55 protein-coding genes, 4 tRNA genes, 1 other RNA gene and 2 pseudogenes are annotated in these 56321 nt (G+C 60.3%); 21 read left to right on the top strand and 41 right to left on the bottom strand.

Annotated features, from left to right (window positions below):
* Positions 1-355 precede the first annotated feature (355 nt).
* The 4 genes from DRB19_RS06020 to DRB19_RS06005 all read left to right on the top strand — a co-directional run bounded on the left by DRB19_RS06020 (position 356) and on the right by DRB19_RS06005 (position 6179).
* Positions 356-2224 (top strand): P-loop domain-containing protein, encoded by a 1869-nt coding sequence (locus DRB19_RS06020; RefSeq protein WP_147021674.1) that lies wholly within the window; start codon positions 356-358, stop codon positions 2222-2224.
* A 149-nt stretch (positions 2225-2373) separates the two neighbouring features.
* Positions 2374-3420, top strand: a complete 1047-nt coding sequence (locus tag DRB19_RS06015; RefSeq protein WP_147021675.1) for a hypothetical protein — start codon at positions 2374-2376, stop codon at positions 3418-3420.
* Positions 3421-3528: 108 nt separating this feature from the next.
* Entirely contained in the window at positions 3529-4725 is a 1197-nt protein-coding gene (locus DRB19_RS06010) for a hypothetical protein (RefSeq protein ID WP_147021676.1), read from the top strand.
* Positions 4713-6179: a hypothetical protein gene (locus DRB19_RS06005; RefSeq protein ID WP_147021677.1), complete on the top strand. Its 1467-nt coding sequence runs from the start codon at positions 4713-4715 to the stop codon at positions 6177-6179. The genes DRB19_RS06010 and DRB19_RS06005 overlap by 13 nt, the downstream gene beginning before the upstream one ends.
* 167 nt (positions 6180-6346) lie before the next feature.
* Here DRB19_RS06005 and DRB19_RS06000 read toward each other — a convergent pair whose 3' ends face one another.
* From DRB19_RS06000 to DRB19_RS29775, 5 genes and pseudogenes are all read right to left on the bottom strand, one after another.
* Positions 6347-6838 (bottom strand): DUF3775 domain-containing protein, encoded by a 492-nt coding sequence (locus DRB19_RS06000; protein WP_147021678.1) that lies wholly within the window; start codon positions 6836-6838, stop codon positions 6347-6349.
* Positions 6839-6886: 48 nt separating this feature from the next.
* Complete coding sequence (locus tag DRB19_RS05995) at positions 6887-7609, bottom strand: hypothetical protein (RefSeq protein ID WP_114185125.1); 723 nt, start codon at positions 7607-7609, stop codon at positions 6887-6889.
* A gap of 1190 nt (positions 7610-8799) precedes the next feature.
* Positions 8800-8934: a hypothetical protein gene (locus tag DRB19_RS31465; RefSeq protein ID WP_276330601.1), complete on the bottom strand. Its 135-nt coding sequence runs from the start codon at positions 8932-8934 to the stop codon at positions 8800-8802.
* A gap of 321 nt (positions 8935-9255) precedes the next feature.
* Positions 9256-10638: pseudogene (locus DRB19_RS05985) on the bottom strand (cytochrome P450).
* 417 nt (positions 10639-11055) lie between these two features.
* Positions 11056-11147: transfer RNA gene (locus DRB19_RS29775), tRNA-Met, on the bottom strand.
* A gap of 559 nt (positions 11148-11706) precedes the next feature.
* Here DRB19_RS29775 and DRB19_RS05980 point away from each other — a divergent pair.
* The gene (locus DRB19_RS05980; RefSeq protein WP_114185123.1) at positions 11707-12036 is read left to right on the top strand and encodes a hypothetical protein; all 330 of its coding nucleotides are present in this window, start codon (positions 11707-11709) and stop codon (positions 12034-12036) included.
* Positions 12029-13387, top strand: coding sequence for a site-specific integrase (locus DRB19_RS05975; RefSeq protein ID WP_174799917.1), 1359 nt, complete (start codon positions 12029-12031; stop codon positions 13385-13387). The genes DRB19_RS05980 and DRB19_RS05975 overlap by 8 nt, the downstream gene beginning before the upstream one ends.
* 16 nt (positions 13388-13403) lie before the next feature.
* Here the strand turns inward: DRB19_RS05975 and DRB19_RS05970 are convergent.
* From DRB19_RS05970 to DRB19_RS05945, 6 genes are all read right to left on the bottom strand, one after another.
* Positions 13404-13480: transfer RNA gene (locus DRB19_RS05970), tRNA-Arg, on the bottom strand.
* Between the two features lie 498 nt (positions 13481-13978).
* Positions 13979-14284, bottom strand: a complete 306-nt coding sequence (locus DRB19_RS05965; protein ID WP_114185122.1) for an ETC complex I subunit — start codon at positions 14282-14284, stop codon at positions 13979-13981.
* A gap of 39 nt (positions 14285-14323) precedes the next feature.
* Positions 14324-14400, bottom strand: a tRNA-Pro gene (locus tag DRB19_RS05960).
* Positions 14401-14460: 60 nt separating this feature from the next.
* Positions 14461-14925: a DUF192 domain-containing protein gene (locus tag DRB19_RS05955; RefSeq protein WP_114185121.1), complete on the bottom strand. Its 465-nt coding sequence runs from the start codon at positions 14923-14925 to the stop codon at positions 14461-14463.
* The gene (locus DRB19_RS05950) at positions 14925-15545 is read right to left on the bottom strand and encodes a cold-shock protein (RefSeq protein ID WP_114185120.1); all 621 of its coding nucleotides are present in this window, start codon (positions 15543-15545) and stop codon (positions 14925-14927) included. The genes DRB19_RS05955 and DRB19_RS05950 overlap by 1 nt, the downstream gene beginning before the upstream one ends.
* A 121-nt stretch (positions 15546-15666) precedes the next feature.
* On the bottom strand, positions 15667-16428 hold the full coding sequence (locus tag DRB19_RS05945) for an SIR2 family NAD-dependent protein deacylase (protein WP_245439296.1): 762 nt from the start codon (positions 16426-16428) through the stop codon (positions 15667-15669).
* A gap of 68 nt (positions 16429-16496) precedes the next feature.
* Between DRB19_RS05945 and DRB19_RS05940 the strand changes: the two genes are divergently transcribed.
* Positions 16497-17471, top strand: coding sequence for an acetyltransferase domain-containing protein (locus DRB19_RS05940; RefSeq protein WP_114185119.1), 975 nt, complete (start codon positions 16497-16499; stop codon positions 17469-17471).
* Here DRB19_RS05940 and speB read toward each other — a convergent pair.
* The 3 genes from speB to DRB19_RS05925 all read right to left on the bottom strand — a co-directional run bounded on the left by speB (position 17468) and on the right by DRB19_RS05925 (position 20334).
* Complete coding sequence (gene speB, locus DRB19_RS05935; protein WP_114185118.1) at positions 17468-18505, bottom strand: agmatinase; 1038 nt, start codon at positions 18503-18505, stop codon at positions 17468-17470. The two genes, DRB19_RS05940 and speB, sit on opposite strands and share 4 nt — an antisense overlap.
* Before the next feature lie 15 nt (positions 18506-18520).
* Entirely contained in the window at positions 18521-19720 is a 1200-nt protein-coding gene (rocD, locus tag DRB19_RS05930) for an ornithine--oxo-acid transaminase (protein WP_114185117.1), read from the bottom strand.
* A gap of 98 nt (positions 19721-19818) precedes the next feature.
* The gene (locus DRB19_RS05925) at positions 19819-20334 is read right to left on the bottom strand and encodes an Lrp/AsnC family transcriptional regulator (protein ID WP_114185116.1); all 516 of its coding nucleotides are present in this window, start codon (positions 20332-20334) and stop codon (positions 19819-19821) included.
* 276 nt (positions 20335-20610) lie between these two features.
* On the opposite strand from DRB19_RS05925, the gene DRB19_RS05920 reads away from it, so the two are divergent.
* The 4 genes from DRB19_RS05920 to DRB19_RS05905 all read left to right on the top strand — a co-directional run bounded on the left by DRB19_RS05920 (position 20611) and on the right by DRB19_RS05905 (position 24479).
* Positions 20611-21222, top strand: coding sequence for a 2-dehydro-3-deoxy-6-phosphogalactonate aldolase (locus DRB19_RS05920; RefSeq protein ID WP_114185115.1), 612 nt, complete (start codon positions 20611-20613; stop codon positions 21220-21222).
* Positions 21219-22214, top strand: a complete 996-nt coding sequence (locus DRB19_RS05915; RefSeq protein ID WP_114185114.1) for a ribonuclease Z — start codon at positions 21219-21221, stop codon at positions 22212-22214. The genes DRB19_RS05920 and DRB19_RS05915 overlap by 4 nt, the downstream gene beginning before the upstream one ends.
* A gap of 152 nt (positions 22215-22366) precedes the next feature.
* Positions 22367-23683, top strand: a complete 1317-nt coding sequence (locus tag DRB19_RS05910; protein ID WP_114185113.1) for a family 1 glycosylhydrolase — start codon at positions 22367-22369, stop codon at positions 23681-23683.
* Positions 23673-24479: an MIP/aquaporin family protein gene (locus DRB19_RS05905; RefSeq protein WP_114185112.1), complete on the top strand. Its 807-nt coding sequence runs from the start codon at positions 23673-23675 to the stop codon at positions 24477-24479. Before DRB19_RS05910 ends, DRB19_RS05905 begins: the two co-directional genes overlap by 11 nt.
* A 14-nt stretch (positions 24480-24493) precedes the next feature.
* Here DRB19_RS05905 and DRB19_RS05900 read toward each other — a convergent pair whose 3' ends face one another.
* The 8 genes from DRB19_RS05900 to DRB19_RS05865 form a co-directional block, all read right to left on the bottom strand.
* Positions 24494-24775: a DUF6894 family protein gene (locus DRB19_RS05900; RefSeq protein WP_245439294.1), complete on the bottom strand. Its 282-nt coding sequence runs from the start codon at positions 24773-24775 to the stop codon at positions 24494-24496.
* A gap of 60 nt (positions 24776-24835) precedes the next feature.
* Positions 24836-24910, bottom strand: a tRNA-Glu gene (locus tag DRB19_RS05895).
* Positions 24911-24984: 74 nt separating this feature from the next.
* Positions 24985-26796, bottom strand: coding sequence for a single-stranded-DNA-specific exonuclease RecJ (gene recJ, locus DRB19_RS05890; protein WP_114185111.1), 1812 nt, complete (start codon positions 26794-26796; stop codon positions 24985-24987).
* Positions 26797-26821: 25 nt separating this feature from the next.
* Complete coding sequence (locus tag DRB19_RS05885; protein ID WP_114185110.1) at positions 26822-27283, bottom strand: GNAT family N-acetyltransferase; 462 nt, start codon at positions 27281-27283, stop codon at positions 26822-26824.
* 84 nt (positions 27284-27367) lie between these two features.
* Complete coding sequence (glpX, locus tag DRB19_RS05880) at positions 27368-28366, bottom strand: class II fructose-bisphosphatase (RefSeq protein WP_114185109.1); 999 nt, start codon at positions 28364-28366, stop codon at positions 27368-27370.
* A gap of 58 nt (positions 28367-28424) precedes the next feature.
* Positions 28425-29747, bottom strand: a complete 1323-nt coding sequence (locus DRB19_RS05875; RefSeq protein WP_114185210.1) for a homoserine dehydrogenase — start codon at positions 29745-29747, stop codon at positions 28425-28427.
* A gap of 82 nt (positions 29748-29829) precedes the next feature.
* A complete protein-coding gene (locus tag DRB19_RS05870) occupies positions 29830-31056 on the bottom strand; it encodes an LL-diaminopimelate aminotransferase (RefSeq protein ID WP_114185108.1) in 1227 nt (408 codons plus the stop codon).
* 38 nt (positions 31057-31094) lie between these two features.
* Positions 31095-31454 carry a hypothetical protein gene (locus tag DRB19_RS05865; RefSeq protein ID WP_114185107.1) on the bottom strand — a complete coding sequence of 120 codons (360 nt, stop codon included), beginning with the start codon at positions 31452-31454 and terminating at the stop codon, positions 31095-31097.
* Between the two features lie 138 nt (positions 31455-31592).
* Between DRB19_RS05865 and DRB19_RS05860 the strand changes: the two genes are divergently transcribed.
* Complete coding sequence (locus DRB19_RS05860) at positions 31593-33398, top strand: PHA/PHB synthase family protein (RefSeq protein WP_114185106.1); 1806 nt, start codon at positions 31593-31595, stop codon at positions 33396-33398.
* A 67-nt stretch (positions 33399-33465) separates the two neighbouring features.
* Here the strand turns inward: DRB19_RS05860 and DRB19_RS05855 are convergent, their stop codons facing one another.
* Positions 33466-34773 (bottom strand): OmpP1/FadL family transporter, encoded by a 1308-nt coding sequence (locus DRB19_RS05855; RefSeq protein ID WP_114185105.1) that lies wholly within the window; start codon positions 34771-34773, stop codon positions 33466-33468.
* Between the two features lie 382 nt (positions 34774-35155).
* On the opposite strand from DRB19_RS05855, the gene DRB19_RS05850 reads away from it, so the two are divergent.
* The gene (locus tag DRB19_RS05850) at positions 35156-36052 is read left to right on the top strand and encodes a fumarylacetoacetate hydrolase family protein (RefSeq protein WP_114185104.1); all 897 of its coding nucleotides are present in this window, start codon (positions 35156-35158) and stop codon (positions 36050-36052) included.
* Between the two features lie 61 nt (positions 36053-36113).
* Here the strand turns inward: DRB19_RS05850 and argC are convergent, their stop codons facing one another.
* The 7 genes from argC to DRB19_RS05815 form a co-directional block, all read right to left on the bottom strand.
* Positions 36114-37088, bottom strand: a complete 975-nt coding sequence (argC, locus tag DRB19_RS05845) for an N-acetyl-gamma-glutamyl-phosphate reductase (RefSeq protein WP_114185103.1) — start codon at positions 37086-37088, stop codon at positions 36114-36116.
* A gap of 264 nt (positions 37089-37352) precedes the next feature.
* Positions 37353-37751, bottom strand: a complete 399-nt coding sequence (locus DRB19_RS05840) for a hypothetical protein (RefSeq protein WP_147021680.1) — start codon at positions 37749-37751, stop codon at positions 37353-37355.
* Positions 37752-37861: 110 nt separating this feature from the next.
* Positions 37862-38680, bottom strand: a complete 819-nt coding sequence (locus DRB19_RS05835) for a c-type heme family protein (RefSeq protein ID WP_114185101.1) — start codon at positions 38678-38680, stop codon at positions 37862-37864.
* On the bottom strand, positions 38677-39147 hold the full coding sequence (locus DRB19_RS05830; protein WP_338067353.1) for a hypothetical protein: 471 nt from the start codon (positions 39145-39147) through the stop codon (positions 38677-38679). Before DRB19_RS05830 ends, DRB19_RS05835 begins: the two co-directional genes overlap by 4 nt.
* A gap of 457 nt (positions 39148-39604) precedes the next feature.
* Complete coding sequence (gene rpsI, locus DRB19_RS05825; protein ID WP_114185099.1) at positions 39605-40081, bottom strand: 30S ribosomal protein S9; 477 nt, start codon at positions 40079-40081, stop codon at positions 39605-39607.
* Positions 40082-40083: 2 nt separating this feature from the next.
* A complete protein-coding gene (gene rplM, locus DRB19_RS05820; RefSeq protein WP_114185209.1) occupies positions 40084-40548 on the bottom strand; it encodes a 50S ribosomal protein L13 in 465 nt (154 codons plus the stop codon).
* A 190-nt stretch (positions 40549-40738) separates the two neighbouring features.
* Positions 40739-41173, bottom strand: coding sequence for a PaaI family thioesterase (locus DRB19_RS05815; RefSeq protein WP_114185098.1), 435 nt, complete (start codon positions 41171-41173; stop codon positions 40739-40741).
* A gap of 51 nt (positions 41174-41224) precedes the next feature.
* Here DRB19_RS05815 and DRB19_RS05810 point away from each other — a divergent pair, with 51 nt between their 5' ends.
* Both DRB19_RS05810 and DRB19_RS05805 read left to right on the top strand, forming a co-directional pair.
* Entirely contained in the window at positions 41225-41752 is a 528-nt protein-coding gene (locus tag DRB19_RS05810; protein ID WP_114185097.1) for a CoA-binding protein, read from the top strand.
* Between the two features lie 67 nt (positions 41753-41819).
* Positions 41820-43103, top strand: a complete 1284-nt coding sequence (locus tag DRB19_RS05805) for an O-acetylhomoserine aminocarboxypropyltransferase (RefSeq protein ID WP_114185096.1) — start codon at positions 41820-41822, stop codon at positions 43101-43103.
* Between the two features lie 52 nt (positions 43104-43155).
* Here the strand turns inward: DRB19_RS05805 and DRB19_RS05800 are convergent, their stop codons facing one another.
* The gene (locus DRB19_RS05800) at positions 43156-43830 is read right to left on the bottom strand and encodes a ParA family protein (RefSeq protein ID WP_114185095.1); all 675 of its coding nucleotides are present in this window, start codon (positions 43828-43830) and stop codon (positions 43156-43158) included.
* Between the two features lie 527 nt (positions 43831-44357).
* Between DRB19_RS05800 and DRB19_RS05795 the strand changes: the two genes are divergently transcribed.
* Positions 44358-44771 carry a DUF1236 domain-containing protein gene (locus DRB19_RS05795; protein WP_114185094.1) on the top strand — a complete coding sequence of 138 codons (414 nt, stop codon included), beginning with the start codon at positions 44358-44360 and terminating at the stop codon, positions 44769-44771.
* Positions 44772-44822: 51 nt separating this feature from the next.
* On the opposite strand, the gene DRB19_RS05790 is transcribed toward DRB19_RS05795, so the two are convergent.
* On the bottom strand, positions 44823-45890 hold the full coding sequence (locus tag DRB19_RS05790) for a COX15/CtaA family protein (RefSeq protein WP_170148908.1): 1068 nt from the start codon (positions 45888-45890) through the stop codon (positions 44823-44825).
* Positions 45891-46025: 135 nt separating this feature from the next.
* Between DRB19_RS05790 and DRB19_RS05785 the strand changes: the two genes are divergently transcribed.
* Entirely contained in the window at positions 46026-46229 is a 204-nt protein-coding gene (locus tag DRB19_RS05785) for a DUF2842 domain-containing protein (protein ID WP_308494263.1), read from the top strand.
* Here DRB19_RS05785 and DRB19_RS05780 read toward each other — a convergent pair.
* From DRB19_RS05780 to DRB19_RS05755, 6 genes are all read right to left on the bottom strand, one after another.
* Positions 46226-46414 (bottom strand): hypothetical protein, encoded by a 189-nt coding sequence (locus DRB19_RS05780; protein ID WP_114185091.1) that lies wholly within the window; start codon positions 46412-46414, stop codon positions 46226-46228. The genes DRB19_RS05785 and DRB19_RS05780 overlap by 4 nt on opposite strands.
* Positions 46415-46545: 131 nt before the next feature.
* On the bottom strand, positions 46546-46905 hold the full coding sequence (locus tag DRB19_RS05775) for a hypothetical protein (protein WP_210207442.1): 360 nt from the start codon (positions 46903-46905) through the stop codon (positions 46546-46548).
* Positions 46906-47072: 167 nt separating this feature from the next.
* Positions 47073-48116 (bottom strand): helix-turn-helix transcriptional regulator, encoded by a 1044-nt coding sequence (locus DRB19_RS05770; protein WP_162815601.1) that lies wholly within the window; start codon positions 48114-48116, stop codon positions 47073-47075.
* 13 nt (positions 48117-48129) lie between these two features.
* Complete coding sequence (locus DRB19_RS05765; RefSeq protein ID WP_162815600.1) at positions 48130-48648, bottom strand: sensor histidine kinase; 519 nt, start codon at positions 48646-48648, stop codon at positions 48130-48132.
* A 17-nt stretch (positions 48649-48665) separates the two neighbouring features.
* A complete protein-coding gene (locus tag DRB19_RS05760; protein ID WP_114185088.1) occupies positions 48666-50270 on the bottom strand; it encodes a PAS domain-containing protein in 1605 nt (534 codons plus the stop codon).
* Between the two features lies 1 nt (position 50271).
* Positions 50272-50781, bottom strand: coding sequence for a putative pterin-binding protein (locus DRB19_RS05755; protein WP_210207441.1), 510 nt, complete (start codon positions 50779-50781; stop codon positions 50272-50274).
* A 443-nt stretch (positions 50782-51224) separates the two neighbouring features.
* Between DRB19_RS05755 and DRB19_RS05750 the strand changes: the two genes are divergently transcribed.
* On the top strand, positions 51225-51647 hold the full coding sequence (locus tag DRB19_RS05750; RefSeq protein ID WP_114185087.1) for a BA14K family protein: 423 nt from the start codon (positions 51225-51227) through the stop codon (positions 51645-51647).
* A gap of 101 nt (positions 51648-51748) precedes the next feature.
* Here DRB19_RS05750 and ssrA read toward each other — a convergent pair.
* Positions 51749-52082, bottom strand: a transfer-messenger RNA (tmRNA) gene (gene ssrA, locus DRB19_RS05745).
* A gap of 208 nt (positions 52083-52290) precedes the next feature.
* Between ssrA and DRB19_RS30575 the strand changes: the two genes are divergently transcribed.
* A complete protein-coding gene (locus DRB19_RS30575; RefSeq protein ID WP_170148907.1) occupies positions 52291-52458 on the top strand; it encodes a hypothetical protein in 168 nt (55 codons plus the stop codon).
* 46 nt (positions 52459-52504) lie between these two features.
* Here the strand turns inward: DRB19_RS30575 and DRB19_RS05740 are convergent, their stop codons facing one another.
* Positions 52505-52828: a hypothetical protein gene (locus DRB19_RS05740; protein ID WP_176602646.1), complete on the bottom strand. Its 324-nt coding sequence runs from the start codon at positions 52826-52828 to the stop codon at positions 52505-52507.
* A 407-nt stretch (positions 52829-53235) separates the two neighbouring features.
* On the opposite strand from DRB19_RS05740, the pseudogene DRB19_RS31830 reads away from it, so the two are divergent.
* Both DRB19_RS31830 and DRB19_RS31825 read left to right on the top strand, forming a co-directional pair.
* A pseudogene (locus tag DRB19_RS31830) lies at positions 53236-53574 on the top strand (Arm DNA-binding domain-containing protein); the annotation flags it as partial.
* A gap of 312 nt (positions 53575-53886) precedes the next feature.
* Complete coding sequence (locus DRB19_RS31825; protein ID WP_420870159.1) at positions 53887-54564, top strand: site-specific integrase; 678 nt, start codon at positions 53887-53889, stop codon at positions 54562-54564.
* 360 nt (positions 54565-54924) lie between these two features.
* On the opposite strand, the gene fahA is transcribed toward DRB19_RS31825, so the two are convergent.
* Complete coding sequence (fahA, locus tag DRB19_RS05730) at positions 54925-56232, bottom strand: fumarylacetoacetase (protein ID WP_114185085.1); 1308 nt, start codon at positions 56230-56232, stop codon at positions 54925-54927.
* Between the last annotated feature and the right edge of the window lie 89 nt (positions 56233-56321).

Raw genomic sequence — 56321 nt, 5'->3', positions numbered from 1 at the left:
CGATCTTTCCAAGGAACGGCATTGCCTTCATTGCGAGACCGTTTCGAGCGGAGCGCAGATGGCAGCGCCTATGTGGCATTGCCCCAAATGTAACGCCACGCCTCTCGATATCTTCGCTACGCCATTCTGGCGCGGCGCCGTTTGATCCTGAAACGCGGGGCGAGCTTTCGGGCCCCCCGGTTGTTTGGATCGGGCGTCGCGCTTCTGTCGTCACCCCATAACAATCCTTTGCAAACTGCGACCATCCAGTTAGGACTTCAATATTGATATGCAAATGGACTGGCCTTGGGCTCGGAACCTAGGTTATCGACAGGGGATAGTTATTTGCAATCTGTAATATGGGCCGGGGTGAGATTTGGCCGGAAACAAAACGATAAAATTCACCGCTATTACGCGCGCTGGATATGAGTACCAAGACCTGGTCGGCATCGAAATGCTCATTCGGCATCATCGCGACCCGGCGTTGTTCGAATGGGTGCAACTCGAATCCGACGATCCAAGCGTCAAATCGCTCGACGACGTTGTTGCCAAGCGTATGAACGGGTCGGTCGAATACTTTCAGGTCAAGTTTACTGTTGACCCTGCAGAACATGCGCTCGACTGGGACTACCTCCTTTCGAAAAAAGAGAAAGGCACGAGCATGTTGGCCAAGTGGGCGAAATCTTTCGCTCGCGCCAAGGCAAACGGGCCCATTCACAGCGCACAGCTAAAGACCAATCGCATTCCGTCCTCCGATTTTGCAGCCTGCATGAACGGTCAGTTAATCGATCTATCGAAAGTGCCTGCAACCACACGTGCTTCGATCGAAGTCGAATGCGGCGGCGCCTCTTCGGCGGCCGACTTCTTCAATGTGTTCGCCTTCGATACGGGCCTTCCCGACCTGGATCGCTACGAAGCTCAACTGCGCGATCGCCTTGTTCCGACCGACACGGATTCTGCCGGTTGGCTACTGCTTCGAAACGAGGTCACGCGCTGGGCCATTTTGCAGCGCGAACCTCCACCGGACGGCAAGATCTTAAGAGACCATGTCGTCAGGCTAATTTCGAAGAAGCGGCCTCGCCCGCTTCGGCAAGACTTCTTCGTGCCCGAAGGGTATGAGCCGCCAAGTCCGACGTTCGACAACGATCTACGAAACCGCGTTGCAGATTCTGCCACTCCATTAACAGTTTTGTGGGGAACCCCGGGCCGCGGCAAAAGCACATACCTGAGCTATCTCTCGCAGGAATTGCAGACTGCGGGCGACGCAGTCATTCGGCACCATTACTTCCTATCGGCAGAGGACTCGGGTACAAACCGCACCTCGTACACCGACATCGCGATGTCGCTCTACGAGCAGCTTTTCAGCCGGTATCCGGAGTTCACAGCCGGCGTAACGGAGGATCCGGACAACCTAAGGCGAGGCCTTGCAACCGCTGCCGACAATCTGGCCCACGACGGTAAGCGTCTTTATCTTATCGTCGACGGCCTCGATCACGTTTATCGCGACACGCATCGCACGGATCAACTCAATCATCTTTTCAACGCTCTATTTCCGCTGCCTGACAATCTCGCGTTGATCGTCGGAACGCAGCGCGTTGCAGACGACCAACTTCCATCGAAGCTGTTGCTCAACGCCACGCCCGCGGACTGGATCGAGATCCCCAGGATGGATGAGGTCGCCGTCCGGCATTGGCTCGAGACCCAAGATCGATCCCGGCCGGTCGCCGTTCGTTGGAGCGGCCGCCGTGCGGAAGAGATCGACAAGATCGTTGCGGCACTTTTCAAAATCAGTCAGGGCCACCCTCTTCATCTAATATATGCTTTCGAAGGGCTCGTTCGATCCGGAGAACCGTTGGACGGAGACGTCGTCTTAGCGCTTCCGCCTTGTCCGGACGGAGATATCCGCACCTATTACAAGAGCTTGTGGATCCGGATCGCCGAACCCTCGCGTGCCGTCTTACATGCGCTCGCAGGATCCGACTTTTTTTGGCCGAGCGCGGGCATCCGCCAGTGCATAGGCGAATTCGGCGAGATCGCTTTTCTACTCGAGCCGCATAACTCGGGAATGGTGCCCTTTCATGGGAGTATCTTTGCGTGGGTTCGGGAGCGCGACGATCACAAAGAAAGCTACGAAGTCCTTTTGCCGGATATCGTCGCGAGGCTGAAAAAGACGCGCCCGAGTACTGGAGATGGGGATGGCTCTGGCTCACCCAGGCTCGTGCCGGAAACACCACCCCTCTTTTGACCAACACGACTAGAGCTTGGGCCGTAAACTCGCTAGCTTATGGCTGGCCTGAGACGCAAATTCAAAACATCTTAGCCGCAGCGGAGACTCTGACGTTTGCATCCTCCGATTTTGCGACAACCCTTCGCCTGCGTGCGATAAAAACGCGCGTGAGCAACGTCCGTGAATACCAAGCTTGGGATTTCGGAGCCTTCAGAGGGGCAGCCTTGTCGATTGCGGACAATCGGCAACAAGCGCTCAATCTATTGGATAACCTGGAGGAACTAACCAACGACGAATTGGCAGCGCTCGCCCGCCACGGCCCCGAAGCTCTGCGGAATGAGCTGGTCGAAGGCTGTTTTACGGAGTTTATCCGGCGGATAAACACGTGGATCGTGCTTCGTCATCGTCCTTTCGACGATTTCGAAAAGCTCACAAGGGCATTTCTCGAGGTCGCTGCGCTCGCCGGTGCAGAACGCGTGCCACGGGTGATGAATTTCCTTAGCGGCTATAAAAAGCCCGAACCTTATGTCGCTCGGTACATAGAGCTTCTGGCTCGAATGCATAGCCTGGACGCGCTGAGCGCTATCGGGGACTCCTTAGCGGGCGCAAAGTGGGCAGCGCTCAGAAGAAAAATCCAAGAGCACATTGTGCGGGCCGCATTGTTTGTCGGTGCCGATCCCCTTCAACGGGTTAAGAAGGGCCGCTTTAAGCATTCGCCCTTCGTAGCGGGAGTGCTTTTCTACAAGGCTCCGACACATAAGTGCGAGGTCGAGATCTCGCCCGCTCCCGCAGACCTGCTTCGCGAGCGTTCTGCACCGACAGATAATGATGAGCTACAAAGGCTCTATATCGACTTTTTCTGGACCGCGCTTCGAAGCCGGATCGCCTCGCCTGGAGGACCGTTCGCTTACCCTGGGCTCACACGCGGAGGCTTAGGGTTCATAGACACGGCGCTGGACTGCCTCGAGGATTGCGCCAAGAGTCTCGTCTCCGGCGCAATGCCATGGACCTTTTCGACACCGTTCTTAATGGCAGCGGGCGTTCCGAAGATACCGTTCGCGGGTCGGACCGAGTCGGTCCAAGCTCACTATCTAGGGTTTCGTAATGCCCTCACTACGATCGCCTTGGATGTGCATCTCGTGGGCCTACCCGATAAGAACACACCCGGCGTACCTCCGGACGAGCTCGCGGCCGCGCGCGGATCGGCGCACTAGATCGACGAGGTCTGGATCGATACGAACGCAGAAAATCGCATCCGCTATCTCAGCGCAGAAGCGGCTAGCGACATACTACAAGAGTTGACGCAGAAGCTCTCGAGAACGTTGTCAGAGTTCAACGAGAGAGCGGATCAGTGGACCAAGTACGCCTCGCTATCCCATCTCTACGGGGTGGGCGATCCGGGATCGCTCGTGCAACAAGCGTCGTCGTGCTTGCTTGGGTATGGGTACCGCAAGGATATTTTTGCCTTCGAAGTGCTGCATAGCGTTCGAGATGTGCACGCATACGATCCGAGCGAAACTGGACGCTGGATTGGAACGATCGCCGCGATTGTCGATGCCATAGTCGACTTCACAGACTGCGACGAAACCAGGCATGCGCGCACCGAGATTATCGACGTAGTCGCGAGAACGCAGCCGCATTTGCTGCCGAAATTCTATGTCCATCACCTCGATGCCGACGAATGGTATCTAGCCGACAAAAGCCTCAAGAGCTTCATTGGGATCGCCGACCTGGAAGATCCGGAGGCGGCTGCGTTGGCAGGAACGCTGCTCGACCATGGATCGCTGCACGAACTTCGCAAGCGCGCACAAACGTCTTCTACGGCGCAGGCACTGCTTGAGCGGCAAACGGCGTTTCTGGGCGGCTTACCTTCTCCCGTCGAGCGGAGCTATTCGACACCGGACAGAGAGCTGACACTTGAGGAGAAGAGGGCGACGGAGCAAGATCCGACCGCATTCGCTTCGAACGATTTCACAGGAATAGCCAAGGCCGTCGGCGATCCGCATTTCCATTATTCGAAGAAGAAGGACTTTCTTTCCCGCTGGCTTCGCCACTGGCATGCCAAGCGTAAATCTCGAGACGCCGTTGCGTCGATTAAGGCATATTTCGAGGCTGGAAAAAGAACGTACGACATCGAAGAATTGCTCGACGTTGCCTTCGAGGTGAGCTTAGAAGCCGAAGGTAGAAACGCCGCCTACCCCTGGCTGGTCCAGGCTCAAATACGCCGCAGGGGGTGGTCGAGTCATTACACTTCCGATGAGGAGGTCGAGGCCCGTCTCAAGGCAGCCGCGCGCGTTTATCAGGACCGCTGGAAAGACTTCATTCGTGATACATCGGTGCCGGAGGAGTACTTCGCCAGGCGCGGTGCCAGTTTCTCGATAGGGTTTCACCATCTTGTCCGCTTTCTGCTTGTCGCCGGGCAAATTGCTGAGGCCATGAAAGTTACGGCCGCGTTCGTTTCGATTTTCGAAGAAGAGACTGAAGACCAGCCTATCTCGGAGGCAACATGGCTTCGGTAACGGCACGCCATACAATGGCTATGCTCGTGCAGCGGCTAAAATGGCCGGTGCCGATGGTGCGCTGGCGAGCGGCCCGCGAGATTCGAGGATTGCTTCAGTCGGACGGTACGCGCACCGACATGACGGCGGAGCTCTTAAACTTCTTGGATCTTTGCAAAACAGAATCGGAAGTGTGCTCCGTATTGTGCTTACTTTTCCTAACTGAGAGCAAATCCCGTCCGAGCCGAGACGAAGTCGTCGAAAGGATAAGATGCCCTTCGATCCTCGCCGACAAACTCTTAGAGAAAGCGTTCGGACCCGGCGCCGCGCTCGGTGGCTGGGAGAACGCGCATTCAGGCGAAGCGCCCATTTTGTTTCGGCCGGACAAATATTTTCTCGATCACAAAGGGGCGCACATCCCGCCCACATTTTACAATGAGCTGGGGAAGATTGGGCGCTCGACCGGCCTGCCTCTCATATACCAGTGGGCGTGGGAATGGCACAATCTACGCGAACGACTAGGAACCCGTCTTACCTCGTATGCGCATTATTTCGACGAATACAGCGATACCCGGTCAGGCGTGATGGGACAGTATCTGCAACGGCAAACGGAAGTCTTTCGCTCCGCACATATTCGCACCTTCGCCTTCGCAGTTTCCAAATGGGGCATGCCGCTAAAGCTGGCAGGCGATTATCTGCTCGAGCATATTCCAGCGATCGGCGGGATTTTCGATCTCGATCCGACCCCGAAGCCCGAAGCTCTACGCGACCTACCTGAAAAGGCTTTTGCAGACGGACGCGGTTTGGAGGGCGTGCTGGCCGAGTGGGTCGAGGCTAACCGAAACGTCGAGATGCCTGCCGTGTCTTTCGACAGTCCGTTCCCTTTGGATCTGGCTAGGTACGGCGATGTGAGCGTGGGCGCTTACTTCGTTTCGCCCGGGTTCGAGATGCGGGATGACCACGGACCGTTCGAACCGATGGATTTCACGCTCGTTGCGAAGTCGCTTTCGATCGAAGGTGCTGTGCGAGACGTCGCCATCGATCACATGAAGCGCAGGGGAAAAGCCGGATGGTGCGCTCCGGTATGCTCCTCGTTTTTTCCGATTCCGTATGGGTATTGGAGTTCGGACTGCTTTGCGGTTGGCCTACCTTTCCTGGCGCCGTATTGCCTTTCGGATGATGCCGTCAGCCAAGTAAGGGCTGGAGTTTTGGAGTTAGTCTCAGGGGGAGCGGTTGTCTCGAGGACGCGCATCTGGAACGATGTCTGGACTCCTGCCTATATCGGCGAAGGGCATACGCGTTGCGGAGCGATTGCGGAGGTCGACAAGGCCGTGTTCGAGTCCCTTCCCGACCGTGCGCCTCCGGGGTGGAGGCTCGCCTGGTACATCAGGACACGGATCTGGAAACGTGCAACCGACTATGGGGAGTACGCCGTGAAAGAGCGACATGCGTTGATTTTGGATGAAGCCGTGTAGCTGCTGATGCCGAAGGAGCGCCACAGGCCGGGAGGGATACAACGGAAGGCGCGTAACGGGCCTCCCTTGCCAAGATTGCGGTACTACACCGCAATCTTGCACAGAAGCTATTGTCTCACTGGCATAGCACGACGGGGCTCACCTCGGTGCTTTGTCCCACAACATTCCTACGCGGGCTGTGTTGTCTCCGGAGGTTCCGAATCATTTTGCGCAGTATCTTCGGGTAGAACAGGGGCATCTGCATTATCAGGCAATGGCCGGATCTCACGGAGCCTAGTTGCTAAGGTAGGCCTCCCGACGAGACTCGCTCCGATTATAATATTCTCAAGCAAGCTTGTTTTGGACAAGATTGAATCAATTTCATCAATCGAAAGAGGCTCCGACTGCAATGTTTTCATATGTTCCAAAACTTGAGCATAGTGCTCACCCTGCTCCGACCCACGTCCAATGTAGAATAGTGCTTTTAAATCAGCTAGCTCTTCGGCAGTAAGCATGTCACGCACCTGCTCGTTGAGCTCATGCTTAACCTTCAAGTATTCTCGTACCTTTTCGAAATCCCGGTTCCAGTAGTACATTCCTAAGTCGTCGGATTCCATCGGTTCGACCGGTTTTGCTTTTTCCCATAAGCAAATTACGGCGACCGCCTTTTCATCCGTCAAATAGCGTAGCGGCTGTTCCAGCCCGACAATTGCTCCAAGTTCACGCGACTATCTTATTTTATCGACAGCCTTGGAAAATTTCTTACTACTTAATCCGAACTGTGCACATACAGCCTCTTTCTTCTGAGTAAAACTCTCTTCCCTCCAGGTTGCATGATCGCCCAGCATTTCGGCGATCACTCGGAGGTCACGTCTAGAGCATTCACCGGTGTAAGTGCCTGTCCTGCATTCATCGAGAAAATCCTCAACGCGATACTTCAAGCGGGTTAGAAGTTCCCCCATCGCTTTGAGGCTTGATCGGATGTGCGGCAGGTTTACGACGGCAATCCTTTCAAGACTTTTTTTACCCTCCTGCGTCTTTGCATAGCGTAGCTCCTGTCCGTCATCGTCGATGCTAGCCAAGCTCTGCACAAAGGGTTCGAGATCGGCAACCAACTGACGGATAGTCGCGTCGCCTACATTTCCATCGCGCAAGTGTTTCCAATGCGAGAGGATATCGTGGTCGAGTTTGTGCAAGGCTCCGAGCAAGCCAATTGAGTGCAACCGATTGATCGCAAACTTTAGTGAGAGCTCCAGAGCATGTCGGCCATTGTAAAGGATCGGCATCGCCAGCGTATCTCGGCTTGCATACAGCCTTTTGTCGATTACGGCTGAAGCGAGCTCAAATGCCGCTTCGATGTAGCCGTCAATGTAATTTTCCTCTGCGCCTTGCGACCCGACACAAGCGTTCCATTCACCATCAAAAATAACTTCAAAGAATGGATCCTTCATTTGCGCCTCAGTCGTGGAATTTAATAATATTGTTGCGGTTGGCAATACCGCAAATATACTAAGGCAAGCAACAAAAAACTCCGCACTAACCGAGCCCTGCATGGCAATCTGGCGGCGAACCTTAAATTACTTAGCATTTCGATTGCCTAATTTATTGATGACGGCCCAGACTTTGGCTGCAAGATGATGGACTGCAGTCGCAAAGCGCGCCCCATAGCAGCAATATATTGAAGTCAATGGCGTTGATGATCGTCGATCGAGTTGCACAAACCGGACGTCCTCATACTCAGTTATAGTTCGAACCCCCTCTCAAGTTTCTGCGAATACCACGTGGTAACAGCCGGATATGGCTCGACGGTTCTCATGATCTTGGGCCATGACAGTTCGGTCCTGCGCTAAAACACGATTTGCTGCGCGAGATTTGCCAGTGCGACGCTCTGGACACCAAGCCTACTAAGAACACGATACGCCAGCGGATCCTCCGATCGCGTAAGTATCGGCCTCACAAGTAAATAGTGAGCGCATCCTCCAGCTGTTCAATGGACCAGCTCTCAGCAACTTCAATCTCCAATCGGGTGCTGAGCAATGATGACCTTTGACTGAAGACGATTATCAGGCTCGTTCTGCTCGGCAACGGGTGGTCCGCTGGCCGGATATCAATACATTCGTCGAGGGCATTTCTCCCTCTCCACAAACCCCTCTCTCTATTGCGGCTGCTATGTCGGTCTAGTCCGATTCCAGCGCGATCGGGCTGAACAATCTCGTATAGTCGCCTGCCATCCCGCCGTGCACGGGTCTCAACGGCACAGTAGGGACAAGGGAGCACCGTTATGGGTGCTATGGCATGGGGACAGGATGGGCGCCGTCCCTCTCAAAAACTGGTTTCACGCTGCGAGTGGCAGGACCATCAGGGTCTACCTGCCCGTGCGCGGGCTCAGATCTTTCATCTAGTTTCATGGTGTTGCGCATAGGGACCTCCTATGCGCAACACCATGAAACTAGCCCAACATCCCGACTCCCGTGCAGTCGAGGGCCACGGGGTCTCGCTGAATACCTCTGGCCCCGCCAAGGCGGGGCCTCCTTGCAACCAGGCGCAGGAGGATTCTGCTGACGCAAGAAAGCTATCGCGAGCGAATCCGGACTATGGGCATGCTCCTTCTCATATGAAGGCGGACCATCTCGGCTTTAGCTTACTGGTCGCCCTCTTCACTGCTCTCGAGAGGCTCGCTCGTTTCCATGATGAAGTTGTAGTTGGCTGCAGAGACGTAGAGCACATCGGTGCCGAACAGGGAAAACGTCACCGTTCCGCTGCTGTCGATGCTCACGGAGTCCGCCTCGAGCTGGAGAGACTCCCCGGAGACAAAGTTGACCGTCCAGCCTTTGACCATAAGGGCGGCGCGAGATCCTCGCCGCTTAGTCGCGCCTTTCTTGGCGGCTCCCCGTTTCACAGTACCTCTTTCCGCGCTCCTTCCCCGAGTGGCTGCTTGCTTGCCGGTGCCCTTTTTGGAAGCCCCCCGATCCGTTGTGCGTGCTCGACTGACCGACTTGGTAGTTCGTGCCATGATTTGCTCCTCTCGGCTTGTACCTACCCTTTGACGTAGAGAGCTCTCCAGTGCTGGAAAGCCAGTCTTTCCGACAGCAGAGACTTATCGGCGATGGAGCTGGAATAGCGGCGCGTGGTCCGGCTGGGTGGTCGCCACGGCAACGGGCAAGACCGGTTGATCTGTGACCAACTCGATCCGGAACGAGCGCATGAGTTCGGCCAGCACCAGGGTGGCCTCCGTGAGCGCGAAGTGAGCGCCAATGCACACGCGAGGTCCGACACAAAAGGGCATGTAGGCAAACCGATCGATCGCGGAGGCGCCCGGTAAACAACGTTCTGGGACGAACGCGTCCGGCTGGTGCCACCGCCTCCGGTGTCGATGCAGCACCCAAGGTGAGATGATTGCAAGATCGCCTGGTTTCATCTCAACACCCGCGACTTCATCCGGCTGGCGGGCTGCCCGGACGATCACATAGGCTGGTGGGTAGAGACGCATTACTTCGTCCAACACTGCCCGTGTGTAGGTCAGTTTGCTGAGCGGAGGCTCTGCCCCGCTGCCCGACACGGTTGTGGCGGCTTCGTGGGCAATCTGCTCCTGCACCTCCGGCAGGTGGGCCAGCAGATACACCGACCAGCACAACGCCACCGCCGTGGTCTCGTGCCCAGCCAGGATCATGGTGGCAATCTGATCCCGCAGTTGCTTGGGCGAGAACCCCTCCCCGCTCTCCGGGTCGCGGGCCGCCATGAGCAGGTCGAGCAGATCGCGCGGACCACTGGCTTGGGTCTTAGCCTTGAGCCGCTCAGCCATGATCTGGTCGATCAGCCGGATCCAGCTCCGCCGGAACCAGGCCCGCGCCCAGTCATGGGGTGTCGGAATGCCGATGGGCACAACAAAATCGAGCAGGTGCGGTCGGCCGAGCCTTTGGCCATAGCGCATAATCTGCTCCCGGAGTTCGGGTCCGTGCTACCCTATCTCGAGAGAGAACATGGTGCGCCCAGCGATCTCCAGCGCCAGCCGTTGGATCATGGGGAAGAGATCCACCCGCTCCTTCCCAGTGGCAGCGAGACTGCCGATCATCTCAGTCGTGGCTGAACGGATATGCGGAACGAGAAGCTCCACAGACCGTGGCGTGAAGGCTGGTGCCAAGGTTCGCCGCTGATGCCGCCAGGCAGCTCCCTCGCTGGTGAACAACCCCTCCCCGAGCAGCGGCTTGAGGATCCGGAGGGTGGCGCGGGTTCGGCCATAGGCCTCCGGGTGATCGACCAGCACATGGCGGATTGCTTCGGGAGCATTGAACAGGACCGAGGAGCGGCCGAAGAACCGGCGGACGACCACCTCCTCCTCATAGGCCCGCTGCGACCAAACCTGAATGTTGTTGGTGCGCATCAGCGAGGCGAGTTGGCGCGGCGAGAGGTTCTCCGAAGCAGGATCCGGATGAGGCGGGATGAAGGTCCGAATGTCCTCAGGCGCGACGTAGGTCTGCATCGCCTATGTTTAGCACGTTCAGCCCCCGAGGCAGAGATGCCGAACCCCAAGGACCGAGGGCACAATCCACCCGATGGGGCGGACTTGAACCTTCGCCTCGCAAGATCGGGAGGCGCCGAGGGTCGTCGCATCATCATTCGGAAGGATTGAGTGCCGAGATCCGACGTCAGAAGCAGGAAACCGGTGCAGCAACCTGGATGCGAAGGCTGACCGTGGACTTCGGAACTGATCCTTTGCGAACCAGCCAAGCTCGTCGAGAGAATTGGGAATCACCCGAACACGAATTGAGTGCTCAATCCTAGGGGGCGGTGTTCAGACAGCGGAAGTTTCGGCCGTTCGGCGCGAGCTGGTTGGTACCAGCTTGGTACCGAGTCTGATCGAAAACTCGGGAAAATGCCAGAAAAGGCCTTGGGCCTATGGTAGCGGAGGAGGGATTTGAACCCCCGACACAAGGATTATGATTCCTCCGCTCTATGCTTTCTTCAGGAGCGCAGGTCGGCCCTTCCTCTGTATGATGTAGCTGATCTTTAGCCATCGTCAGCCGTACCCGAAAGGTCAAGCACATGCCCTCAACCGTTCAAGATCGGCCTTCCGAAAAATCGGCCTAGGGTTTCCCGACCAGCATACTTCGTACCAAAGCAATCTCCAGCTTGAGGCTTAGAACAGGGCGGTCCCGCGTGGGGCGCTGCGGCGCGTCGTGCCGACAAGTGTGCACTCTGAGACCTGTGACAAAAAGACCGGTCATGCACACTTACGAAGCTGCTCGAGGCTCGGCGTGCTGGCCTTTGCGGACTGAAGAATTTCGTGCCTTCTCCTTACAATCCAACCGTATCCTACAAATAGATCTCATGTTAATCCAGCAATATGGCTCTTATATCCCATGATACGGGCGAATGGATTATGATAGAATTCCATAGATCAATGCCATTAAGTCACAGTTTCGATTAACTCCGTTGATCATATCTCCAGATACAACGTGGCCGTTCTCTGGCAGATCACCGCTATCACCCTAACCTGCTTGTGATATACTACACAAAGCGGGAATGGTCTTCTTTGGGAGGCTAAGCGATGAGACCACACAGGCGTCCGCCCAAGGCTCTGGGGATCCGATTTCCGGTGAAGCCGCGCGACATCCCCGTCGAGAAGGCAGCCCGACGGCTGCACCTCACCTGCCATCAGTTCGAGCAGCTCAAGGGCGGCCTTTATGCCCGGGGGTTCCCTCAACCTGACCCAGATACCGGAATGTACGACCTCAAAGCCATCAACCGGTGGTGCGGGCGTCGGCATCCGGAGTTGTTCCCGGAATTGACGCTGCCCCAGCCCCCAGATCAGAATAAGCCGATCTCAAACATGGGGGAGCGGTTCCGTGCGGCCCAGGAGCGGAAGCGGCATGGTTAAGCTGCCGCAGTACGTGAAGCTGCAGGCGAAGCCAAGTGGCTCGGTGTTTGCCTACTATGAGAAGTTCAGAGGCACGCCGAACGCTTGGCCTCGCCTGCCGCTCGGGGCGTCTCCACCAAGCACCCTCTTTTGGTCTCGCTGTGAGCAGTGCAAAAAGCTTGAAGCAGAACCTTCCGGGGATAGCTGGCGCTGGCGCTGGCACGCTTCATCCGGCAGATTCTACGACCTTCCAGATCCAAAGGCTGGCCCCGACATCGAGAAGTTCTGGAGGGCTATCGACAACGCTGCCCAAGCGGACGCCAAGCGGTCCGCGGTAGACAAGATGACCTTCAGAGCCTTGTTGGCGGATTACCAGAGCCATCCGGATTGGACGGATCAAATTGCTCCAAGCACTCAAGCCCTCTATCGCCGGTACATCGACATGATCCTGGAGGCTTGGGCCGATTGCCCGGTTCGCGATCTAACGACGAAACACGCGCAAATCGCCATTGACGCCTATGCGCGAACTCCGCGGGTTGCCGCTCAATTCCGATCCTTCCTTCGCAGCCTCGTAGAGTTCGGAATTCCGCTCGAATATTCCGAGCACAATGTCGTCTCGTCTACGAGACTACCCAAGTACAAATCGGAATCGTATTCACCCTGGCCGGACTGGGCGTTCGAGTTGTTTTTCGAGTACGCGCGAACCGGGCTTCATCTGCCAGTGTACTCGGCGGTCTACACCGGCCAGCGCTCCGTCGACATAATTCCGATGCGTCGACCCGATTCGGCAGCAACCAGGATCGACTTTATAACGCGCAAGACTCACGCTGAGGCGCATGTACCAATCCACTTTGAATTCCGCCAAATCCTGACAGCCGTTACGGCCGATCACACGCGGCTTCACCTCCGGGAGGATGGACAACCGTGGGAGCTCCCAGCATACCGGACCGCGTGGCAGCGCGAACTCACATTCACGGTCGAAGACGACGACCGAATGGCCACTGCGGCGGACCGCGAAAAGGCGGCGGCCATGAAGAGGCTCCGGGACGCCAAAGTCGTCTTTCACGGATTGCGCAAGAATGCGGTGTGCATGCTGCTCGAGGCCGGGTGCACCGAGGCAGAGGTTGCCGCCCTCGTGGAGATGACGCCGGACATGGTTCAACTCTACGCCAAGGAGGTCAACAAGTGGCGGCTCGCCCGGAACGCCATGGATAAGCTCGAGCTCGGCTGGAATCAGACCCGCGTCAACCTGTTCGGCCGTGCCGCTGACCGCATAATTCTCGGCGGCAAGTCACTGGGTTTGGGAACCACCCGCGTAGAATTGGGAACCGGATCGCTAAAACATCCACCAATTCCACGGGAGAATCCTTAGAATTAAAGGATTTAAGTGGCGACCCCGGCAGGGCTCGAACCTGCGACCTACTGCTTAGAAGGCAGTTGCTCTATCCAGCTGAGCTACGGGGCCAGAGCAATAATTCCCCTCTAGCATGGGTTAGAGGGAAGTGTCACGAACAACCCTGAAACCCTTGGCCTCGCTGGGCTATTCTGGACCAATCCACTTCTGGTCAAGGTGGTTTCCAGGTCGTAGACGGCAATTACTTGTTAGAATGGGGTTCCGAAGGCCATTGAGGCGTCCAATCAGTCTTCAGGACTGTACGACCCGTCTTACTTGAAGACCAGGCCCCGCATCAGTGCCATGCATGCAGCGTGGCAGCTATTTATCTACGGCTTATTGCTGCGCAGTGCCCGGAGGTAGTGTTCTGGCGCCTCACACCTAGAGCATCGGACGAGAAGTCGGATCCGATGAGGTCTGCATCTCAGCCATCCTGGAGCCATGCCGAAGCCGCCGGTGGCGCGTCCACTTAACGGTCCGATGCTCTAGCACGGTCGGCCACTAAGGGCGGCACTCTTGTGGGTCCTGCCCTCAGCCTCTAAAGGGAGCGCCTGCGAGGCCCTTTGGACCTCAATGGGTCCAGGGGCCGACGCGGTTGAACTTAAAGTTGTCGGAGTACGACATGGTCCGCCGCTTGATCTCTTGCGGCTCCTCGACCCGGTAAGCGATGCCTTCGCGCTCGGCATAGGCGACAGCTTCTTCCTTGGTGTCGAACCACAGGCGCAGCTGCTGGCGGGTATCGCCTGAACTCGTCCAGCCCATCAGCGGCTCGATTTCGCGCGGCTGATCCTGATCGAACACAAGAAGCCATAGCTTCGTCCGGGCCATGCCGGACTGCATTGCGGACTTGGCGGGCTTATAAATCCGTGCGGGCATAGGATTTTGGCACTCTCTTGATCGTCCGATCGGTGAGAATGGTCGGGGCGGCAGGATTTGAACCCGCGACCCTCTGCTCCCAAAGCAGATGCGCTACCAGACTGCGCTACACCCCGTCTTCGTCACCGAGAGGTTGTTGGCTATCACGGGTCTTCCGGTTCATCAAGCGCTGAACGTCACCGCTTGAACAGGGGATGTTCGATCCGGTCTCCCGCCTTGATCCCCAGTCGACCCGTCGTGCCGGCATTCAGCTCCAGAACAGCCAAGACCGGCTCGCCTGAAGGAATGGTGCGGGTGGACAAAGGTTCCGTATTCGCCGCTATCCTGGCAATCGTGCCGTCAGGCCGGACAAAGAGCATATCCAGGGGAAGGTACGTGTTCTGCATCCACATGGCGACGGGCTCGACCCGGCCGAAATCGAAAAGCATGCCCTGGTTCGCGGGCATGGACCGGCGGAACATGAGCCCCTGGGCCCTGTCCGCTTCGTTGCGGGCAACCTCCACCTGGAAGGTCTGCCGCTGCCCTCCGGTCGAAACGATCGAAAGCGCCTCAAGCGCCTGGGCATAAACGGTCCCAGCGGAAGAAAAGAAGCCTATGACCAGGAAGGCAAACCGAAGCTTACGCAACACAAGACGGCTCATCAGTGGGAATGCGGAAGGGCCATGCTGGCCAGGCGTACCTCAGCCGCCATGAGACCCTTGGAGCCGTCGCCGAAGCGCACGAAAACCTGCTCGCCTGGCTTGAGTTCGGCAATGCCGTAGCGCCTCAACGTCTCCATATGGACGAAGATGTCTGGCTTGCCGTCGCCCTGGGTCAAAAAGCCGAATCCGCGCAGGCGGTTGAACCACTTCACCACAGCCGGCTCCAGCCCACTGGTGGGCACGACCTGCACATGGGTGCGGGGCATCGGCAGTTCGGACGGATGAAGCGCCGTCGAATCGTCGAGGGACAGGATCCGGAAAGCCTGAAGGCCCCGCGGGCGGTGAACCGCCTCGACCACGATGCGAGCGCCCTCGTTGGCCGATTGATAGCCTTCGCGACGCAGGCAAGTCACGTGCAGGAGAACATCCGGCATGCCGTTATCGGGCACGATGAAGCCGAAGCCCTTCGCAACATCGAACCATTTGATGTGGCCGCTCACCTGAACGAGCTCGAGCGAATTTTCTTCCGAGGAGTGTTCAACCTCGTCCCGACGAGCTTGATCGAACGAGGTTTTTTCACCTCGGAAGCTGAATGAGTTGGCGTTGTAATCGTTAGACATGAAAAAACCCAGACTCGAATCAAGAACCAGATCCTTAACGAGAGGATAACATTGTCCTGAGTCAGGGGAAGTCAGAAACGGCCATAAGGCCACGATGTTTTTTAGGCAGCTGGAAAACCTTTCAATTCCTTGGAATAAAGGCCGATAGGACAAGACCGATTTCGGCCCGGATCACATGGTCCGCGATCCCGTCGAGAGGAGTCGGCTCGCGGTTGATGATCACGAGCTTCGCGCCGTTTTCCTTGGCAATCACCGGAAAGGCCGCTGCCGGGTAGACCACGAGGGACGATCCCACCACGAGGCATAAGTCGCAGTTGAGGGTTAGGTTTTGCGCCCTTCGCACGGGATCTTCCGGCATCGCCTGACCGAACGAAATGGTTGCAGATTTGATGATCCCGCCGCATGCCTCGCAATCGGGCGGGTCGCCGCTGGCCTCGAAGCAGGCCCTGACCCAGCCGAGCTCATACCTACGCCCGCATTGCAGGCATTTCGCGTAGGTACCATTGCCATGGAGCTCGATGACCTGATGATCGGCCAGCCCTGAAGCCTGATGGAGCCCATCGATGTTCTGCGTGATCACCGCCGGCATTCGACCGGATGCGATCAGCGCGGCGATTCCGAGATGGCCCTGGCTGGGGCGGGCGTCGCGGTAGAGATCGTCCATGATGAACTTGCGTCGCCAAGCCTCCCGCCGGGCGTCCAGGCTCTGGACGAAAACGTCGAAGGGTATTGGTCTGTTGCGCATCCAGGGGCTGTTCGGCGATCGGAAATCCGGCACGCCGCTCTCGGTCGAGATGCCCGCCCCCGTGAAGCCCACGACCACATCGGCGGCATGAACCATTTCCTGTAGGGTGGCGATTGACGTCGCGAGACTGTCGGTCATGACCGTAATATACCCCATCAGGATCGACACGGAACGCCTAGTCGTCAGCACCAACGGAACGGATCGACGTGAACCTTCAACTCCCCCAAACCGGCAGCGGCGCCGCTCAACGATGGGACGCGATCGACATCGCCCGCGGTATCGCCATAGTCGCGATGATCGTCTATCACTTCAGTTGGGACCTGAGCTTTCTCAAGCTGATCGGCACGAACATCCTTGAAGTGGCCGCTTGGCGCTGGTTCGCGCGCTCCATCGCAGCCTCGTTCCTGTTCCTCACCGGGATCGGCCTGGTGCTCGCCCATGCCCGCGGCTTTCATCCTGGCGCCTATCTTCGGCGTCTTGCCAAGATCGGCGGCGCCGCTCTGGCGGTTACCGTCGCATCGTACTTCGCCTTTCCGCAGAGCTATATTTTCTTTGGGATTTTACATTGCATCGCCCTGGCGAGCATTCTGGCCCTGCCGTTTCTGAGGCTCCACTCTGCCCTCGCCCTAGCGGTCGCGGCGTTCGTCCTGGCTGCGCCCCTGATCTTCGTGAGCCCGGCTCTGGATGCGCCGTGGCTCGACTGGCTAGGCCTTGGCGCGGTGGATCCGGTCACGAACGACTACGTGCCGGTTTTTCCCTGGTTCGGGTTTGTCCTGATCGGAGTCGCGGTCGGGAAGGGAATGATCGCACGAGAGGGGGCGATGGGTGTTGCCCGGTGGCGCGGGCGCGACCTGGTATCGCGAAGCCTCAGATGGGCCGGACGCAAGAGCCTGCCGATCTACCTGATTCACCAGCTCGTCCTTCTGGCGATCCTATATGGCGTTCTGCAGATCACAGGCCCCAATCCGGCGGCTGAGGCCCGGCCATTCACGGCAGAATGCGAGGCAAGCTGCCGACAGCAGAACGGCCAGCCCGGCCTCTGCCAGCGGACGTGTTCCTGCATTGTCGACAACCTGCGGGAGACCGATCTTTGGCCGAAAATTCTCGGCAACCGGCTCGGCGCCGAGGATCAGACCCGCATATCGCGGACAGCGCAGCAATGCCTGCGCAACGCCCCTTAGCCGACGATATTCAAACGGCCGCCGGCAGGACGCTCCGAGCGGGCCTCGGCCAGAAGGCAGAGAAGCTCGAATGCAATGGAAGCGCCCACGAGCGCAGTTCCGCCTGACTGATCGAGCGGAGGCGAGACTTCCACCATATCGGCCCCGACCAAGTTGAGGTGGCGAAAGCCGCGGACGAGTTGAAGGGCTTCCCGGCTCGTGAAGCCGCCGATTTCCGGCGTGCCCGTCCCGGGCGCGAACGCCGGATCGATGGAGTCGATGTCGAAGGTGAAATAGGTCGGGGCGCTGCCAACGATCCGACGCGCCTCGTCAATGGCGTAGGGAATGCCCTTGTCGGCGACCTCTTCCATGTCGATGATGCGAATGCCCTGGTCGAGCGCCCAATCACGCTCATCGGCGGAATACATCGTTCCCCTGATACCGATCTGCACCATGCGCTTGGGATCGAGCACGCCGTCCTCGATCGCCCGGCGGAAAGGCGTTCCATGCGTGAGCTTCTGGCCGCCGAAATAGGTGTCGCCTGTATCGCTGTGTGCGTCCACGTGAATCAAACCCAGGGGATGCTCGGTCCCGAGCGCGCGAAGGATCGGGTACGAGACGATGTGGTCGCCGCCAATGGACAAGGGCGTCACGCCACCCTGGTGGAGGTAAGCGATTTCCGCCTCGATCCGCCGCAAGGTATCCGGCACGTCGACAGGGTTCACCGGCACATCGCCCACATCCGCGCAGACACAAAGGTCGTAAGGAGCCACCAGCGTGCCGTAGTTCACCATGCGCATCAGCGACGAGGCCTCGCGCACCTGGCGCGGCCCGAGCCGGGTTCCGGGCCGGTTTGTTGTTGCGCCATCGAACGGGATGCCCAGCAGCGCGATGTCGATGTCGCCGGGGGCCTGGGTGGGAGCTATGTGGGGCAGCCGCATGAAGGTCGAGATGCCGGCAAAGCGTGGAACGACCATTCCGGAGACGGGCTGATAAGCCTCAAGACGCTCCGACCGGCTTGTGTGATCCATTTTCTTCTTCAGGTTCTGAGCCATGATGCGTCTTCCCCTTCAATGGACCGACCGGGCGAAAACCTGCTCGATCCGGTCCATTCCCCAATCAATTTCGTCTCGGGTGATGGTGAGAGGCGGCGCGAAACGCAGGACGGTTCCGTGCGTGTCCTTGGACAGGACACCCTCGGCCAGCAACGCATCGCAGATCGACCTCGCGGAAGCGACGTTGGGATCGACCTCGACCCCCACCCATAAGCCGCGCCCCCGTACATCCTTGACGATGTTGCTGCGCATGTCCCGAAGACGGGCAAGGAGGTAAGCGCCCATTTCGGCGCTTCGTTCGACGAGATGCTCCTCCTCGATGACCGCAAGCGCCTCCAGCCCGATCCTGGCCGCCAGGGCATTGCCGCCGAAGGTGGACCCATGGGAACCGGGATTGAACACCCTCATGAGGTCCCGCGTCCCCACCAGGGCCGACACGGGATAGACACCGCCCCCGAGAGCCTTGCCGAGGATGAGGCCGTCGGGCTTGATGTTCTCGTGCTGATGCGCGAACCAGCGGCCCGTCCGCCCGAGGCCTGACTGGACCTCGTCGAGGATCAGAAGCACGTTGTGCTTGTCACAAAGCGCACGCAGTTGCCTGAGATATCCTTCCGGCGGGACGATGATGCCAGCCTCGCCCTGGATCGGTTCAATCAGAATCGCGCAGGTGTTCCCCGTGATAGCGTCCGCAACGGCCTGCGCATCCCCGAAGGGCACGTGCCGGAAGCCCCCCGCGAAGGGGCCGAAGCCCTCGCGGTAATCGTCCTCCGAGGAAAAGCCCACGATGGTCGTGGTGCGGCCATGGAAATTGTTCTCGGCCACAATGATTTCCGCGCGATCCTGCGGAATTTTCTTGGAATGATAGCCCCAGCGCCGCGCCCCCTTGATGGCGGTCTCGACGGCCTCGGCCCCTGTGTTCATGGGCAGCGCCACGTCAAGGCCGGTAATGTGCACCAGTCGGTCGAGGAAGGGCCCGAGAAGCTCGGTGTGATAGGCTCGGCTGGTGACCGCAAGGGTGGATGCCTGCTCTGCCATGGCCTTTAGTATTCGCGGGTGGCCATGCCCGAGGCTGACCGCCGAATAGGCGCTCATCATGTCGAGATAGCGCTTGCCGTCGATATCCCTCGCCCAAACGCCCTTCGCCTCTCTCAGGACGACCGGTAGCGGGTCATAATTTGCGGCGGTGACCGATTTCTCGAGAGCGATGCAATCCATGGGAGCCTCCATGGACAAGCTTACAGGTCCCGCTTTCCCGTTGAGGCTGAAATCCTAAGCCCGCGCAGCCAAATCTGTCGTTACGGGAAACCGAACCCTCAATCTCGGCTGTGAGAAGCCGGATAGCCGTCGAAGCTCTTGAGGGTCTTCAGCACGAATGTGGTATGGATTCGCCCGATGCCGAAGCCTGGATCGGCCAGGAACGCATCGGTCAGCGCCTCGTAGGCCGCAAGGGTCGGGGCCACGATACGGGCGATGTAGTCGTATTCTCCGTTGACGACCTGCAGTTCCACGACCGCTTGATGGGCCGTCATGGCGCGCTCGAGGCGCTGCCGCGCCACGGCGGAGGGATCGCGCATGCTGATGCCCGCGAGGGCAATGATGTCGTGGCCAAGAGCCGATGGCTCGATAAGGGCCGTATATCCCCTGATGACGCCCTTTTGCTCCAAGCGCTTGACTCGCTCCAGGCAAGGGCGGGCTGACAGGCCCACGCGCTCGGACAAAGCCTGATAGGTGATGCGTCCGCTCTCGCGCAGGGCCTCCAAGATCGACAGGTCAATTCGGTCGAGGGTGCTTCTGACATTGGAACTCGGCGATTTGGCGGGCGACTTCATGCATTTTCTCGGTACGAGGAGCTCTCGCGGATGGAAGGATGCCCGAGAGGTCGAGCGCGTCTCTATCGTACCATCAAGCGGCGGTGCAATTCCACGGAAGCTTGGCCAGCTCCAGCCGAACCGGACGCTTTTCAGTCCGTTGGGTAAGGTTGAAACCCTGAAACCGGCTGCCAGGTAAATGGCGCCAGGTGGGTTGACGGTGTTAGGAATACATTGGCACCTGAGACCCCTTTTTTCGATGCGCGAACCGAGGATGCTCCCTTGCTGCGAGATTTTATGACGGGCCTTCCACTGGTGGCGATCCTTCGGGGTCTCAAGCCCGAGAATGCGGAAGCCGTGGGAAACGCTCTTGTCGAGGCCGGATTTCGCATCATTGAGGTGCCGCTCAATTCCCCCGAGCCGTTCCGGAGCATCGAAACCCTGGCAAAAAGGATGCCTAAGGATGTTCTCGTCGGCGCTGGCACGGTGCTTGAGCCTGACTTGGTCAACGGCGTGCACGACATGGGCGGGAAACTCATCGTGATGCCCCACGCGGACACAGACGTTATCCGGCGGGCCAAAGATCTCGGCCTCGTCTGCACCCCAGGCGTCGCCACGCCCACGGAAGCCTTCGCGGCGTTGAAGGCCGGTGCGGACGCCATCAAGATCTTTCCCGCCGAGGCCACCCCGCCGGCGGTGGTGAAGGCCTGGCGGGCGGTGCTGCCGAAGGACGCGATCGTCATTCCGGTCGGCGGCATCAAGCCCGATACGATGAAATCGTATGTGGACGCAGGCGCGGACGGTTTCGGCCTCGGCTCCGCCCTGTTCACGCCGGCCATGTCGGTCGAGGAGATCCGCCGGAACGCCGATGATTTCGCGAAAGCCTGGCGAGTCATGCGGGCCGGATGAGCTGGCTGGTTCAGCCAAGGCCGATCAACGGCCCGTTCGACGATCCGGGGCTGTATATCGATTTTCATTACGGCCGCCGCGCCATCTTGTTCGATCTCGGCGATCTCAGTCCCCTCTCCAACCGGGAGCTGATGCGGGTCAGCCACGTTTTCGTCTCCCATACCCACATCGACCACTTCGCCGGTTTCGAGCGGCTGCTTCGGGTCTGTCTCCATCGTGCCGGACCGCTGCATCTGATCGGCCCGCCCGATTTCATCGACCGGGTCGAGCACAAGCTTCAAGGCTTCACCTGGAACCTCGTCGACGAAACGTCTGTCGATTTTCAGCTCCATGTGGGCGAGTTCGACGGGGTTCAGATCTCCCGGCGAGCAAGCTTCTCGGCCAGACGGGTCTTCAGGCGGGAGGAGCTTGGCGTCTCGGAGCTTCCCAAGCAGGTGGTGCTCGCGGATGACGATTTTCGCATTGAAGCCGTAGCCCTCGACCACGGCATCCCTTCCCTGGCCTTTGGTTTCAGGGAAACCGTTCGGGTCAATGTCAGGCGTGGCGTCCTGGAAAGCCTCGGTCTGCCGAAGGGCCCATGGCTGAGTGAAGCCAAGAGCCTGATCAGGACAGGAGCATTTGACGGGGATCTCGTGGTTCCGGGGGTCGGGACCGTCTCCCTCAAGGAGCTCCGGCACCAGCTCTTCTTCGTCGGGCCGGGACAATCGGTCGTGTACGTGACGGATGCCGGTTTCAGCGAGAGCAACAAGGAGAAAATCCTGTTCCTGGCCCGGGAGGCCGACCAGCTGTTCATCGAGGCGGTCTTTCTCGAACGCGACCGGACACTCGCCGAAGCCTCCCTTCACCTGACCGCCTGGCAGGCTGGACATCTCGCCCGCTTGGCGAACGTGAAGGACCTGGCCCTCTTCCACCACTCGGCCCGCTATCTTGAAGAGCCGGACGTGCTCCGAAGGGAAGCGTTCAAGGCCTTCGACGATCCGCAAACGAGCTGAAGGGATTCGAGAATAAGCCTTCCAGGCCGCCCAACCTTGGCACTTTCCCAAATCACCCGAGCCTCATATGGTTGAGGCTACTGGTTTGACGTCACTTGCACGAAACACTTGCGTTGAGGGCGCGTCTTGGAGCCCCCTCTCGGAGGCTCGCAATGACTGCGCCCTGGTTCATGTTCGCGACCGGAATCGAGAACAGCTATCCGACAATCAAGAACGGCACCGTCCGCGTCGACGAGATGGACAAGTGCGGCCACTACAAGCACTGGCGTAGGGACTTCGAACTCCTGCAGGAACTTGACATCCGCTACCTGCGCTATGGCCCGCCGATCCATCGCGTATGGCTGGGCCAGAACCGATATGACTGGAGCTTTCCCGACGAGACCTTTGGGGTGCTCAAATCGCTCGATGTGGTGCCCATCGTGGATCTCTGCCATTTCGGCGTGCCGGATTGGATCAGCAACTTCCAGAATCCGGATTTTCCGGCGCTGTTCGCCCAATATGCGAGCGCGTTTGCGCGGCGCTTTCCCTGGGTGCAACTCTACACGCCGGTCAATGAGATGTTCATCTGCGCCACCTTCTCGGCGGCTTACGGCTGGTGGAACGAGCAGCTCTCAAACGACAAGGCGTTCGTGACGGCGCTCAAGCACATCGTCAAAGCGAACGTCCTGGCGATGGCGGCGATCCTCGACGTTCGTCCGGATGCGATCTTCATCCAGAGCGAGTCCTCCGAATATTTCCATGCGGACGAACCTGACGCGATCAAGAACGCCGAAGTGTCGAACGCGCGCCGCTTTCTCTCCCTCGACCTGAATTATGGTCGCCGCGTCGATTCCGAAATGTACGAATTTCTCGTGGATAACGGGATGACCAGGGAGGAATACCACTTCTTCCTCCAGAACCATCTTCGCCAGCACTGCATCATGGGGAACGACTATTATGTCACCAATGAGCACAGGGTCGCGCCCGATGGCCGGACCTGGGCCGCCGGAGAAATCTTCGGCTATGCCGAGATCACCCGCCAGTATTACGACCGCTACCGCCTCCCCGTCATGCATACGGAAACGAACCTTGCCCAGGGCCCGAACGGCGATGAAGCCGAGATCTGGCTGCGGAAGGAATGGGCCAATGTGCTGCGGGTCCGCAACAGCGGGGTGCCCATTGTCGGGTTCACCTGGTACTCGCTCACCGACCAAGTGGATTGGGACACTGCACTTCGCGAGGAGAACGGCCGGGTCAATCCGCTTGGCCTCTACGATCTCGACCGGAACATCCGCCCAGTCGGCACGGCGTACCAGCAATTGATCCAAAGGTGGCGCCGGGTCCTGCCGACGCAAAGCGTGTGCTTGACCGTGCCGGTCGTTCGGCCAAGCCAGTTCGGCACCACGCAATCGGACCATCAGCAGGCGGAGGCGCGCGACCTGCGCCAGGGGACGTCGGCAACGCAGACGATGGCGGACCATGGAGGATGAGCCGGGGCGTCAGAGCTCTCCTCCGGACAGGCCCCTCCATGGCGCTCCGTTTCCACCCGACCGCCTGCACCCGTCTCTTTACGCAGCCGAATTTCTCGGCACAGCCCTCCTGGTCGGGGTTGGCGTGTCCATCGTCATTCTCATGTTCGGGCAAGACAGCCCTGCCGAGCGGCTCGTTCCAGGCGACGGGCTTCGCCGGTTCCTGACAGGAGCGCTGTTCGGATCGGTCGGAACCCTGATCGCCATCTCGCCACTTGGAAAGGTCAGTGGAGCGCATCTCAATCCAGTGGTGACCCTGGCGTTCTGGCTCGAGGACAAGCTCGCATGGCGCGATGCGGTCCTGTATGCGCTTGCGCAGTTCGCCGGGGCCGTCGCCGGAGCCCTGCTGCTCCTGGCATGGGGGCAATTGGGAAAAAGCGTCTCGTTCGGCGCAACCGTGCCGGGACACGGAGTTTCCGTATGGACGGCTCTGCTGGGCGAAGCAGGCGTCACGTTCCTGCTCATCATGACGATCTTCACGACGGCCGCTCACCCGAGAACCCGGAATTTTACGCCCTTCACGATGCCGATTCTCTTCAGCATCCTGGTGTGGCTCGAAGCGCCGATCTCCGGCACGGGCGCGAATCCCGCCCGATCCTTCGGGCCGGCTCTGATCGCCGGCCTGTTCGACCACCAGTGGATCTACTTCGTCGGGCCGTCCCTGGGCGCTATCGTAGCGATAGGTGTCATTCGGCTAGAGGCGCTCGGCCTTCCTCGCATAACGGTCGCCCGCCTGTTTCACTTCCATATTCCGTGAAGGCGGGCAGGCTCTCAGCGTCTGCCGCGATGCGACCCGCGAAAGAACGGAACGGTGAGCAGCCGCCGCCCTTCCTCGTCGGTGATTTCCAGCTCGATGTTCCCGGCATCGGTCAACTGGTCTCGCAGTTCCTCGACGGTCGCCAGAGCCTCAGCGCGGGCGGCCTCGATGTCCGGGAGTTCGATGCCCTCCTCGTCCTCGTCGAGGTCGTAGCCGTCGCGGATGTTGAAGAAGTAACGGGGCATGGGGTTCCAGCGTCGGATGGGAGCTTCGCGAGTGATCACCCTCGAATGCATCAGGCCCATTTTAGTTCGGACACTCCTGAGGAGAAGCATCATTTTTCGGGGAAGTCGGGATGGCGCGGCCTAGGGGAATCGAACCCCTCTTCCCAGCGTGAAAGGCTGGTGTCCTAACCGATAGACGAAGGCCGCTTAATCGGGGCAGTGCCGCCGAAGTGCGCGGACATATAGATGGGTTCTTTCGCCGCCGCAAGCGTCAGAATGACTTATTCTGGCTTCGCCGCGTCCATAATCCTAACCTCGACCTTTTCGCCCCCGCCCCAACGGTCGACCGAGAGAGTTCCGGCCACATGGAGACTGCTGCCCATGGCGTTCGAAAGGGCGTTACCGAGCGGCTGGCCGGCGGCGCGGAAAGCGATTCCGCCAATGATGGACCCGTCGCCGCCTCGGAGTTTCACCCGCACATGGCCGCCGCTTCCGACCTCCCGCGCCTCGACGAGTCGATGCTGCGGGAAAACGAAAACCGGCTCCGGCTGGCCGGAGCCGAACGGCCCTGCCCGATCCAGTGCAGCGACGATGCCTGGCTGCGCTCCACCGGCCGTCAAGGTCGCATCAACCGCGAAGTGGTCGTTCAACTGGGCCACGCTGACCGGATCGGAGAGACGCTCCGTCGCGTAGGCCACGAAACGCTCGAGGTTGGCGGCCTGAATGGTCACGCCGGCCGCCATGGTATGCCCGCCTCCCTTGACGGCGAGGCCAGCGTCCACGGCCCCTCGAACCACCGACCCCAGATCGACCCCTGGCACGGATCGGCCCGAGCCCGTCGCCGTGCCGTCCTGGTTGAGCGTGAAGGCGAATGCTGGCCGGCGGAAGCGCTCCTTGGTTCGGGCGGCGATCAGCCCGACCACGCCAGGGTGCCACTCGGCCGAAGCGGTCACGACCACGGGCTGATCCGGAACCCGTTCGAGGGCCATGAAGGCCTGGGCCTCCGCCTCGGCGACAGCCGTCACCTCGATGGCTTGGCGCTCCCGGTTCAGCCGGTCGAGTTCGGCCGCCAGTTGCCCGGCCTGATAAGCATCCTCCGTGAGAAGCAGCCTGGACCCCAGGGCGGCATCGCCGATTCGGCCACCCGCATTGATGCGGGGTCCCACCAGATACCCGAGATGCCAGCATTCGGGAGCGCCTGCGAGACCCGCGGCGTCGAGAAGGGCCGCAAGGCCGACCCGCCGGCGACTGCGCATGACCGCAAGGCCCTGGCGGACGAAAGCGCGATTAAGGCCGATCAGCGGCACGACGTCCGCTACGGTGGCAAGCGCCACGAGGTCGAGGCTCGCCATGAGCTCGGGCTCGCGGCGGCCATTGAAGAAGCCCCGTGCGCGCAGGGTGCGGTTCAGCGCCACGAGAAACAGGAACACCACCCCAGCGGCACAGAGGTGGCCCAGACCCGATAGGTCGTCCTGACGGTTAGGATTGACGAGCGCCACCACCTCGGGAAGCTCCGAAGGGGCCTGGTGGTGGTCCAGCACCAAAGCGTCGAGGCCGATTTTCGTCGCTTCCGCCAAGGGCACGAGGCTGGACGTTCCACAATCGACCGTGACGAGGATGTCGGCGCCCTGCTCCCTCAATCCGCGAATGGCATCGACATTCGGGCCGTATCCTTCCGTGATCCGATCAGGGATATGGATGAGATAAGGCACCCCGCAGGCGCGCAGATACTCGGCCAAGAGGGCGGCGCTGCAGGCGCCGTCCACATCGTAATCCCCGAAGATCGCGACCTTTTCGGTGCGGATCACTGAGTCGGCTAGGCGCGCGGCGGCGGCTTCCATGTCCGTCAGCACATGCGGGTCGGGCATCAGGTCCCGCAGGCGCGGGTTGAGGAACCCTTCCGTCTCGTGAATTCCCACCCCTCGCCCGGCGAGAACGCGGGCCAGTACGTCAGCCAAGCCATGGGTTTGCGCAATCGCAAGCGCGATGCTGCCCTGCGCGGCAGTGCAGCGTTCGACCCAGGTGCGGCCAAGGGCGGAGCGGGTCACGCCCAAAAACGGACGGGGCAGATGCAGTGGAGCTGATTCGGTCACCGGCGGAGACTAACCCGAAATGTGGTCAAAACATCTGCCGGTATTGGATGAAGCCGCTGCGGGCAGCAACCTTATCGTAGAGCCCCTGTGCGGATGTGTTGGATTCGTGGGTCAGCCAATAGACCCGGCTTGCCCCGTTCGCCCTCGCCCTCTCGTAAACCGCCTCGATCAGCGACCTGCCGATTCCCCGGCCCCGGGCCGCCTCTGAGATGAAGAGATCCTGCAGGTAGCAGTAATCGCCGATCGTCCAGGTCGAGCGATGGTAGACGGTGTGGACAATGCCGACGATCTCGCCGCCGAGCAGGGCCACAAGACCCTGCATCGGCTCCGCCGGATCGAGCAGCCGCCGCCACGTCGTGTCCGTAACCTCGGCCGAGAGCGACGCCTTATAGAACGTCAGGTAGCCCTGCCACAGCGGCTCCCAGGCTGCCCGATCCTCGGCTTGGAAGGGCCGAATGACGATATTGCTCTGGCTTGCACCGGCCATTCGATCGGCCCCTCGTGGATCCTGATAGGCCGTCTTGGCCTTGGGAAGGAAAAGGGCTCCCGGCGGGGAGCCCCTTTCCGGGCTCTAGTCCAGGTGGAACTTGGAGAGTTCGCGGTGCTCGCCGTAGATGCGGCGCACGGTGCCTGTCGCGGAACGATAGACGACCGTCTCGGTGGTGATGACGCCCTTGCCGAAGTTCACGCCCTTGATAAGCGCCCCATCCGTCACACCGGTCGCCGCCACGATGACGTCGCCGCGGGCGAGATCGGTCATGTCGTATTTCCGGTTCGGATCGGTCACACCCATCTGGAGGGCGCGAGAGCGCTTCTCCTCGGTATCGAGGATCAGGCGGGCCTGCATCTGGCCGCCGATGCAGCGCAGTGCGCCCGCCGCCAGCACGCCTTCGGGCGCCGCGCCGATGCCGAGATAAATGTCGATGCCGGTCTCGTCGGGCTTGGTGGTGAAGATCACACCCGCCACGTCGCCGTCCGAAATCAGCCGGATGCCTGCTCCGGTCTTGCGGATGGCAGCAATCAGGTCCGCGTGGCGCGGCCGGTCGAGCACGAGCGCGGTCAGCTCGTTCGGCTTCACGCCCTTGGCCTTGGCAAGGCTGTTGATGTTTTCTTCAGGCGACGCGTCGAGATCGACGACGCCTTTGGAATAGCCCGGGCCTACGGCGATCTTGTGCATGTAAACGTCGGGAGCTGCCAGGAGCGTCCCTGCCTCCGCCATGGCCATCACGGCAATGGAGCCCGGCATGTCCTTGGCGCAAAGGGTCGTTCCTTCCAATGGGTCGACCGCGATGTCGACCTTCGGGCCGTTCCTGTTGCCGACCCGCTCGCCGATGAACAGCATCGGCGCCTCGTCGCGCTCGCCCTCGCCGATCACCACCGTGCCGTCGATGGGCAGCTTGTTGAGCTCCCGGCGCATGGCGTCCACGGCGGCCTGGTCCGCGGCCTTTTCGTTGCCGCGGCCACGAAGGCGGGCCGAGGCGACGGCCGCGCGCTCGGTCACGCGGACGAGCTCCAGGGTCAGGATGCGTTCGATAAGTTGGCCCGGTTGGACGGTGATGCCTTGCGACATGGAGGTTTCGTCTCCCTTTGAAGGTGTTGGGCGGAACTAGGGGCCCGCCTTGGATAGACTATTCGCGCTCGATGCGGATCACTTGGGGCGGCTCGGCAATAAGACCATCCCCCGAAATCTCTTCTAGGGCTGACCGGATTGCCGACTCGGCCGCCGCATAGGTGATCAGCACCAGAGGCACAGGCGTCCCGGACCGCCCGTGCGGGTCCTTCGTGGCAGCAGTTTCTGAGCGCTTCTGAAGGATGCTTTCAAGGGAGATGTCGGCCTCCGCCATGCGGGTCGCGACGCCGGCCGCGACGCCGGGGCGGTCGTGGACCGTCAGGCGGATGTAATAGCCCCCTTCGTGGCGCTGCATGGGTGCCCTCGGGGCGCTTTCCAGGGAATGGACCGGGCGCCCGAACGGAGCACCAGCGGCCCCTGAGGCGACGTCCGCGATATCGGCGACCACGGCCGAGGCGGTGGCGGCCCCGCCCGCGCCCGGGCCGATCAGGGTCAGCTCCTTCACGGCGTCGGCGTCGATCGTGACGGCGTTGGTTACCCCCATCACCTGGGCGATGGAGGACGTGCGTGGCACCATGGTCGGGTGGACCCGCTGCTCGATGCCAGTATTTGTGCGTTCGGCGACGCCCAGGAGCTTGATGCGGAAACCAAGTTCCTGCGCCATGGCGAGATCGAGCGGGGCGATCGACGAGATACCCTCCACATAGATCGCTTCGGAGTCGATCTGGGAGCCGAAGGCGAGGCTCGTCAGAATCGCGAGCTTGTGGGCCGTGTCGAACCCTTCCACATCGAAGGTCGGATCAGCCTCCGCATAGCCGAGACGCTGCGCGTCCTTGAGGCATTCGGCGAAGGTCAGGCCTTCCAGCTCCATGCGTGAGAGAATGTAATTGCAGGTCCCGTTCAGGATTCCGTAGAGGCGCGAAACGGAGTTGCCGGGCAGGGCCTCGCGCAGGGTCTTGACGACCGGGATGCCACCGGCGACCGACGCCTCGAAAGCCAGAGTCACACCCTTTTCCTCGGCGGTCCGCGCGAGGGCAGAGCCATGCTTCGCCAAGAGAGCCTTATTGGCCGTCACCACATGCTTTCCGTGGGACAAAGCCGTCTCGACCACCTCGCGGGCGCTTCCCTCCGAGCCGCCGACAAGCTCCACGACGCAGTCCACCTCGGGCGAGCGGGCTAACGCGATGGGATCATCGAACCATGTGAAGGGTGAAAGATCGAAGCCGCGATCCTTGGTCCGGTCACGGGCGGACACCGCCACGACCTGCACGGGCCTGCCACCCCGCTGGGCGATGACCGCGTTCTGACGGGCAAGGATTTGGATGACCGCTGCGCCAACGGTACCAAGGCCGGCGATACCGACCCGAAGAGGACGTGCCACGAACAACAGCTCCTGAGAAAGTCGCGTTGCTCTTTACGACCGGATGCCAGGCATGTCCATGCGAGTTGGACGCCGTCGGACCTCAGGTTCCGGCGGCCCGCACCATGGGCACCACGTTGTGCAGGGTCTGGTCCGCCGTATCGAAGAACTTGCGCACGTTGCGGGCGGCTTGGCGGATGCGCTGCTCGTTCTCCACCAAGGCGATGCGCACATAGTCGTCGCCGTGTTCGCCGAAGCCGATGCCGGGCGCGACCGCCACATCGGCCTTTTCCACGAGAAGCTTGGAAAACTCGAGGCTGCCCATGTGGCGGAACTTCTCGGGGATCTGCACCCAGGCGAACATGGAGGCGGTCGGCACTGGGATCTGCCAGCCGGCCTTTCCGAAGGAATCGATCAGCACGTCGCGGCGGCGCTTGTAAACGGCCCGCATCTCGCGGATGCATTCCTCCGGACCGTTCAGCGCGGCGGTCGCCGCGACCTGGACCGGCGTGAACGCGCCGTAATCGAGATAGGACTTCACCCTGGCGAGAGCAGCCAGAAGACGCTCGTTGCCCACCGCGAAGCCGATGCGCCACCCGGCCATCGAGAAGGTCTTGGACATGGAGGTGAACTCGACCGCCACATCCATGGCGCCCGGAACCTGCAGAATGGACGGAGGCGGGTTGCTCTCGTCGAAATAGACCTCCGAATAGGCGAGGTCCGAGAGCAGGATCAGTTCGTGCTTCTTCGCGAAAGCCACGAGATCTCGGTAGAAATCGAGCGACGCCACATAGGCGGTCGGGTTCGACGGATAGCAGACTACCAGCGCGACCGGCTTCGGGATCGAATGCGCGACGGCGCGCTCGGCGGCTGGGAAGAAGTCCGGCGTCGGCTCAGCCGGAACTGAGCGGATCACGCCGCCCGCCATCAGGAATCCGAAGGCGTGGATGGGGTAGCTGGGATTGGGCACGAGAACCACGTCACCGGGCGCGGTAATAGCCTGCGCCATGTTGGCGAAGCCCTCCTTAGAGCCCAAGGTCGCCACGATCTGGGTGTCCGGATTGAGCTTTACGCCGAACCGGCGCCCGTAATACGCGGCTTGGGCCTTGCGCAGGCCTGTGATGCCCTTGGAAGCCGAGTAACGATCCGTGCGGGGCTTTCCTACCGTCTCGACGAGCTTGTCGATGACATGCTGCGGCGCCTGCATGTCGGGATTGCCCATTCCCAGATCGATAATGTCCGCTCCGTTGGCGCGGGCGGCGGCCTTGATGCGGTTGACCTGCTCGAAGACATAGGGGGGAAGGCGCTGGATGCGGTAAAAATCCGTCATGGCTGGTCCTCGGCAGATATTTGCGAATCACTTGGGTTCTAAGGATTCTTGCGCTTTGTTGGAAGAGGAATCGGCTGCGGCGCAGGCGTTCCGCCCAACTCGGAGGCCGACTTGCCGGCGGCCTCGTTCCTGGCGCGGATGGCATCGAGCTCCGCCTCGGCGGCTTTGATCTCGTCCGCGGTCCTCGCCGCCGTAGAACGTCCGGCCTGCGGTGTGCCGATGGGCATGTAATCAAGTGACGCTGGCCGGGAGCTTGCCACGAAGTCCGGCGCAGGGGCCGTTTTCGGGCCCGCACCTACGGACGCAAAAAGATCTCGCGTTGGATTGGAACCCTCGGCACAGCCCGCGACGTTTGCCATGAGCAACGCCGTGAAACCTACGATTTTGATGCGGCTCATGAGTATAGTGTTAGCCGTAGAACGCATTTTAGACTTCAACAATGGTGTCACACTCTGGCTTATCAAACAGTTCGACCGCTAAAATGTCCGAAATGCGGCTCGCGAGCAATGGCAGGGGGCCCTAGGGAGACCGCCTTTATGAGCAAAGTGTTAGAGGATCAGAAGGCGCAGCCGACCGCGCCTGATTTCGATGAGCTTTCCCGAAACATGGCCCGGTTCGTGGAAGGCGCCATCAAAGCCACTTCGACCTACCTCAAGCCCATGGAGGACGGGAAGGCCGCGCCTGGCTTCTCGTCCGATACCGAGGAAGCCTTCAAGACGTTCGGCCATGTGGCGGAAGCCTGGATGTCCGACCCGCAGAGGGCCATGGAAGCCCAGGGGCGTCTCGGCGCTCAATTCTTCGATCTTTGGGCCTCGACCCTCAGGCGCGCCCAAGGGGAGCCGGTCGATCCAGTGGCAGAGCCGGAGCCGAAGGACAATCGCTTCAAGGATCCGGAATGGTCGGAGAATCCGGTCTTCGACTTCCTCAAGCAGGCGTACCTGATCACAACCCGCTGGGCCGAGGACATCGTCGAGGATGCGGACGGCGTGGACGAACGCACCCGGCACAAGGCCCAGTTCTACCTGCGGCAGATTTCGAGCGCCCTCTCCCCGTCCAACTTCCTGCTGACCAACCCCGAGCTGATCCGGGAAACCTTCAAGCAGAATGGTTCAAATCTCGTCCGCGGCATGACGATGCTCATGGAGGACATCGAGGCCGGGGCCGGAGAACTCAAAATCCGGCAGTCGGATCCTTCAGGCTTCAAGGTTGGGGTGAATATCGCCACCACCCCGGGCGCGGTCATTTTCCGCAATGAACTGATCGAGTTGATTCAATATGCTCCCACGACGGATCAGGTCCTGAAACGGCCGCTCCTGATCGTGCCGCCCTGGATCAACAAGTTCTACATTCTCGATCTGAACCCGGAGAAGAGCTTTATCCGCTGGGCGGTCTCGCAGGGCCTGACCGTATTCTGCATCTCCTGGGTCAATCCGGACGCCCAGCATGCAGAGAAGGGCTTCGAGCACTACATGCGAGAAGGCATCTTCGCGGCGCTCGATGCGATCGAACAGGCCACCGGCGAGAAGAAGGTCACGGCGATCGGCTATTGCGTCGGCGGAACGCTCCTCGCCACCACCCTCGCCTACATGGCAGCCACGCGTGACAAGCGCATCGACAGCGCAACCTTCTTCACGGCCCAAGTGGACTTCACCCATGCGGGCGATCTCAAGGTCTTCGCCGACGAAGAGCAGATCCAGAATATCGAAAAGACCATGAAGAGCCGCGGCTACTTGGATGGCTCGCACATGGCGAACGCCTTCAACATGTTGCGGCCGAACGACCTGATCTGGCCTTACGTGGTCAATGTCTACATGAAGGGTCAGTCGCCCTTTGCGTTCGACCTGCTCTACTGGAACTCGGATTCGACCCGCATGCCGGCAGCCAATCACGCGTTTTATCTGCGCAACTGTTACCTCGACAACAAGCTCGCCAAGGGCGAGATGGAAATCGCAGGGGTCAAGCTGGACCTGAAGAAGGTCAAGGTTCCGATCTTCAACCTGGCCACTAAAGAGGACCACATCGCCCCTGCCCGCTCGGTCTTCACAGGATCCAAGTCGTTCGGTGGCCCGGTCGATTTCGTGCTGGCCGGATCGGGCCATATCGCAGGCGTCGTCAACCCGACCAACAAGACCAAGTATCAGTTCTGGACCGGCGGGCCTGTCGAAGGCGAACTCGAGGAGTGGACGGCGAAAGCCACCGAGACTCCCGGCTCCTGGTGGCCCTACTGGTTCTCGTGGATCGAGCAACAGGCGCCCAAGAAGGTGCGGGCCCGGCAACCTGGCGACGGCAAGCTCAAGCCGCTATGCGATGCGCCCGGCACGTACGTTCTTGCCAAGTCGTAGGACGCGAAAGCTTTAGTTACGAAAAAGGCCGGCGTGAAGCCGGCCTTTTTCTTGGGAGCGTATCCGCTCAGTACTTGCGAACGATCGGAGCAGCCGGGATCGCGACCTTCGGGTCATCCCAACGATAGCGGACCGCGACCGAGACGATGTCGGTGCTGGCATCCACGTCGGCCACGAAGGGCAGACCAGCATAGTCCTGGTGGCCAGGAAGGATGCGGATCGGCGTGTCCTTGCTGAAGATGTGCGTATAGGCGACATCGAAGGAGAGCTTGTCGCTCCACTGATATCCGGCGCCGACCGACAGCCAGATGCGATCGTTGTCAGGCAGGCGGGTCGAACGGATTTCCGTGTCGATGGGCGACTGCTCGTAGGCGAGACCGGCGCGAAGGGTCCACTGGTTCGTCACCTTGTAGTCGAGGCCGAGCGAATAGAAGTAGCCGTCCTCGTAGTTGAGCGGCAGGGCGCTGACGACGCCACCGGACGGTCCGAGTATCGCCGGGGTCTTGAGACGGCTCCAGTTGGTCCACTCGAAGCCGGCGTGCACGGTCACGGCGGGCGTGATGACCTGCGAGAGGCCGACCGTGATCTGATCTGGGGTGTTCAACGATGCGCGGATGGGAAGTTGAACTCCGGTCGCCGCAAGGACGCCTGCGGGGGCGGACAGCGTTCCCTCGACCTCGTGATTGATCGACGAGCGATAGCCGATACCGATGGTCGTTCCGACGAAAGGCGTTAGGGTAGCACCCGCCGTGAAGCCGAAGCCGATATCGTCGCCTTCGAGGATCACGCTCGGCGCGTTCGGCACAATGCCGGCGGCGCGCTTCAGGCGGATATCAAAGTACTGGAGCGATGGGCCGACCGCGAACGAGAACCAGTCATTGACCTTTACGCCGACGATCGGGTTGACGTTGAGCGAGAAGATCCGCGATGAGCGCGAATAGGCTTGGCCGGACCAGTTCTCGCGCGGGTCGGTCACCAGGCCGAACGGCGCAGAGCTCGAAAGACCGACCCAGAGGGTCTCATTGATCTGATAGGATGCGGCGCTTGCCGGCACCACGGCGTCCTGGCCGATTTCGCCGGAATTGCCGAACACCCGGGTCTGCGTGGGGGCGACCGCGTCGATCTCGATGCGCGGAATAATGAGCGAGAGGTGCGATTCGCTCTGCCAGCCCGGAGCCATGGTGATGGTCGCGGGGTTCCAGAAGATGGATGAAAGCCCGCCCGAGCCCGAAGCGGCGCCGGCGAAGGAGTAGCCCTGCGCGGTTGCGCTCTGCTCGCGAATGCTGAAGGCGCCCGCTTGGGCGGAGCCCTGCGCGGTGATGAGCGCAGCGAACGATACTGCGGCAAGGGCCAAAGAACGATTAAAACGGCTCATAAAGGTTTCCTGCCCTTAAGGGACTATCTGATTCTCTACCGGGGCACCCCGGCGTTGCCGCCAATGTAGCCATTGCTTCAATTCTGCCGCAATCGGTTAACGAAAAGCTACCGAGCGCTCCATAACGCAAGCAACAGCGCGGCATTTACTTTGTTATACTTTCAGATTCGAATGTATTGGGGAATGCTTCCCTTGGTTCACATGTAAACCAAGCGTATTTGTTTGTAATATTGAAACGATCCGCGGGCTCGCCCGGCTGCTCGAATTCCACGGTTTGTCGCCGCTCGTTGCAAAACAGCAACATCGTCGAGATCAGATAGTCCGTTGCCCTGACGCATGGATATGCATCATAAGATCAACAACCACATGAGAGGAGCGCCTGATGAAACTGGTGAGGTTTGGGGAAGCTGGCAGGGAAAAGCCCGGACTCTTGGATACCGGTGGGCAAATCCGCGACCTATCGGGCGTCGTCCCGGATATCACCGCGGAGACCCTTGCATCGGGTGCGCTCGCGCGCTTGACGCAAGCGGATTTGTCCAGCCTCCCGGCGGCCGCTGACGGCCAACGCCTCGGTCCATGCGTGGGAAATGTCCGCAACTTCATCGCGATCGGCCTGAATTACGCAGACCACGCGGCCGAAACCGGCGCTCCCATTCCGGCAGAGCCGATCATCTTCAACAAGGCCCCATCCTGCATCGTCGGCCCCAATGACGACGTCATCATCCCGCGCGGCTCGCAGAAGACCGACTGGGAGGTCGAACTCGCCATCGTGATCGGTAAGCGGGCGTCTTATGTGGGAGCGAACGAATCGCTGGATTTCGTGGCGGGCTACTGCATCTGCAACGACGTCTCCGAGCGCGAATATCAGATCGAGCGTGGGGGCACCTGGACCAAAGGCAAAGGTTGCCCGACTTTCGGCCCGCTCGGCCCGTGGCTCGTCACGGCCGATGAAATCAAGGACGTGCAGAACCTCTCCATGTGGCTCGACGTGAATGGCGAGCGCATGCAGACAGGCTCGACCAAGACGATGATCTTCAACGTGGCCCAGATCGTCTCTTATGTGTCCCATTTCATGATTTTGGAACCCGGAGACGTGATCACGACGGGCACGCCGCCCGGTGTGGGCATGGGCATGAAGCCGCAACGATTCCTCAAGGCAGGCGATGTGGTGACGCTTGGGATCGAGGGTCTGGGCGAGCAGCGGCAGAGGGTGGTGGCTTTCGAGGAGAACCCTCCCGATACCAGCCGCGGTAAGCGGGAGCCTGCTCAACAGGTCTGACCACCGCCTGGTCGAACTCACTGATGAAGAGGGCGATTCCCAGTGGAATCGCCCTCTTCATTTAAATGAGCCCAAGCATCAGCTGGATGTTCTGGACGGCCGCGCCGGACGCGCCCTTGCCGAGATTGTCGAGCCGGGCCACCAGTACGGCATGACCATACGCTTCGTTCCGGAACACCCGGAGCTCCATGCGATCCGTGTCGTTGAGGGCTTCGGGCTCGAGGCGCTCGATCGCCTTGCCGTCACCCGCGGTTGGAACGACGCTGACGAGCCCATCGCCCGGATATCGTTCCATCAGGGCCTTCTTGAGGTCCCCTGCGCTGGGTTTTCCAGGCAGCAGATCGAGATGGAGCGGGACGCTGACCAACATGCCCTGGCGGAAATTGCCCACAGACGGAATGAAGATCGGCCGGCGAGTAAGACCCGTATAGCGCTGGAGCTCGGGAACGTGCTTGTGCTCGAAGCCAAGGCCGTAAAGCTCGAAGGCCGGAGCCGTGCCCGCCTCGTAAGCCTCGATCATCGAGCGCCCACCGCCGCTATAGCCGCTCACCGCATTCACGCTGATCGGGTAATCGGCCGGAACGAGGCCCGCATCGACGAGCGGGCGGATCAGCGCGATGGCCCCCGTCGGATAGCAGCCGGGATTGGCCACCCGTTCCGCATTGGCGATCGCCTCGCGCTGCGCGAGGTCAAGCTCGGCGAAGCCGTAAACCCAGCCGGGGCTGACCCGGTGAGCGGTGCTGGCGTCCAGAATGCGCGGCTTCTTGCCTTCCAGTGACTCCACGAGGCCGACCGTTTCGCGAGCCGCATCGTCGTGGAGGCACAGCACCACGAGGTCGACCTCCGCCAGGATGTCGCGCTTCGCCGCCGGGTCCTTGCGAAGTTCCGGCGCAATGCTTCTGATGGCGATGCCCGGGACGTCCTTCAGCCGCTCGCGGATACCAAGACCCGTCGTTCCCGCCTCACCGTCTATGAAGACCGTGCGCGTCTTCTGCTCCGGGTTTGCCGCGTTCTTGCTCTTGGTCACCGTGGTCATTGTGGATCTGCTCCGCCTTTCGGCCGCCGATATAAGGCAAGGCCGCATAACGCCAATATGTTACTTCGGAAAACAAAAAAGCCGCGCACCCGGCGCGGCTGGACGATCAGACCTGAACAGCCGTCATCGCGCTCGCGCCAAGCGAACGGCCAATCGACGTCGGAGAATGCTCGGACGGTTCTTCATAGGGTTTTTATGAGGTTGAAACAGTCAGGAGTCAACGATGCCTCCTCTAAGGTCCCACATTGCCCTTTTTGCTGTCGTTCATGGGCCCTTGAACGCGAAAGCCGCCCAAACATGAAGGACGACCAGGGGCAGGATGAGCGCGGCGGAACCGATATGCAGCGTCAGCCATAGGGTTCTCACCCAGCGTGCTTTTTGCCTGACGATCTCATTGTTCAGCAAACCGCTCAGGCTTGACAGCATCAGCAGGCCGCTTGTCACGGACAGGAGCGAGCCATTCGGCTGGCCCATATGTGCGACGAGAAGGATCATGGGCAGGATGCCCAGCCAGCGATGGAGTCTGTATTCTCGCTGTATACGTCGTCCCTCACCGCTGCGGCGAACAACGTATAGCCTCCATTGCCACAGCATGGCGACAGTCAGCAGCAGGCCGCTTGCAACCGTATAAGCAAAGGCTCCTTCTCGAGACAAGCTCTCCACCAGCGGCCTTCCGCCCGCGCCGAAGGTCAGGAGCGGTACTGCTGTAACGGCCGCAAATAGCCCCAAGGGCAGGTAGGCCGTTCTAGCCTGTGTCAGTTTCCGAACCATCGTCATTGGAAAAGCACAGCCGTGTTCAGGATGGACGGGGCCGTTGCATCCTTCACGGCTGCAACGAACGTCTCCACATCCGGCAGCTGCCTCCTGCCCTTCTCCGGCCAGTGACCACCGATCAATGGCGCGTCGCGAAAACGTTGCGTCTTGGCCAGATATGTGGCGTAGGCCCGCGCGATCGCTTCATAAACCTGGGCGATCCCCTGGCGGAGCTCCCGGTCAGTCACCGTAGAACGTGGGTAGGTCCACGTGGTCGCCCCCATTACATCGCCGAGTTTCCAGTCGCGCTTGGGCGTGTTGGGATGTTCGTTATGGCAGCTCACGCAGCCTGGGGCGACCGCAAGGTCGGCATATAGCCCCACCTGCAGCTGGAGCGAGGGCATCTCGAAGTATCTTGGCTTTTGGTCGTACGTGAGAGCTTCGAACTGGCCGATCTGTTCGCCCTTGAAGGCATTCGAGGAGGAAATCGGCTGGTCCGAACCGAGAAACAACGCCAGGGCCGCATCCTGCTTTCGGAGTTCGGACGCGACTTCGCGCAGGAACAGCGCCGGAAGGAGACCGGACTCGACCTCGGGCTGCCGCCATTCCTCATTGAAGCTCAGGCTGGCCTCATGCCCTCGGGAGACGATGCGTTCCGTGTAGATCTTCCGGGCAGCCGCATTCACGAGATTGGCGGAGTCCAGCAGGACTTTCACGGGAATTGTCGGCCCATCGTTGGATGCGGACGAGCTTTCATCGGGAAGCGGTGGCGGGGCGGTCACGAACAGATAGATAGCCGCAACGCTCAGCAAGAGCGCGGCGATAAGGGATTTCATCATGGCTTTTCACGGGCTAGGTGGCGTTTGGCTCGCGCATAAGGATCGGGTCCGTCCGCCAGATAGGACCGGATCGCCTCGACATCGTAGGCTTCTGCCAGCTTCTTCTGCACCTGACGGGCATGGTTGCCGTGGTAGTCGTGACACCCCAGGCAGGTGGACCATCGCTGCTGGGCAACCAGGGTTCGGTGGCTGACATCCAGAGGATCATTCTTGAGGCTCAAGTCGTCATGGCAGGCCGAGCAGAACTCCCCTCTGGACGATACACGTTTTCCTCGGTGCTCTTGGTGGCAGCCTAGGCAGGTATTGGCCGCGACACTCTTCAGTGCATCGGCGAAGCGGGGCTCCGACACGCGATGCAGGGGATGAGTATCGTCCGGTCGGGAATGGCACCCCTGGCAGATGGCGACGGTCGGCGCCTGGAAGGCGAAAGCTACGGACGTTTTTCGCAATCCGAGAAGATAAGCCAAATTTGCTTGGATCTGCTGCCTGGTCGTTCCGGGAGAGGCCGAGTGACAGGATACGCAGCCGACCGCATCGTGTCCGGGTGTCATTGGCCCGGGATTAAGGAAATGAATGTGGAGCGGCGATAGCAGGACAGCCAAAGCAGCAACGGCTCCCAACGTGAGTCCGAGGGCCAGTATCTTCGACTTCAACGCTACCAAAACTCTTCCATTCCGCTGCTGATCAAGCCACCCAACGGAGCAGATAATGTATTATATTACATCATTGCAATAACAGAATGCCCTGCCGGAGCATTCCGCGGCAAAGACGCAAAACTATTGATTGAAATATTTGAGATTGAACAACTTAAACGAGCTGACGAATCCGCCGCGTTACTGCCGCGTTACTTAGGTCATCGATACGATTAGAAAAAAAAGAAAGGGCGGCCTGAGCCGCCCTTTGGTCGTTCTTTGTCGAAAAAGCTTAGCGCTTCGAGAACTGGAAGCTGCGGCGGGCTTTCTTCTTGCCGTACTTCTTACGCTCGACGACGCGGGCGTCGCGGGTCAGGAAGCCTTCCTTCTTGAGCGGACCACGAAGTTCCGGCTCGAAGTAGGTCAGGGCCTTGGAAAGGCCGTGGCGGACCGCGCCGGCCTGGCCGGAAAGTCCTCCGCCTGCAACCGTCACGGTGATGTCGTACTGGCCGTCGCGGCTCACGATCTGCAGCGGCTGCTGCAGGATCATGCGGAGCACGGGGCGGGCGAAGTACACGTCGACCGGACGATCATTGATGACGATCTTGCCGGAGCCGGGCTTGATCCAGACGCGGGCAACCGCGTCCTTGCGCTTGCCGGTGGCATAAGCGCGGCCCTGGGCATCGAGCTTCTGGACGTGCTTCGGAGCTTCCGGAGCGGCGGTCTGGGCGGTCTGGCCCAGGTCGCTGAGAGACTGGAGGGTCGCCATGATTAGACTCTCGCGTTCTTGCTGTTGAGAGCAGCCACATCCAGCACTTCCGGCTGCTGGGCCGTGTGGGGGTGCTCGGCGCCCTTGTAGACGCGCAGGTTGCTCAGGATCTGGCGGAAGAGCGGGCCACGGGGGAGCATGCGCTCCACAGCCTTCTCGACCACGCGCTCGGGGAAGCGGCCGTCGAGAATGAACTTCGCGGTCCGCTCCTTGATGCCGCCCGGATAACCGGTGTGGTGATAGTACACCTTCTGCTCGCGCTTGCGGCCGGTGAACACCACTTGGTCGGCATTGATAATGATGACGTTGTCGCCGCAATCGACGTGGGGCGTGTAGCTGGCCTTATGCTTGCCGCGAAGGCGCATTGCCACGACCGAAGCGAGACGGCCCACAACGAGGCCCTTCGCATCGATCACAACCCACTTCTTGTCGACCTCGGCGGGCTTCAGCGAAGTAGTAGTCTTCATCGCGCTGGTTCCCGTTGGAGCCATAAGGCTCAGGTTCTGAAAACGACAAACCGCCGCGAATTGCGGCGGCGAGTGAGCAGGTATCTACTGGAGCGGGGAAACGGTGTCAATTGAAATTGCAGGCGTGAATTCGCAAAAAGCTCAAGCACGACAAGGCCTTTTGTGCTGCGGTATCTAAATACCACACGAATTATCGAACCGGTATTGAATAGGTGCCGGTCGCATGGCAGACGAGGTCTTGGTCGCCTTCCGAATAGATGGACGCCTCTCCTACCACCAGCCGCTTGCCGAGCTTCATTAGGCGGCAATCGGCAATCAGGGCCGTTTGCCCGGGTTTTCGCAGGAAGTTGAAGTTCAGGCTGGTGGTGACCGCCAGCGCCACCGGGCCGATATGAGCGAGAATCACCGCGTAGAGGCCAAAATCTGCCAGTGCCATCATGGATGGGCCGGACAAGGTGCCTCCGGGCCGCAGGTGGCGCTCGTGATAGTCCATCCTAACCCGGGCCGTGAGGGGCCCGACATCGTCCAGATGATAGGTGCGCCCCGCGAAATGAAGCTGCGGAAACTCCCTATCCAGGAACTCCGCCAACTCGTCGCGGGTCATGATCGGCTGGTGAGACGTCATTCGTGATCAATGCTCATTGAACTGCCCTGCCCTATCCCATAGGTTCCGGTCATGGACCACGACAATTACCAGAACGACTACCTCCGAGGCATCCTCCAGAGCGTTAAGACCATTGCTCTCGTGGGAGCTTCCCAGAATCCGGCCCGTCCTAGCTGGATCGTCACGAAGTATCTGCTTGAGCGCGGATATGACGTGATACCGATCAATCCAGGACTCGCGGGCGGCGAACTCCTGGGCAAGCCGGTTTATGGCAGGCTCTCCGACGTGCCCGTCCCGATCGACATGGTGGAGATCTTCCGCAACTCGGAGGCGGCTGGCCCGATCACCGACGAAGCCTTGGCGCTGAACCCGCGACCGAAGGTGATCTGGATGCAGCTCTCGGTCCGCAACGATGAGGCCGCCGCAAAAGCCGAGGCCGAAGGCATTCAGGTGGTCATGGACCGGTGCCCCAAGATCGAGTTCGGGCGCTTCTCCGGCGAGATCTCCTGGCAGGGCGTCAATTCCCGGATGCTCAGCGCTAAGAAGCCCGTCCTGTCGGGCAAGGGTTTCCAGAAGCTCAGCCTCAACCGGCCCCGCTAGCCTCCTTGACGGGCGAACGTTTCGTTCTTTAAATAGAACGATACATTCACATCGAGAGGCCCCTGCCATGACCGACCGGATTCCGGGATTCGACACGCTTGCCGTCCACGCTGGGGCCGCGCCGGATGCGGCGACGGGTGCCCGCGCGACGCCGATCTACCAGACCACTTCCTTCGTGTTCGATGACGTGGACCACGCAGCCTCGCTCTTCGGCCTCCAGGCCTTCGGCAACATCTATTCCCGTATCGGCAATCCGACCTGCGCCGTGCTCGAGGAGCGGGTGGCGGCCCTTGAAGGCGGCACCGCGGCGCTCGCTGTCGCTTCGGGACACGCCGCCCAGTTCTTGGTGTTTCACACCCTGCTCCAGCCGGGCGACGAGTTCGTCGCCGCCAGGAAGCTCTACGGCGGCTCGATCAACCAGTTCAATCACGCCTACAAGAACTTCGGCTGGAACGTGCTTTGGGCCGATTCAGACGATCCGTCGACCTTCGAGGCCGCGATCACCCCGAGGACCAAAGCGATCTTTGTCGAGTCCATCGCCAACCCAGGCGGCGTCATCGTCGACCTGCAGGCGATCGCAGCCATCGCCAAGAAGCACCGCATTCCGCTCATTGTCGACAACACCATGGCGACGCCCTACCTGATCCGCCCCTTTGAGCATGGTGCGGACATCATCGTGCACTCCGCCACCAAGTTCCTGGGTGGCCACGGCAACTCCATCGGCGGCCTGATCGTGGATGGGGGCTCGTTCAACTTCGCGGGCGACGACCGCTATCCGATGCTCTCCAAGCCTCGGCCTGAATATGGCGGCATGGTGCTGGGCGAGACCTTCGGCAATTTCGGCTTTGCCATCGCATGCCGCGTCCTCGGCCTGCGTGATCTCGGGCCGGCGCTCTCGCCCTTTAACGCCTTCATGCTGCTGACCGGCATTGAGACCCTGCCGCTTCGCATGCAGCGCCACTCGGACAATGCGCTGGCCGTGGCCGAACACCTGTCGAGCCACAATAAGGTCTCGTGGGTGAGCTATCCCGGCCTGCGCTCGGACCGGTATCACAACCTTGCCAAGCAGTACTGCCCCAAGGGTGCGGGCGCCGTGTTCACCTTCGGCCTCAAGGGCGGCTACGAAGCCGGCGTGAAACTTGTCTCGAACCTGCGGCTGTTCTCGCACCTGGCGAATATCGGCGACACCCGTTCGCTTATCATCCACCCGGCCTCGACCACGCACCGCCAGCTGACGGACGAACAGAAAACACAGGCTGGAGCGGGTCCTGAAGTGGTGCGCCTGTCCATCGGCATCGAGGACAAGGAAGACCTGATCGACGACCTCGATCAGGCCCTGGACGCGGCGTAAACCGCCGCGTCATCTTCTCAGAAATAACGACGTGAAAGCGGCCTGAATTCGCTCAGGCCGCTGCCGACGTGCGTGCTTTCTTATAAGCGTTGTGGATCGCGTTGAGGGAGCGATCGAGAGCCGTCCAGAGGCGCTCGATTTCCTCGCCACCCTGGGAGCCCGGCTCGTATTCCTGAGCCCCCTCGCCCTTCGTGAGGGAAAGCGAGAGCTCCCCACGATGGGTGATCTGCCCCGACCAGACCGGAACCTTGAGGGCGTTCAGCGCGCCGCGGGCATCCGCCACGACGGCCGCCTCGGTCTCTCCGCGCTTGGGCGGCGCAGCGTTGATGACGGCCGCATAGGGCTTGCGTAGCTCGCGGGCGATATGGACGGTGTCCTGCAGTGCCGCGATGTCGAACAAGCTCGCGCGCGTTGGAATGATCACCAGGGTCGCGTGCTTGATGGCCTCGGCCACGATGGGGGATTTGAGGGGCGGGGTATCGACCAGAACCCACTCGTAACCCTCACGCTTGGCATCCTTCAGGGTTTCGGCGAGGTTGCGGACCCCGCGCTTGAGGGTCAGCTCGTCCTGCTTGCGCAACCCATGCCAGAGGGACAGCGATCCTTGCGGATCTGCGTCAATCAAAAGAGTGCGACGCGAAGGCCCGGCGATATAGGTCGCGAGCTGAGCAGCCAGCGTGCTCTTACCTGAGCCGCCTTTTCGCGAAGCAAAGACCAGCACATTCATCCCTGACTCCCAGATAATCCAGTTCCAACAGCTTGGCGTTTAGAGCGCATGGCACCCTAACATTGTTCCTATTTAACAGAACAACTCCCGAGTTGCTAATTCGACTTTCAATCCTCTGTGCATATCTTAGACGCACGGCAGGCCAATTTTGCCTGCTACAGCATGCCTTTAACAAGGGTCCGCGTGGCTGCGTCGGTAGTTGGGATCTATCCCGGTGCAGCTCAAGGCCAGCAACCATAAAGAATTGCCCGGCCCGAATCATCCCCCTGACGAACGCTATACTGGCCTGAAGGATGATCTGCTTCAGCATGACAGGCTTCGTTGAAATGCTCTCAGGGCAGGGGCCGCCTACCCTGCTCTTCTCACCAGCGTCTCGTTGCTCACCAGAATAGGGGATTCCAGGTATCTAAACCTCTAGATCCACCTCGTTAGCCGTTTTTGCCTATTGGATGGGAAGTCTGTCGCAAGGGAACCTCCTACTTGCTTGGCCGTTTAAACCGCGGCTATCACTTAAGGAGCGTAGTTCCATGTCGAAGAAAATCCTGTTTGCTGGTGCAGTTCTCGCGGTTCTGGCGCCGGCCGGCGCGTTCGCGCAATCCTCGGCTGGCGGCGCTGCTGCCGGTGGCGCGACGGGCGCGGCTGCTGGCGCGATTGTCGGTGGGCCTGTGGGCGCTGCCGTTGGCGGCGTGACCGGCGCGATCGTCGGAGGCCTCACAGCCGAGACCCAGCCGAAGTTCCGTCAGTACGTCGTGACTCAGAGCGTCCCGTCCTACCGTTATACCGACGAGGTCCGGGTCGGCGCCGTGCTGCCTGAATCCGGCGTGACCTACTATGAAGTTCCGGCTGAGTACGGTGTCCGTGGCTACCGCTACACCGTCGTCAACGAGACGCCAGTTCTCGTGGAGCCGGGCACCCGTCGCATCGTTCAGATCGTTCGCTGATCTGACCGGCAGGTGTAAGCAAAGGCGGCCCTCGAGGCCGCCTTTCGCATGTCAGGCGCTTACTCTGGCGTGAACCGCCGCCATCGCCAGAACCACCATGGCGAAGATCTGATGGGCGAGGCCTGCCCAAAGCGGAACCGCCAGGATCAGCGTTATGATGCCTAAAGTCATCTGAGCCAAGCTCAACCCAGCCATGGCGGTGGCCCGGCGAGCCAGCTTCGACTGTGGCGCTCTGCGGCGCGCATTCCAGGCATGGTAAAGCGCGACAGCCACGATGGCGTACGCCGCCATGCGGTGGTTGAACTGAACCAGGGCGACGTTGTCGACGAAGTTCTCGATCCATGGGCTGACGACGAACAGCGCCTGGGCCGAAGGAATGAACGCCCCATCCATGAGGGGCCACGTGTTGTAGGTAAGACCTGCCTTGGACCCTGCCACAAGACCGCCCAACATGATCTGGACGAGGATCAGCCCAAGCAGGATGCATGGCATGTTTGCCTGGAGGCCAACTTCCCGAACCGTCGCGTCACGTTCCTTCAAGCCCGCCGCTACCCAGATGAGGCTGCACAGGATGATGCTCGCGATCATCAGGTGAAGAGTGAGCTTGATCGGCGCAACGGCCGTCATGCCGGGCTCTAGGCCGGACGCCACCATAATCCACCCGACCGCGCCCTGCAGTCCGCCGAGGGTACCAATACCAAGGAGCGTCAGGGCTAACCGTCCGTTGATCGCGCCCCGCACCCAGAACCAGAGCAGGGGGAGGAAGAAGACGATCCCGATAAGGCGGCCAAGCTGACGGTGACCCCATTCCCACGCATAGATGAACTTGAACTCGGACAGGGTCATACCCTTGTTCACGAGTTCATATTGGGGGATTTGCCGGTACTTCTCGAACTCGGTGAGCCAGGCCTGCTCCGTCAGCGGCGGAACCACACCGGTGACGGGCCTCCACTCCGTGATCGACAGGCCGGAACCGGTGAGCCGCGTAGCCCCTCCGACCGCCACCATAACGACGACAAGTGCCGCGAGGACATAGAGCCAGATGCGGACGACGGATAGGGATTGCGTCTGGGGACGGCGCGTCAGTGCGATACCGTCGGTGGAGGCTGCGACAGCCATGCTCGCTCTCGTGATCGATTAGGGCTTGAACCCAGGGTATGGCCTGTCACATAGAGGCTGCCTCTTCGCGAGGCAATCAATGCCGTTGACGCACCTTTGCGGCCGGCCATCGAGAAAAGGGCTCAGAATATGGGTATGCGCGCCCGCAAGCTCATCGGGACCGTCGTGATGATCCTCTTCATCGGGTTCTACGCGCTTTTCGCCATGGCGGTGGCGGAAGGTCGGATCAGGGACGCGCCGACCCTCGTGCAGACCCTGGTCTACATCGTCCTCGGACTGATCTGGGTCGTTCCGCTGATGCCGCTGATCCGCTGGATGGCGAAGCCCGACAAGGCCTAGGCGCCGCCGATTCCCTCAATGATCTTGCCCGTGCCGCCGCATGTCGGGCAGGACGTGACGCCAATGCGTCCCTTCCCCTTGCATTCGGGGCAGACGTTCTCGCCGACGCCTGGTGTTCCCGGCTCCCCTTGGTCGCCCGGATTGAGTTTAGTCGTATCGGACTCGGTCTGCGAAGACTTGTTCATAGCTGGGCTCCCGCTGACACCTCGCTCCTTCAACGCCGGAGTGGAACCGTGGTTGCACCCCCAAACGGGTGAGAGTTCCCTGAGCCGCAAAATCGAAAGGCCCGCTTGAGGCAGGCCTTTCTTTGAATTCTTCAGTTGCAGATCCGTCGGCGGCGCTGCTCCCAGCCCCAACCCGGAACCCACTCATTGTACCGCTCTGTAAAGCAGCGCTCCACATAGGCGCGGCGCGGCGGCGGCGCATAATAGACAGGAGCGGCCTCCTCCACATAAACGGGCGGCGGAGGCGCTACGTAAACGGGAGCCGGCGCAGCATAGACCGGGCTTTGCGAAGCGGCGATCGCGCCGCCGACCGCAAGACCTCCGAGAACGCCGATTGCGGCGGCAGCCCCAGGGGATAGGCGATCCCGCGCCGCAGCGGGTTCGACAGCAGCCAAAGTGGTGACGACCGCCAGAGCAGCAACCGTACCGGAAGCCATACGGAGGATCTTCATGATCAATACCTTACGTTTCGGGGAGATTCCAATGCCCCGCTTCATAAAGTGTTATACGGCCGCAAAGCTCTCCGGAAGCTGAACAGATTGTGGCAGGGCCACGGCGGCCGTGTCCGAATGCCAATATGGTGACTGAACCGTAAACTCGCCTGTTCCTATCCGACCCTTCAATCGCCTGTCGTACGAAGCGGCACGGACAGGAGCACACGGATCAAGTCAGCCTGACGGTTCGTGTCGGTCTTCCGGAAGAGGTTCTTCAGGTGGAAGACAACTGTCGTCTGTGCAACCTCCAACTCTTCGGCGATCTGATCCAGGCGCTTTCCGTCTATCAGCATGAGGGCGACACGGGTCTCGGACGGCGTCAGGTTGTATAGGCGAACGAGGGTCTCGCCCGACACCTTGGTGCGCTGCTCCGTATCGATGAGAAGAAGCACGACCGCCTCGGGTTTCTCGTCCGCGGAGAAACGCTGGCCGGGAACGAGCACAAGGTAGGGACGCCCTCCGGTGAGGCGAGGGAAGGACACGATCTCATCGAGGGATTCCTCATGGAACGCCCTGGCAATCCCCTCATGCAGCTTGGAGTTCTGCTTTGGAGCCGACCCTTTGAGTATGCCCTGGGAAACGCTCGGACCGTCTTCCTCCGCCAGGATGCGCTCGGCTTCCTTGTTCATGAGGCGGACATTGCCCTTCTCGTCGACGATGACCACACCCACGAGAAAACGGTCGAACGCGAAGGTCGCCTTGTACAGGGCTTCCACGGTCCGGCCTCGGGACGATTTCAGGATTTCCTGCCAGGCCTCCTCGGCGCGCTGAACCGCGCCTGACTTGACACGCTCGACCTGATTGAGCCTCGCCGAGACGGTCGCCAGGAGGATCTCGTAGTCGATGGGCTTCACGAGGTAGTCGTCAGCGCCGGCCTGCTTGCCGACGAGAACATCGTTCCGCTCCGCCAAAGCAGTGAGGAAGATGAACGGGATATCCGCAAGGCCACCCTGCTCCCGCATGGCCTTGAGCACGTCGTAGCCGCCGAGCCCTGGCATGGTGATATCGCACAGGACAAGATCAGGCCGATTGTGTTCGAGAAGCGCGAGAGCCTCGCTTCCGTTCGCCGCCTGGAGAACATTGTAGTCGGCAGAGACCAGCTCCTCTGCCAGATCGCTCCTCAGATCGTCTTCGTCTTCAATGCAAAGAATCGTTTTCTGGTCATTCATCGTGTTGAGCCACTCATGCAGCCTGCTGGGCTTGGTCGACATTCGAGATCGGCAAGTCAAAAGTGAAGAGAGACCCCGCGGCTTCGTAACTCTCAACCTGAATCTCGCCGCCATGCAAGTGCATGATCTTCTGAGCGAAATTCAAGCCAATCCCCGTTCCGGCAATTCCGGTCGCCGTGCGGGCGCGGTAAAATCTCTCGAAGATCTTCGACATTTCATCGGCTGGTATTCCGATTCCCCAGTCTCGCACCGAGCAAAAGGCCCGGGAGCCTTCGGTCCAAATCTTGACCTCAACGACAGGGTTGTCCCCCGAATATTTCACGGCGTTCGACAGGAGATTGATGACGACCTGCTCGATCAGGATGCTGTCGCAAAACACCTGGACCGGACCGTCTGGGAGATTGAGCCGAATCTCCGCATGGGTGCTTACCTCGCGCTGCCGGTCGCAAATTTCCGCCACGAGATCCACGAGGCTGCAGGAGGTCGGGTTCAGCTCGAGCCGTCCCGCATCGAGCTTTGCGGCGTTGAGCACGCTCTCCACGAGACGCGTCAGGCGGCGTTCCGAATTCGTTGGACGCGACCGACCAGTTCGTCATGGGTGAGATTCTGCCCTCGCCGCAGGATCCTTTGAGCGCTTGAATCCAGAATGGCCAGCGGCGTGCGGAATTGGTGGGAAACCATCGACACGAAGCTGCGGTAGGCGCTGGTCGTCTCCCGCTCGCGATCGAGAGCGGATTGAAGCGCCTGAGCCGCCTTCTTATAGCCCGTAATATCGGTCAACCGGACAAAGATCGTGCCGCCATCAGCCTTCGTCACGGACAGATGGGCCCAGACACCCTTCTTGATGAGAAGGTCGAGCTCGATCTCGTCGAACGCTGTATCCGCCTGAAGCAGGCGATCGTCCGCGCCTTCGCACATGGCAAAGCAGCGCAGGAAGCTCGCCAGGGTCATCTCTTCCTGGCACCAGAGAACGACCGGATCGGCGGCCCTGATCTGCTCGTTGGCGAACAGAAGCTTGCCGCTCCAGTCAAACGCCGCAAAGCCGTCCAGGGCCGTCTCGATGGCGGCGATCAGGCGGCGCTCGGCTTGGCGCAGGGCGGCTGTACGCTGCAAAACCTTGATTTCCAGGTCGAAGTTCTGGCGCTCGGCCTGTTTGCGGGCAAGCCATTGTTCCGTGACGTCTCGTATGAACGCGATGCCAAGCCTGCGCTCAGCCATGCTCAGGGGGAAACAATTGACCTCGAGGCAGCGCTCCTGACCACGGGAGGACGGGCTGTCGTCTTCGAGGACGGAACTCGTGCCCTCGATGGCCTGGGCCAATGAATGGAGGATCTCCGCTCTCGCGAAGAGGGGATCCAGCCGTCCGAGGTTGTGCCCCACCGTGTCGTCCGGCTTCAAACCCAGCAAAGCCTCCATGCCGGGATTCCAGAGAAGGCAGTTCAGCCGCTCGTCGAAGATGACGATGCCCTGGTTGCTGATGTTGTTGATCACCAGATCCGACAGCTCCTGCTCCTGACGCAGGAGGCGCTTGGCCTGTTTAGCCTCCTGCATGCCTCTGAAGAGGCGCAGCAGCAGGAACGACGCGCTAACTACGATGCCGGCGATGAAGGCGAGACTCTCGAAAACCACTCGCAGATACATGGAGCGAGTGGCGGCGCCCTGCTCCCGGTTGATCAGCATGACCCGGTTGGCCAAGTCCCGCAGCTCAGATGCGAGGCTGCGGCTTTGCGCGCGCAACCGTAAGGCCGCCTCAGGGGAAAGGCCGGCGACGACGAGAGGTTCGGCTAAGGTTAGTTGGAGATATTCATGCTTCAGGCTCCCCATCATGCCGATCTGCTCGATGAAACGCCCCTGCTCCGACCCTTCGAAAAGGACGCCCAGGCGGCTGATCAGGATCGCAAGCCGAAATACAGGGGTTTGCTCTGGGCTCTCGAAGGCGTCCTGGGCCGCGTAGCGAGCGAGGCTTTCAGAGAGGAGCGCGGCCTCGAACTGGGTCTGGCTGATCTGCCAAAGGTTGACGTGCGTGTCTTCAGTGCGGAGGTCGCTCTCGACATTGAGCAGTCGCGCCACCGTGAAAATCAGGCATGCGGCTAAACCTGCAATCACCACCAGGGTGGTCAGGGATGATTTGTAGCTCTGCAGACCGATCTTCATCTTACTCAATATGTAACCGGTTCAACTGCCAAACCCAGCGGGAATCATACCGTATGTCCTGCAAAACCTTGTAGTCGTCGCGAGGGTATACGATCCACAAGGGCTCCTTGCCTCGAATTTTCAACGGCTGGCCGTCAGCCTTCATGGCGATCAATGGTTCGAACTTGAGGTCTTCGAAGGGAATGACAATCTCATAGTCATTCAAGGCCACGGCCGTCATCTTGGTGCCTTTGGCCTCGACCCGCTCGAGGACAGTACGCAATGGGACTCCCTCGAAGAACTGGGGCCGATCCAGCACGACAAAGCCTGTCGTCAAGGACGCGGAGCCAAGTGCGTGCAGCATCTCTCTGTCAAAGCGCGCCTGACCCGGGGCATTGGTTTGCCCGATACTTCCAGAGATCGTCAGGAGAACGGGGCCTGTAGGCTGCGGCAGGGGTTCGGACGCGCGGACTGGAAGCGCCCAGCCCAGCAGAGCCGCAACAATGAGCCGGAACCGCCTACCGTAACGCATAACCCCCAGCGTGCCTTTCCTGTCAGATCCTGCTGCGACATTATATTAGTACACGAACGGCCGATGTGGAAACTATTCTTTGAAAACTATTGCTTTCCGTAATGGCGCCGATGATGCGAGCGGCCTTGTAAGGCGGTGGTTTCACAAGGCTCGCACGGCTCCACAGTTAATGAATCCAACAAGTCTAACGCTTCAGCGACTAAGGATCGTGCAACCCGTCAATACAGGTACACAACCCATACATGGTCGTATAAACTTTACTTTACGTAGAATATCTGCAACTAAAAATTCTATAACTAGAGTAATACATAGAGAATATTTTAGGTTTTCCGCCACTGCGCTCTATTGTGAAATTTTTTGCAACCTTGGCCACAGGCGCTATATTGGCGCGGCCATTTCGATCGGTTGGGTCTCAACCGTTTCTGCAGAACAAGGAGCCAGAAATGCGCAAGTTCGTTGCGGTCGCGCTTGGAGCGGCCACTCTTGCTTCGGCGCTGCCCGCCAGCGCAGACACGGTTCAGAGCCGCCCGCTGCCAGTGGTGGAGGGGGCTTACCCGTCCGAGAGCTATTCGCAATACTACTACCGGCGCGGTTACTATCGACATGGTTACCGGCCGTACGGGGGCTATTACCGCCGGGACAATGGCTCCGCAGTTGCGGCAGGCGTTGCCGGACTCGCAGCGGGCGCGTTGATCGCGGGCGCAATCGCCAGCCAGGCGCAGGCCGAGCCGGTTCCTCCGCCTTCCCCGGGCACGGTTAGCCCTTCTGTGGCCGCTTATTGCGCCCGAAAGTACCGTTCGTACGACCCCGCGAGCGGCACCTTCCTGGCGACTAACGGCATGCGCTACGTCTGCACGTACCCATAAAGCCAGCCTAAACGGCAGAAGACACAGCCCCGCTCCGGCGGGGCTTTCTCTTGCGTCGTAAGGCAATTCCAGAACGGAGCGGAAATGGGAACGGCACCCGAAGGTGCCGTTTCTGTTGCTAGGCTTTCCCGAGCCCCGGATGGTTACGCCGCGAGGCGCACCGCACCCATGTCAACGTTGTCGTTGGCATTTGTGAATTTGCACTATCAAGGCCGTAGCTCAGCCTAATCGCAGCCTAGTCTTTACCGCGCCCAGTCGAACCCAAGTCGCCCCCATCAGAAACACACCAGCCGGTCTCAACCGCCATGTGTTCGTGGTGGAGGCGGCGGGAATTGAACCCGCGTCCTAAACGCTTATTCCACTCTGCCTCTACGATCATAGTCAGGCGAACCTGACCCCTCTGATATAGGGAATAGCACCTGCAATTACCAGTCCAAATTGACCAGGAGAGCGCCCTGTGGAACCTAGCGAGCGCGGGTTCGGGCTCCTCGCCCGAGGGGCCATGGACGCAAGGGCCGGAAGGATTTGCCGAGACTCTGGCTGTCCCGGCTGGCCGCCACATATCTATTCTTGTTGGATTGGCGCGGCCGTTGTCCTGTAATGGCTGCGTTCCACTTTTCTTACGACCGTCGGAGGGAAGACAATGAAAGCCTACCGGCCTCAATGGTCGCTCGAGGACACCCATAGGCTCGTGTCCCTCGCAAAAGAAGGTTGGCCGGTCTCCGTAATCAGCCTGAAGGTGAAGCGCTCGGAAGCCGACGTTTGGGTGAAGCTGCTCGAGCTCCGCCTTGCTCCGCCTGTCGAGCTTTAGGCGGGCGCCCCGGGGACGCCCGCTCCGCTAAAAACTTTTAGGCGTATCAGCACTCGGTTTTATGCTTCGTCGTCGTATCGCCGAAGGCATCCGTCTTCTGTGTTGTGCTCGTCGAGCAGCCAACACTGCCTGTGCTCGCCGGGCCGCGCTGCTCGATGATGACGTTCTGACGGTCGGGCCCCGAGGCTGCGCCGCCGACGACACCGCCTACACCGGCGCCCACCGCCGCGCCGACAGGCCCTCCGACAGCCGCTCCCGCGGCTCCTCCGGCCGCCGCTCCCGCGGCCGCGCCCCCGGTTTCCGCCGATGCCAGCGTCGGAAATGCCACCAGGGCAAACGCAAGTGCAAACCTCGAACCAGGCGTACGCATCCGTTCTCCTCCAAGGATCGCGCGGTCGCCTCAAGGACCGCTACCATTGAATCAATTCTCGGAACTGAAATGCGTTTCAGCTGGGCCGTTTCGAGGCATTCCTCATGCGTCTCGGGCCGGACGGATCTGGGTTCGTTGTCTTGACGAGCACATATAGCGCCGCAGAGGCAACGCTGTCCCCCACCGGCCAATCGCGCCCTGATGGCGCAATCACTAAAACGAAATTCTGAAATGAATGGTCGGAGCGAGAGGATTTGAACCTCCGACCCCTAGTCCCCCAGACTACGGCTCAGCATTCTTCCATCTGATCATAAGTGATCAGAGATGATCGCAAGCGTCTAATTTGCATGTGTTTTCAGTCTATTATACGGTAGGTCTCTAGTCACATGTTTTTATAAGAGCTCTCAATGGTTCAAGAAGCTGCTTCCAACGTGCTTCCGGATGCTTCCGGTGTGCTTCCGGGACACGACCTCCCTAAGGGCACCAGATCATTGGTGCGTCCTCAAACAGCCAAGCATTCTTCAGCTTCGATCTCCATTACAAGGGCGAGCTTGCGCCGACTGATCTGTCCGGCCGGCAAATCCGAAACATTCTATTGGGATGACCAACTCCCTGGTTTGGGACTGCGGGCTTACGCCAGCGGCAAGCGCGTATGGCTTCTCCAGTACCGAGATGCACAAGGGCGAAGCCGGCGGATAGGGCTCGGGGACGTAAATGCTCTAGCTCCGGAGGAGGCCCGAGAAGCAGCCCGCTCACACCTTGTGCAAAAAGCCATCGGCAATGATCCAGCCGCCAAACGCAGGGCTGATCGGCAGGCCATTTGCGTGAGCGATCTGATCGCGGCATATCTTGACCACCAAGAGCAGCATACCAAACGCTCCACCCTCGATCATACCCGGCGAAACCTTAACAAGTATGCATCCTCACTTCATGCTGAGGCGCTAGCAATCATTGATCGAGCCACGATCCACCGGCTCCACAAACGGCTTACGACGACTGCTGGCCCAGTGCAGGCTAATCGAACCCTTGCAACTTTGAGTGCCCTGTTCAGTTGGGGCATGCGGGCGGGCTTGGCAAAGACGAACCCGGCCGCACTAGTTCCAAAAAATCCCGAAGCGCCAAAAACACGGGTTCTCACCGACATTGAGTTATGCTTGATCTGGGAGGCTACAGGAGCGGGCAACGATTATGATCGGATCGTACGCCTCCTAATGCTAACAGGTTGCCGACGCGACGAGATCGGTAACTTACGGTTGAGCGAAATAAACGGTTCAACCATCTCCGTACCTGAAGGTCGAACGAAGACGGGCATTGTACATGAGGTCCCACTTTCGGGACTTGCCCTTATGCAATTGCCTGCACGACGGGAGGCCCGCGACCTTGTGTTTGGTCAGGGGCAAGAAGGTTACTCCAGTTGGTCGCGAAGCAAAGCACGGCTAGATGCTCGGATTGCGCATCTCCGCCAAACTGCCGGCTCACCCGCTTCCGTAGAGGGAGAGGATCTTGCGAGCTACAGCATTCCGCCGTGGGGATTGCATGATTTCCGGCGCACGCTTTCAACAAGGCTCAATGAGGCAGGGATTGATCCCCACGTCGTGGAAGCACTTTTGGGGCACGCGGGCGCGAAACGGGGCGTCGCCGGGGTCTACAACAGAGCTTCATATTTCAGGCAAAAGGCAGAAGCTCTCGAAACATGGGCAGGGATTGTTGCTGCGATAACAACCGCGCCCCGATAGGGTCGGAACGCACCCTACTCCGTTGTGAATGTACGCTCTTCCGGAATGACCAGAACTTCTAGCTAGTTCAGCTCCGCGCCAGGAGTGTAGTTCCCTGCCGCTTGGCTAGTAGCCAAGGAGTGGTAGCGAGCGCAGGGAGTGGGACAACTTCAACGGCCGGAGCGACACAGCAAGCGTCGACCAGTTCCCCAACACCCAACACCGCGGCGTGCCTGCTGTGTCACTGGCGATCAGCGTCAGGTTTCGCGCCGTGGGCCAGAGCATTGATGACGCGGTGAGGCGAGTCCGCACCCATGAAGCCCCCTACCATCACGGAGGCTTCGTTAGGCACGAGCTCGACCGCTGGCGTGATGGCGTTTCTCATGGGGACGGCAGGATCACGGCCCGGCATTCGCCGAACCCGATGGGTGCAAAGCCTTCCCGGTAGCCACGTGCCCGCAGAATGACCTCGTCCCCATCCTCGAGGTAGCGCCGCTCCTCTCCGGACTCCAAGACGATCGGATTCTTTCCACCCAGCGTTGCCTCCAGGAGGCTGCCACAGCTCGTTTCGTCAGGTCCTGAAATCGTCCCCGTCCCCAAGAAGTCACCTGGCTGGAGATTGCAGCCGTTGCAGGTGTGATGCGCCACCATCTGAGCGACTGTCCAATACATGTTTTTCGCATTGGACAAAGCCAGCCGATGGGGCGGCAGTCCTTTGTCGCGTAAGCCAGATGTGAGGAGCAGGACCTCCAGTTCGAGGTCGAGTCCGCCTTCGCGTTGGTCGGCCTCGTCCAGCAGGTAAGGCAGGGGTGCGGGATCGCCCTCCGGCCGGGGTGGCTGAGCGATCCGGAATGGCGCCAGGGCTTCTGGCGTCACGATCCACGCTGAGATGGTGCTGCCGAAGTTCTTGGACAGGAACGGACCGAGCGGCTGGTATTCCCACGCCTGGATGTCCCGAGCCGACCAATCATTCAGCAGGCAGTATCCTGCAACGTGCTCGGGGGCCTCGCTCGCGGAAATGGGTTCGCCGAGAACATTCCCAGGGCCGATCCAGATCCCAAGCTCCAGCTCGTAATCAAGCCGCTGGCTCGGTCTGAAGCTCGGCGTTGATGCGTCGGGTGGCTTCACCTGCCCCTTTGGCCGTCGTACAGGCGTTCCGGATGGGCGGATCGAAGACGCCCGTCCGTGATAGCCGATCGGCACGTACTTGTAGTTCAGCAGCAGAGGATTGTCGGGCCGGAACTGCTTGCCGATGTTGGTGGCATGGTGAATGCCGACATAGAAGTCGGTGTAGTCGCCGATGTGGGCCGGCAGGTGCAATGCGCAATTGGCCGCGTCGTGCAGGCATGTCTCCACCCTACCCTGCTCCGGATTACCCGTGGCCAGCAGCTCAGACAGCCTTGAGCGGAGAGCCTGCCGCGAGCTTGTCCCAAGCGCCAGGAAAGAGTTGAGCACTGGTCCAGTGGCTGCCTCTGCGGCCGCGGCGCTTTCTCCCTCGAACAGACGAGCGGCCAGTGCAGCCGGAAGGTCAAGGATCCGATCCCCGATGGCCACTCCCCCTCTTGGGGAGCCGCCGCTGGGACTGAAGGTCCCCAGCGGCAAGTTCTGGATCGGGAAGTCTAGATGACCGTTGGCAGATGTCACCCAGCTTTCCAGCTTCGGGTCGTGGGTTTGATCGAGTTGAGCCATCGTCCCACTTACCGCTGGTTCGGGTTGAAGTGCTTCTTGAGCTTGTGGCCGTATGCGCCGTAATCCTTCTGCAGCGACTCGGTCTGGAC

This window comes from Microvirga aerophila (genome assembly GCF_003332305.1).
GTDB classification, from domain to species: domain Bacteria; phylum Pseudomonadota; class Alphaproteobacteria; order Rhizobiales; family Beijerinckiaceae; genus Microvirga; species Microvirga aerophila.
The sequence above is the reverse complement of the archived record's forward strand: the minus strand, read 5'-3'. Positions and strand labels throughout refer to the sequence as shown.

Bases quoted from the DNA above. Each gene is read 5' to 3' on its own strand.
- DRB19_RS06005 (WP_147021677.1), top strand. From the start codon at position 4,713: ATGGCTTCGGTAACGGCACGCCATACAATGGCTATGCTCGTGCAGCGG.
- DRB19_RS05995 (WP_114185125.1), bottom strand. From the start codon at position 7,609: ATGAAGGATCCATTCTTTGAAGTTATTTTTGATGGTGAATGGAACGCT.
- DRB19_RS05980 (WP_114185123.1), top strand. From the start codon at position 11,707: ATGAGACCACACAGGCGTCCGCCCAAGGCTCTGGGGATCCGATTTCCG.
- DRB19_RS05975 (WP_174799917.1), top strand. From the start codon at position 12,029: ATGGTTAAGCTGCCGCAGTACGTGAAGCTGCAGGCGAAGCCAAGTGGC.
- DRB19_RS05965 (WP_114185122.1), bottom strand. From the start codon at position 14,284: ATGCCCGCACGGATTTATAAGCCCGCCAAGTCCGCAATGCAGTCCGGC.
- DRB19_RS05955 (WP_114185121.1), bottom strand. From the start codon at position 14,925: ATGAGCCGTCTTGTGTTGCGTAAGCTTCGGTTTGCCTTCCTGGTCATA.
- DRB19_RS05950 (WP_114185120.1), bottom strand. From the start codon at position 15,545: ATGTCTAACGATTACAACGCCAACTCATTCAGCTTCCGAGGTGAAAAA.
- DRB19_RS05945 (WP_245439296.1), bottom strand. From the start codon at position 16,428: ATGACCGACAGTCTCGCGACGTCAATCGCCACCCTACAGGAAATGGTT.
- speB (WP_114185118.1), bottom strand. From the start codon at position 18,505: ATGGCTCAGAACCTGAAGAAGAAAATGGATCACACAAGCCGGTCGGAG.
- rocD (WP_114185117.1), bottom strand. From the start codon at position 19,720: ATGGATTGCATCGCTCTCGAGAAATCGGTCACCGCCGCAAATTATGAC.
- DRB19_RS05925 (WP_114185116.1), bottom strand. From the start codon at position 20,334: ATGAAGTCGCCCGCCAAATCGCCGAGTTCCAATGTCAGAAGCACCCTC.
- DRB19_RS05920 (WP_114185115.1), top strand. From the start codon at position 20,611: ATGACGGGCCTTCCACTGGTGGCGATCCTTCGGGGTCTCAAGCCCGAG.
- DRB19_RS05915 (WP_114185114.1), top strand. From the start codon at position 21,219: ATGAGCTGGCTGGTTCAGCCAAGGCCGATCAACGGCCCGTTCGACGAT.
- DRB19_RS05910 (WP_114185113.1), top strand. From the start codon at position 22,367: ATGACTGCGCCCTGGTTCATGTTCGCGACCGGAATCGAGAACAGCTAT.
- DRB19_RS05905 (WP_114185112.1), top strand. From the start codon at position 23,673: ATGGAGGATGAGCCGGGGCGTCAGAGCTCTCCTCCGGACAGGCCCCTC.
- DRB19_RS05900 (WP_245439294.1), bottom strand. From the start codon at position 24,775: ATGCATTCGAGGGTGATCACTCGCGAAGCTCCCATCCGACGCTGGAAC.
- DRB19_RS05885 (WP_114185110.1), bottom strand. From the start codon at position 27,283: ATGGCCGGTGCAAGCCAGAGCAATATCGTCATTCGGCCCTTCCAAGCC.
- glpX (WP_114185109.1), bottom strand. From the start codon at position 28,366: ATGTCGCAAGGCATCACCGTCCAACCGGGCCAACTTATCGAACGCATC.
- DRB19_RS05870 (WP_114185108.1), bottom strand. From the start codon at position 31,056: ATGACGGATTTTTACCGCATCCAGCGCCTTCCCCCCTATGTCTTCGAG.
- DRB19_RS05865 (WP_114185107.1), bottom strand. From the start codon at position 31,454: ATGAGCCGCATCAAAATCGTAGGTTTCACGGCGTTGCTCATGGCAAAC.
- DRB19_RS05860 (WP_114185106.1), top strand. From the start codon at position 31,593: ATGAGCAAAGTGTTAGAGGATCAGAAGGCGCAGCCGACCGCGCCTGAT.
- DRB19_RS05855 (WP_114185105.1), bottom strand. From the start codon at position 34,773: ATGAGCCGTTTTAATCGTTCTTTGGCCCTTGCCGCAGTATCGTTCGCT.
- DRB19_RS05850 (WP_114185104.1), top strand. From the start codon at position 35,156: ATGAAACTGGTGAGGTTTGGGGAAGCTGGCAGGGAAAAGCCCGGACTC.
- argC (WP_114185103.1), bottom strand. From the start codon at position 37,088: ATGACCACGGTGACCAAGAGCAAGAACGCGGCAAACCCGGAGCAGAAG.
- DRB19_RS05835 (WP_114185101.1), bottom strand. From the start codon at position 38,680: ATGATGAAATCCCTTATCGCCGCGCTCTTGCTGAGCGTTGCGGCTATC.
- rpsI (WP_114185099.1), bottom strand. From the start codon at position 40,081: ATGGCGACCCTCCAGTCTCTCAGCGACCTGGGCCAGACCGCCCAGACC.
- rplM (WP_114185209.1), bottom strand. From the start codon at position 40,548: ATGAAGACTACTACTTCGCTGAAGCCCGCCGAGGTCGACAAGAAGTGG.
- DRB19_RS05815 (WP_114185098.1), bottom strand. From the start codon at position 41,173: ATGACGTCTCACCAGCCGATCATGACCCGCGACGAGTTGGCGGAGTTC.
- DRB19_RS05810 (WP_114185097.1), top strand. From the start codon at position 41,225: ATGGACCACGACAATTACCAGAACGACTACCTCCGAGGCATCCTCCAG.
- DRB19_RS05805 (WP_114185096.1), top strand. From the start codon at position 41,820: ATGACCGACCGGATTCCGGGATTCGACACGCTTGCCGTCCACGCTGGG.
- DRB19_RS05800 (WP_114185095.1), bottom strand. From the start codon at position 43,830: ATGAATGTGCTGGTCTTTGCTTCGCGAAAAGGCGGCTCAGGTAAGAGC.
- DRB19_RS05795 (WP_114185094.1), top strand. From the start codon at position 44,358: ATGTCGAAGAAAATCCTGTTTGCTGGTGCAGTTCTCGCGGTTCTGGCG.
- DRB19_RS05790 (WP_170148908.1), bottom strand. From the start codon at position 45,890: ATGGCTGTCGCAGCCTCCACCGACGGTATCGCACTGACGCGCCGTCCC.
- DRB19_RS05785 (WP_308494263.1), top strand. From the start codon at position 46,026: ATGCGCGCCCGCAAGCTCATCGGGACCGTCGTGATGATCCTCTTCATC.
- DRB19_RS05780 (WP_114185091.1), bottom strand. From the start codon at position 46,414: ATGAACAAGTCTTCGCAGACCGAGTCCGATACGACTAAACTCAATCCG.
- DRB19_RS05775 (WP_210207442.1), bottom strand. From the start codon at position 46,905: ATGAAGATCCTCCGTATGGCTTCCGGTACGGTTGCTGCTCTGGCGGTC.
- DRB19_RS05770 (WP_162815601.1), bottom strand. From the start codon at position 48,116: ATGAATGACCAGAAAACGATTCTTTGCATTGAAGACGAAGACGATCTG.
- DRB19_RS05760 (WP_114185088.1), bottom strand. From the start codon at position 50,270: ATGAAGATCGGTCTGCAGAGCTACAAATCATCCCTGACCACCCTGGTG.
- DRB19_RS05755 (WP_210207441.1), bottom strand. From the start codon at position 50,781: ATGCGTTACGGTAGGCGGTTCCGGCTCATTGTTGCGGCTCTGCTGGGC.
- DRB19_RS05750 (WP_114185087.1), top strand. From the start codon at position 51,225: ATGCGCAAGTTCGTTGCGGTCGCGCTTGGAGCGGCCACTCTTGCTTCG.
- DRB19_RS30575 (WP_170148907.1), top strand. From the start codon at position 52,291: ATGAAAGCCTACCGGCCTCAATGGTCGCTCGAGGACACCCATAGGCTC.
- DRB19_RS05740 (WP_176602646.1), bottom strand. From the start codon at position 52,828: ATGCGTACGCCTGGTTCGAGGTTTGCACTTGCGTTTGCCCTGGTGGCA.
- DRB19_RS31825 (WP_420870159.1), top strand. From the start codon at position 53,887: ATGCGGGCGGGCTTGGCAAAGACGAACCCGGCCGCACTAGTTCCAAAA.
- fahA (WP_114185085.1), bottom strand. From the start codon at position 56,232: ATGGCTCAACTCGATCAAACCCACGACCCGAAGCTGGAAAGCTGGGTG.